The sequence below is a fragment of the Pseudomonas sp. MWU12-2319 genome (genome assembly GCF_023242525.1).
Classification (GTDB): Bacteria; Pseudomonadota; Gammaproteobacteria; order Pseudomonadales; family Pseudomonadaceae; genus Aquipseudomonas; species Aquipseudomonas gingeri_D.
This window is the reverse complement of the sequence record NZ_JALJES010000007.1, coordinates 55,125-111,855: the sequence shown is the minus strand read 5'-3', so window position 1 is coordinate 111,855 and position 56,731 is coordinate 55,125. Positions and strand designations below refer to the sequence as shown.

53 protein-coding genes and 1 pseudogene (1 of these 54 running past the window's edge) are annotated in these 56,731 nt (G+C 58.0%); 40 read left to right on the top strand and 14 right to left on the bottom strand.

The genetic code is table 11. The annotated features are described in order from the left end of the window. Positions 1 to 212: 212 nt before the first annotated feature. Entirely contained in the window at positions 213 to 377 is a 165-nt protein-coding gene (locus M5C01_RS13735; protein WP_165933340.1) for a hypothetical protein, read from the bottom strand. A 144-nt stretch (positions 378 to 521) separates the two neighbouring features. On the opposite strand from M5C01_RS13735, the gene M5C01_RS13730 reads away from it, so the two are divergent. The 3 genes from M5C01_RS13730 to M5C01_RS13720 all read left to right on the top strand — a co-directional run bounded on the left by M5C01_RS13730 (position 522) and on the right by M5C01_RS13720 (position 2,375). Further along, entirely contained in the window at positions 522 to 1,139 is a 618-nt protein-coding gene (locus tag M5C01_RS13730) for a sel1 repeat family protein (protein WP_152739934.1), read from the top strand. Further along, a complete protein-coding gene (locus M5C01_RS13725) occupies positions 1,129 to 1,386 on the top strand; it encodes a hypothetical protein (protein WP_055137468.1) in 258 nt (85 codons plus the stop codon). The genes M5C01_RS13730 and M5C01_RS13725 overlap by 11 nt, the downstream gene beginning before the upstream one ends. 236 nt (positions 1,387 to 1,622) lie before the next feature. Beyond that, the gene (locus M5C01_RS13720; protein ID WP_152739935.1) at positions 1,623 to 2,375 is read left to right on the top strand and encodes an NAD-dependent deacylase; all 753 of its coding nucleotides are present in this window, start codon (positions 1,623 to 1,625) and stop codon (positions 2,373 to 2,375) included. Between the two features lie 28 nt (positions 2,376 to 2,403). Here the strand turns inward: M5C01_RS13720 and M5C01_RS13715 are convergent, their stop codons facing one another. The 3 genes from M5C01_RS13715 to M5C01_RS13705 all read right to left on the bottom strand — a co-directional run bounded on the left by M5C01_RS13715 (position 2,404) and on the right by M5C01_RS13705 (position 6,200). Then, positions 2,404 to 2,940, bottom strand: coding sequence for a GIY-YIG nuclease family protein (locus M5C01_RS13715; protein ID WP_152739936.1), 537 nt, complete (start codon positions 2,938 to 2,940; stop codon positions 2,404 to 2,406). Between the two features lie 65 nt (positions 2,941 to 3,005). Next, positions 3,006 to 4,019, bottom strand: a complete 1,014-nt coding sequence (locus M5C01_RS13710; protein ID WP_178129882.1) for a WYL domain-containing protein — start codon at positions 4,017 to 4,019, stop codon at positions 3,006 to 3,008. A 93-nt stretch (positions 4,020 to 4,112) separates the two neighbouring features. Further along, positions 4,113 to 6,200, bottom strand: a complete 2,088-nt coding sequence (locus M5C01_RS13705) for an ATP-binding protein (RefSeq protein ID WP_152739938.1) — start codon at positions 6,198 to 6,200, stop codon at positions 4,113 to 4,115. A 223-nt stretch (positions 6,201 to 6,423) separates the two neighbouring features. Between M5C01_RS13705 and M5C01_RS13700 the strand changes: the two genes are divergently transcribed. The 8 genes from M5C01_RS13700 to M5C01_RS13670 all read left to right on the top strand — a co-directional run bounded on the left by M5C01_RS13700 (position 6,424) and on the right by M5C01_RS13670 (position 18,844). Next, positions 6,424 to 7,638 carry a hypothetical protein gene (locus tag M5C01_RS13700; RefSeq protein ID WP_152739939.1) on the top strand — a complete coding sequence of 405 codons (1,215 nt, stop codon included), beginning with the start codon at positions 6,424 to 6,426 and terminating at the stop codon, positions 7,636 to 7,638. Beyond that, complete coding sequence (locus tag M5C01_RS13695) at positions 7,635 to 9,629, top strand: hypothetical protein (protein ID WP_152739940.1); 1,995 nt, start codon at positions 7,635 to 7,637, stop codon at positions 9,627 to 9,629. The genes M5C01_RS13700 and M5C01_RS13695 overlap by 4 nt, the downstream gene beginning before the upstream one ends. Continuing rightward, the gene (locus M5C01_RS13690; RefSeq protein ID WP_152739941.1) at positions 9,613 to 13,359 is read left to right on the top strand and encodes a helicase-related protein; all 3,747 of its coding nucleotides are present in this window, start codon (positions 9,613 to 9,615) and stop codon (positions 13,357 to 13,359) included. Before M5C01_RS13695 ends, M5C01_RS13690 begins: the two co-directional genes overlap by 17 nt. Positions 13,360 to 13,475: 116 nt before the next feature. Continuing rightward, a complete protein-coding gene (locus M5C01_RS32900) occupies positions 13,476 to 13,607 on the top strand; it encodes a hypothetical protein (RefSeq protein WP_255916944.1) in 132 nt (43 codons plus the stop codon). Between the two features lie 184 nt (positions 13,608 to 13,791). Next, positions 13,792 to 14,754: an ATP-binding protein gene (locus M5C01_RS13685; RefSeq protein ID WP_248764336.1), complete on the top strand. Its 963-nt coding sequence runs from the start codon at positions 13,792 to 13,794 to the stop codon at positions 14,752 to 14,754. Then, entirely contained in the window at positions 14,754 to 15,998 is a 1,245-nt protein-coding gene (locus tag M5C01_RS13680; protein WP_152739943.1) for a hypothetical protein, read from the top strand. Before M5C01_RS13685 ends, M5C01_RS13680 begins: the two co-directional genes overlap by 1 nt. Further along, complete coding sequence (locus M5C01_RS13675) at positions 15,995 to 18,142, top strand: hypothetical protein (protein ID WP_152739944.1); 2,148 nt, start codon at positions 15,995 to 15,997, stop codon at positions 18,140 to 18,142. Before M5C01_RS13680 ends, M5C01_RS13675 begins: the two co-directional genes overlap by 4 nt. Before the next feature lie 6 nt (positions 18,143 to 18,148). Then, positions 18,149 to 18,844: an OmpA family protein gene (locus tag M5C01_RS13670; RefSeq protein WP_152739945.1), complete on the top strand. Its 696-nt coding sequence runs from the start codon at positions 18,149 to 18,151 to the stop codon at positions 18,842 to 18,844. A 99-nt stretch (positions 18,845 to 18,943) separates the two neighbouring features. On the opposite strand, the gene M5C01_RS13665 is transcribed toward M5C01_RS13670, so the two are convergent. The 3 genes and pseudogenes from M5C01_RS13665 to M5C01_RS13655 all read right to left on the bottom strand — a co-directional run. Continuing rightward, positions 18,944 to 20,092: a hypothetical protein gene (locus M5C01_RS13665; RefSeq protein ID WP_152739946.1), complete on the bottom strand. Its 1,149-nt coding sequence runs from the start codon at positions 20,090 to 20,092 to the stop codon at positions 18,944 to 18,946. Continuing rightward, positions 20,089 to 20,841 carry a hypothetical protein gene (locus M5C01_RS13660; RefSeq protein WP_152739947.1) on the bottom strand — a complete coding sequence of 251 codons (753 nt, stop codon included), beginning with the start codon at positions 20,839 to 20,841 and terminating at the stop codon, positions 20,089 to 20,091. The genes M5C01_RS13665 and M5C01_RS13660 overlap by 4 nt, the downstream gene beginning before the upstream one ends. 151 nt (positions 20,842 to 20,992) lie before the next feature. After that, positions 20,993 to 21,238 (bottom strand): annotated as a pseudogene (locus M5C01_RS13655) (DUF445 family protein); the annotation flags it as partial. Between the two features lie 622 nt (positions 21,239 to 21,860). On the opposite strand from M5C01_RS13655, the gene M5C01_RS13650 reads away from it, so the two are divergent. Continuing rightward, the gene (locus tag M5C01_RS13650; RefSeq protein ID WP_152739948.1) at positions 21,861 to 22,304 is read left to right on the top strand and encodes a hypothetical protein; all 444 of its coding nucleotides are present in this window, start codon (positions 21,861 to 21,863) and stop codon (positions 22,302 to 22,304) included. A gap of 415 nt (positions 22,305 to 22,719) precedes the next feature. On the opposite strand, the gene istB is transcribed toward M5C01_RS13650, so the two are convergent. Both istB and istA read right to left on the bottom strand, forming a co-directional pair. Then, entirely contained in the window at positions 22,720 to 23,475 is a 756-nt protein-coding gene (gene istB, locus M5C01_RS13645; protein ID WP_152739949.1) for an IS21-like element ISPsy14 family helper ATPase IstB, read from the bottom strand. Positions 23,476 to 23,495: 20 nt separating this feature from the next. Continuing rightward, positions 23,496 to 25,010: an IS21 family transposase gene (istA, locus tag M5C01_RS13640; protein WP_152739950.1), complete on the bottom strand. Its 1,515-nt coding sequence runs from the start codon at positions 25,008 to 25,010 to the stop codon at positions 23,496 to 23,498. Between the two features lie 460 nt (positions 25,011 to 25,470). On the opposite strand from istA, the gene M5C01_RS13635 reads away from it, so the two are divergent. Beyond that, the gene (locus M5C01_RS13635) at positions 25,471 to 25,821 is read left to right on the top strand and encodes an AcaB family transcriptional regulator (protein ID WP_248764334.1); all 351 of its coding nucleotides are present in this window, start codon (positions 25,471 to 25,473) and stop codon (positions 25,819 to 25,821) included. 176 nt (positions 25,822 to 25,997) lie between these two features. On the opposite strand, the gene M5C01_RS13630 is transcribed toward M5C01_RS13635, so the two are convergent. Together M5C01_RS13630 and M5C01_RS13625 are read right to left on the bottom strand one after the other, a co-directional pair. Further along, positions 25,998 to 26,918, bottom strand: a complete 921-nt coding sequence (locus tag M5C01_RS13630) for a DMT family transporter (protein WP_152739952.1) — start codon at positions 26,916 to 26,918, stop codon at positions 25,998 to 26,000. A gap of 894 nt (positions 26,919 to 27,812) precedes the next feature. Continuing rightward, positions 27,813 to 28,052, bottom strand: coding sequence for a hypothetical protein (locus M5C01_RS13625; protein WP_152739954.1), 240 nt, complete (start codon positions 28,050 to 28,052; stop codon positions 27,813 to 27,815). Between the two features lie 212 nt (positions 28,053 to 28,264). Between M5C01_RS13625 and M5C01_RS13620 the strand changes: the two genes are divergently transcribed. The 8 genes from M5C01_RS13620 to M5C01_RS13585 all read left to right on the top strand — a co-directional run bounded on the left by M5C01_RS13620 (position 28,265) and on the right by M5C01_RS13585 (position 33,765). Next, complete coding sequence (locus M5C01_RS13620) at positions 28,265 to 28,606, top strand: hypothetical protein (protein ID WP_248764333.1); 342 nt, start codon at positions 28,265 to 28,267, stop codon at positions 28,604 to 28,606. 414 nt (positions 28,607 to 29,020) lie between these two features. Further along, positions 29,021 to 29,581 carry an ATP phosphoribosyltransferase regulatory subunit gene (locus M5C01_RS13615; RefSeq protein WP_178129884.1) on the top strand — a complete coding sequence of 187 codons (561 nt, stop codon included), beginning with the start codon at positions 29,021 to 29,023 and terminating at the stop codon, positions 29,579 to 29,581. A gap of 141 nt (positions 29,582 to 29,722) precedes the next feature. After that, positions 29,723 to 30,118 (top strand): VOC family protein, encoded by a 396-nt coding sequence (locus M5C01_RS13610; protein WP_152739955.1) that lies wholly within the window; start codon positions 29,723 to 29,725, stop codon positions 30,116 to 30,118. Positions 30,119 to 30,545: 427 nt separating this feature from the next. Continuing rightward, on the top strand, positions 30,546 to 31,298 hold the full coding sequence (locus M5C01_RS13605; protein ID WP_152739956.1) for an NAD-dependent deacylase: 753 nt from the start codon (positions 30,546 to 30,548) through the stop codon (positions 31,296 to 31,298). Positions 31,299 to 31,698: 400 nt separating this feature from the next. Further along, on the top strand, positions 31,699 to 31,884 hold the full coding sequence (locus tag M5C01_RS13600) for a hypothetical protein (protein WP_152739957.1): 186 nt from the start codon (positions 31,699 to 31,701) through the stop codon (positions 31,882 to 31,884). Then, positions 31,853 to 33,015, top strand: a protein-coding gene (locus M5C01_RS13595; RefSeq protein ID WP_152739958.1) for an IS3 family transposase whose coding sequence is annotated in 2 segments (ribosomal slippage) — positions 31,853 to 32,108 and positions 32,108 to 33,015 — 1,164 coding nt in all. Because the reading frame shifts where the segments join, the coding sequence is not laid out codon by codon here. The genes M5C01_RS13600 and M5C01_RS13595 overlap by 32 nt, the downstream gene beginning before the upstream one ends. Positions 33,016 to 33,035: 20 nt before the next feature. Continuing rightward, positions 33,036 to 33,380, top strand: a complete 345-nt coding sequence (locus tag M5C01_RS13590; protein ID WP_248764338.1) for a hypothetical protein — start codon at positions 33,036 to 33,038, stop codon at positions 33,378 to 33,380. 214 nt (positions 33,381 to 33,594) lie between these two features. Then, the gene (locus M5C01_RS13585; protein ID WP_152739960.1) at positions 33,595 to 33,765 is read left to right on the top strand and encodes a YhfG family protein; all 171 of its coding nucleotides are present in this window, start codon (positions 33,595 to 33,597) and stop codon (positions 33,763 to 33,765) included. Between the two features lie 231 nt (positions 33,766 to 33,996). On the opposite strand, the gene M5C01_RS13580 is transcribed toward M5C01_RS13585, so the two are convergent. Beyond that, positions 33,997 to 34,365 (bottom strand): type II toxin-antitoxin system RelE/ParE family toxin, encoded by a 369-nt coding sequence (locus M5C01_RS13580; RefSeq protein WP_152739961.1) that lies wholly within the window; start codon positions 34,363 to 34,365, stop codon positions 33,997 to 33,999. Positions 34,366 to 34,367: 2 nt separating this feature from the next. Further along, on the bottom strand, positions 34,368 to 34,658 hold the full coding sequence (locus M5C01_RS13575) for a type II toxin-antitoxin system ParD family antitoxin (RefSeq protein ID WP_040066196.1): 291 nt from the start codon (positions 34,656 to 34,658) through the stop codon (positions 34,368 to 34,370). Between the two features lie 460 nt (positions 34,659 to 35,118). Between M5C01_RS13575 and M5C01_RS13570 the strand changes: the two genes are divergently transcribed. From M5C01_RS13570 to M5C01_RS13525, 10 genes are all read left to right on the top strand, one after another. After that, a complete protein-coding gene (locus M5C01_RS13570; protein WP_152739962.1) occupies positions 35,119 to 35,349 on the top strand; it encodes a type II toxin-antitoxin system ParD family antitoxin in 231 nt (76 codons plus the stop codon). 95 nt (positions 35,350 to 35,444) lie between these two features. After that, entirely contained in the window at positions 35,445 to 35,855 is a 411-nt protein-coding gene (fos, locus tag M5C01_RS13565) for a fosfomycin resistance glutathione transferase (RefSeq protein WP_103499242.1), read from the top strand. Next, on the top strand, positions 35,813 to 36,052 hold the full coding sequence (locus M5C01_RS13560) for a Sir2 family NAD-dependent protein deacetylase (protein ID WP_255916945.1): 240 nt from the start codon (positions 35,813 to 35,815) through the stop codon (positions 36,050 to 36,052). The genes fos and M5C01_RS13560 overlap by 43 nt, the downstream gene beginning before the upstream one ends. A 108-nt stretch (positions 36,053 to 36,160) precedes the next feature. After that, complete coding sequence (locus tag M5C01_RS13555) at positions 36,161 to 37,141, top strand: quinone oxidoreductase (RefSeq protein WP_103499243.1); 981 nt, start codon at positions 36,161 to 36,163, stop codon at positions 37,139 to 37,141. 14 nt (positions 37,142 to 37,155) lie between these two features. Beyond that, positions 37,156 to 38,004 (top strand): TauD/TfdA family dioxygenase, encoded by an 849-nt coding sequence (locus tag M5C01_RS13550; RefSeq protein WP_103499244.1) that lies wholly within the window; start codon positions 37,156 to 37,158, stop codon positions 38,002 to 38,004. 86 nt (positions 38,005 to 38,090) lie between these two features. Beyond that, on the top strand, positions 38,091 to 39,143 hold the full coding sequence (locus M5C01_RS13545; protein WP_103499245.1) for a 3-keto-5-aminohexanoate cleavage protein: 1,053 nt from the start codon (positions 38,091 to 38,093) through the stop codon (positions 39,141 to 39,143). A 93-nt stretch (positions 39,144 to 39,236) separates the two neighbouring features. Then, complete coding sequence (locus M5C01_RS13540) at positions 39,237 to 40,565, top strand: MFS transporter (RefSeq protein ID WP_152739963.1); 1,329 nt, start codon at positions 39,237 to 39,239, stop codon at positions 40,563 to 40,565. Further along, on the top strand, positions 40,562 to 41,227 hold the full coding sequence (locus M5C01_RS13535; RefSeq protein ID WP_178129878.1) for a DsbA family oxidoreductase: 666 nt from the start codon (positions 40,562 to 40,564) through the stop codon (positions 41,225 to 41,227). The genes M5C01_RS13540 and M5C01_RS13535 overlap by 4 nt, the downstream gene beginning before the upstream one ends. After that, positions 41,224 to 41,550 carry a Rieske 2Fe-2S domain-containing protein gene (locus M5C01_RS13530; RefSeq protein WP_103499248.1) on the top strand — a complete coding sequence of 109 codons (327 nt, stop codon included), beginning with the start codon at positions 41,224 to 41,226 and terminating at the stop codon, positions 41,548 to 41,550. The genes M5C01_RS13535 and M5C01_RS13530 overlap by 4 nt, the downstream gene beginning before the upstream one ends. Then, on the top strand, positions 41,547 to 42,557 hold the full coding sequence (locus M5C01_RS13525; RefSeq protein WP_152739964.1) for a putative sulfate exporter family transporter: 1,011 nt from the start codon (positions 41,547 to 41,549) through the stop codon (positions 42,555 to 42,557). The genes M5C01_RS13530 and M5C01_RS13525 overlap by 4 nt, the downstream gene beginning before the upstream one ends. Positions 42,558 to 42,692: 135 nt before the next feature. Here the strand turns inward: M5C01_RS13525 and M5C01_RS13520 are convergent, their stop codons facing one another. Continuing rightward, a complete protein-coding gene (locus tag M5C01_RS13520) occupies positions 42,693 to 43,739 on the bottom strand; it encodes an AraC family transcriptional regulator (RefSeq protein WP_152739965.1) in 1,047 nt (348 codons plus the stop codon). 354 nt (positions 43,740 to 44,093) lie between these two features. On the opposite strand from M5C01_RS13520, the gene M5C01_RS13515 reads away from it, so the two are divergent. From M5C01_RS13515 to M5C01_RS13475, 9 genes are all read left to right on the top strand, one after another. Then, the gene (locus M5C01_RS13515; RefSeq protein ID WP_178129879.1) at positions 44,094 to 44,660 is read left to right on the top strand and encodes an alpha/beta hydrolase; all 567 of its coding nucleotides are present in this window, start codon (positions 44,094 to 44,096) and stop codon (positions 44,658 to 44,660) included. Positions 44,661 to 44,789: 129 nt separating this feature from the next. Continuing rightward, positions 44,790 to 46,772, top strand: coding sequence for a DUF1302 domain-containing protein (locus M5C01_RS13510; RefSeq protein WP_103499252.1), 1,983 nt, complete (start codon positions 44,790 to 44,792; stop codon positions 46,770 to 46,772). 41 nt (positions 46,773 to 46,813) lie between these two features. Continuing rightward, positions 46,814 to 48,172 (top strand): DUF1329 domain-containing protein, encoded by a 1,359-nt coding sequence (locus tag M5C01_RS13505; protein ID WP_103499253.1) that lies wholly within the window; start codon positions 46,814 to 46,816, stop codon positions 48,170 to 48,172. A 141-nt stretch (positions 48,173 to 48,313) separates the two neighbouring features. After that, positions 48,314 to 49,390, top strand: a complete 1,077-nt coding sequence (locus tag M5C01_RS13500) for a YCF48-related protein (protein WP_152739966.1) — start codon at positions 48,314 to 48,316, stop codon at positions 49,388 to 49,390. Between the two features lie 31 nt (positions 49,391 to 49,421). Then, positions 49,422 to 51,959, top strand: a complete 2,538-nt coding sequence (locus M5C01_RS13495; protein ID WP_152739967.1) for an MMPL family transporter — start codon at positions 49,422 to 49,424, stop codon at positions 51,957 to 51,959. Between the two features lie 7 nt (positions 51,960 to 51,966). Further along, a complete protein-coding gene (locus M5C01_RS13490) occupies positions 51,967 to 53,745 on the top strand; it encodes an acyl-CoA dehydrogenase C-terminal domain-containing protein (protein WP_152739968.1) in 1,779 nt (592 codons plus the stop codon). A gap of 24 nt (positions 53,746 to 53,769) precedes the next feature. Continuing rightward, on the top strand, positions 53,770 to 55,407 hold the full coding sequence (locus M5C01_RS13485; protein ID WP_152739969.1) for a fatty acid--CoA ligase: 1,638 nt from the start codon (positions 53,770 to 53,772) through the stop codon (positions 55,405 to 55,407). A 466-nt stretch (positions 55,408 to 55,873) separates the two neighbouring features. After that, the gene (locus tag M5C01_RS13480; protein WP_152739970.1) at positions 55,874 to 56,092 is read left to right on the top strand and encodes a hypothetical protein; all 219 of its coding nucleotides are present in this window, start codon (positions 55,874 to 55,876) and stop codon (positions 56,090 to 56,092) included. Positions 56,093 to 56,210: 118 nt separating this feature from the next. After that, a protein-coding gene (locus tag M5C01_RS13475) for an ATP-binding protein (RefSeq protein ID WP_152739971.1) crosses the window boundary here: on the top strand, positions 56,211 to 56,731 show its beginning. 772 nt of this gene lie beyond the right edge of the window; 521 of the gene's 1,293 nt are visible here — the first part of the coding sequence; its start codon is at positions 56,211 to 56,213; its stop codon lies off the right edge, out of view.

The window sequence follows — 56,731 nt, the reverse complement described above, 5'->3', positions numbered from 1 at the left end:
GTTCGTTGTGGTGGCGAGTCTTGAGCGACTGGTAATCCATTCCAGGAGTTTCCTTGGGGCGGAGGATGTCCGCTTGGCCTTGGTTATCGAGGCTGTATCGGCGGATTTGGCTCAGGCTTGAGCATTCGGGGATACTCAGTCCAGTGCATTCTCGCGCAGTGTGGCGATAAGCTATCACTTGTTGAGGGGAGGGATCCACAGGTGGAGAAACGTCAGCGAACCTGAGTGGGAGCGTTGAAACACTTGTAACCGGGATACTGGGCTTCGGCAGTGACCTTGGCCATGGCCGAGCTCACTGCTTGTACGGTGATGGTGAAATTGGCTTGCGGACCGGCAGTGGCGATGGAGCGTTGCATGAAGGCGCTGTAGGTTTTCATGAGTGCTGGCTCTGGGTTGTATTGATGAGCCTTCATTGTTGTGATCAGCCGCGACAGGATGTGTCGTGATGCGTGTACGACACAAAATGTCGTTGTCATTTCGATAATGAGCCCTATCGAATGATCAACCGGAAGGCTGTCCGAATGAGCCCTGATGAAAAAGTATTCCAGTTTCTGGATGCCCTGTTGCCCGATGCCGAGAGCATGCGGTTTGTCGAGTCGCGGTCGCCATGCGTTGCGGATGCAGACATTGGCATGCCGTCCTTGAGAGTGTTGAAAGCGCCTGTCGACGGCAATCTTGCCTACCTCACGATCAAGGCCGCGAGCCCCCTGGTCACCATGGTCGATCCCGCGTTGCTGCGCATTCTGTATCGTTCGCTGCGCGATGACGCGCTCGCCTCAGACCCGGATGCGCTCAATGATCTTGGCTGGCTATGGATCAACGGTCGTCGCGTCCCTTTCGATAGCGTCCTCGCTCGGCGGTTGTTCAAACTCGCGTATGTGTTGGGATCGGGTGAGGCGGCATTCAATCTTGGCGAGCAAGCATGGTACGGCCGAGGCATGTGCGTTAACCAGGACCTTGCGACCAGTTACTACGAGCAGGCCTATGAGCGCGGCATCACGTGTGCGGCGCAGGCGTTGGGGCGTTTGCATGAAAAAGGACTGGATGGCCAGGCGCCAGACTTTGCCAAGGCTACGCACTGGTACCGGTTGGCTGCCGGAGCTGCGTTTGCGTCAGGAGAAAAATGCTATGGGTTTTGAGAGTTGGGCTTCGATGGCGATGCTGGGGCTGATCCTTTCAGTGCTGGTTGCGCTGTACACGCGATGCGGCAAAACCTGGCGTTTACTCAGCGATTGGCATGTCACTGCGCAGGAGCGTCGAACTCGCGCGAATTGGCATGCCGAGGAAAATTGCGAGCTCAGATCGGCGCTGCGAGCGGAAAAGGCTCATGTGGAACAGCTACAGCGCAAGGTGGAAATTCTGCAGGCCTTGCTGCCTGTGGCGTAAAGCGAGCGTGACAGAGGAGTAATGACATGCCCATAAGACCAAGACCCTTCACATTTGTCTGTGGCAAATGTGGCTGGAAGAAAACGGTCGTGCCACTTAGCGATGCCCTTGGACCGGGGGATTGGTGCGATCGATGTGAGAAATGTGGAAACGAAGCGTTGACCCGGCAACCGGCCAAGATGATTGATCGTACGTTGGCTGAATGGTTTGCCCGGTTACGTAGATAGGACGAAGTCATGATCGAATTCCAGGGGCAGCGTTTGCGTGATGCTTCCCATGTGGTCGTATTTACTGGCGCGGGAGTTTCTGCCGAGAGTGGCATCCCGACGTTTCGTGACGCCTTGACTGGCTTGTGGGAGCGTTTCGATCCAGCTGTATTGGCGACCGCCGACGCATTTCGCAACGACCCGGCATTGGTGTGGGGATGGTATGAATGGCGACGCTCAAAGGTCCTTGCCGCCAAACCAAACTTCGCCCATTTGGCTATTGCCGAACTCGCTCGGTTAGTCACCAGGCTGACGGTCATTACTCAGAATGTCGATGATCTGCACGAGCGTGCGGGTTGTCATGGAGTGATTCATTTGCATGGCAGCCTCCACTCGCCGCGCTGTTTTGCGTGTGCCCGGCCTTTTGAGGGGACCACTGATCAGTTGAATGATCATGAAGACGGACGCAGGATCGAACCGCCACGCTGTCGACATTGTAACGGCAAGGTCCGGCCGGGCGTGGTCTGGTTCGGTGAGTCGCTACCGGAGCAGGCATGGCGTGTAGCGTTGGCGGCTGTCAGAGATTGCGATCTGCTGCTTTCGGTGGGGACTTCGGGGCTGGTACAGCCAGCGGCGGAAATTCCCCGGATCGCCAGGGAACATGGCGCTGTAGTTGTGCATGTCAACCTGCAGCGAGAATCGGTCCATGGAGAAAGGGAGTTCAGTCTCGTCGGCAAAGCGGCAGAAATACTGCCGCGGTTGCTTGCTCAGGCAAACGAATAGCGGACGCCGTCAACGGTCAGCGAATTGCTTAACGAGCGCCCTGTCTGCCGAACATGGGTCTGTTCGAGGCCCACAAGCCATCTTCTATCGCCTGGACGACGGCACCGTCGATCTCTTTACTGAATCGCCAGGCTTGAATGCGCAACATTCCCTCGTGTTCTGGCAGCCAGTGGCAGAGCTGCATGGCGTAGGTACCTTTATTGCCGAAGCCCAGGTGTTGTTTGATCCGCGAATCCAGGTCGGAGGAGCTCCCAACATACAACAGTGCTGACGCGGGATTGAGACGGCAATACGCCCGATCGTTTTTCCGAGTCTCCTTGGCTTCCTTAAATGCGCCGTAGAGCTCTTTGTATGCATCGCCTTCAACTGAAAACTGATAGATGTAGCGCGCTTTGGAAGAGGACCAGGTCTTCAGAGTTCCCAAAGCTTGAGCGGGATAGCCGCTGCGGATCTCACTGAAAGGAATGCATACGTCATGGAGGCTATCGATAGGTGTGCGTTCGACGTGGCTGGCCAGATCACGCAGATTGCTGGCGATGTCGGTCAGCGTGGAGGGTGTGAGCATGTGTTTCTACCTTGTTTAGCATTCGACCAAAAAATAGGCCGGTCGCGTCGGTTGCTTATAACAAGCTAAATTTCTGGCTCATACGCCGCAGCGGCGCGGCGCAATGTATCGCCTACCTGTTGGCGCAGTGCTGCCGGTTCCTGCACGACCAAAGAATCGCCCAACGACAAAATCCACCAGTGCAATTGCCACGTATTGTTGACAGTGGCCTGCACCTGATAACCGTCCGACAGTGCTTCGAGTGCCATGTCTTTACTCAGTGGCGTCTCTCGAATCAACCGCGCCTGGTGTTCACTCACCCAAGCCTTGAAGCGGATTTTCTCGGGTTTGCCGAACTGCAGGGCATCGGTGGCAAGGTAGGTTTGTAGCTCGAACGACTCCAGCCCCTGGCATGGCGTGTCGAGCACCGTTACCGCACGAAAGCGATGCACCGCGAACTGACGGACATCGGTATACGGCGCGGCAGTGGCGATGAGATAGGTGATCAGTCCACGCTGGACAATCGCCAGGGGGTTGAGAGTCAGTACACTGAGTTTGTCGGTGTGTGCCGAGTAGTACTGACAATGAACTTGCTGTTCGCTAATCAGGGCATGCTGCAGTGCCTCCAACGTTTCTGCCTGGATTTCCGGAGCTCGAAGATTGAAATCCGCCCGAACGCTCGCAACTTTGTCGGGCCAGCGCGCGGCGGGGTTGCCGTCTTCGAGGCCTTTGAGTTTTTGCCGGGCATGCTCGAAGCGCGGTTCCAGCACGCTCAACATGCTGCCCGGGAGCAGTGGACGGATTGCATCTTCGACCAACGCAAGACTTACGGCTTCAGTCAGAGTAATGCCCTGCAACTCGACGCTCACGCCCGGTTTCCAGTACCAACCGAAGGGCGTACCACCATCGTTGCACTGCAATGGAAACACCAGGGACAGGTCACGCAGGTCGCGCTCGATGCTGCGTCGGCTGATGGAATAGCCAGCGGCGGTCAGGCGGATCAGCAATTCACTCACTGTGATACCGGGGGGGCGTTTGGGCAGCTGTTGCAGTAGCTCCCATTGACGGCTCAAAGCGCTATGGGTCTTGGCTGAAGGCAAGAGAATCATCCTTGTAGTGTTGAAGCTGGCCTTTGGCTGGCGAATAAGCAGGTTGTCTGCCTATCGGCGACAATCCGGCAACCTTTAGTTTGGTTAATGTATGAAACCGATAGGGCGCTGCTGTCCGATGGACTTCAATCGGCACTCGGCAAGCAGTGCCCCTGCCAACTCTTCAGCATTGGCGAATGGCTTGAAACGCCCGCGACGCGCGACCGCTGCGAAATCGCCGGGAGTCAGGTATGCCTCACTGCGCAAGCGAGTCGCAGCACTGTTTTGTGGGTCCTTGAGCGCCAGTGCTTTTAGATGGGCGGCAAACAATGCCTGAGCCTGAGCGGTTGCCAGGTAGCCGAAATGAACCTTAAGGTCAAAGCGCCGCAGAGAGGCTTGATCCAGATCGAGGATCAGGTTTGTGGAGGCAATGAACAGCCCTCGGTAGCAATCCATTTGCGTGAGCATTTCATTGACCGCAGTGACCTCCCAGCTTTGCCGCGCCTTGCGCCGGTCCTGCAAAAAACTGTCGACCTCATCCAACAGGAGTACAGCGTCTTCTCGTTGCGCGAGCTCGAAGGCGCCCGCCAGGTTCTGCTCAGTCATTCCCACGTAAGGGGATACGAGGTCGGAGACTCGCTTGACCATCAGCGGCTTGCCCAACTCCTGCGCCAGCCAGTGGCCAAATGCGGTTTTGCCAGTGCCCGGTGGCCCGTAGAAACACAACCGTGCCTGGGGATGAGAGCGCAAACCGTCAACCAGTCCGTCCAATGGGAGGTCTGCATTGATCCACTCCGTAGAATAGAAAGTTGGCAAAGCGCTGTCGGTGTGCTGAAGTTTTTCGAAGCCTTGAGCTTTCAGCGTGCCGTCGACGATGCAGCGAATAGTGTTATCCAACGCCTTGCTGGCGCGCTGCGACACGCTGCGTCCTACGCGCACTGCTCGCTCCAGCACGGCAGGCGTCATTCGTTCGTGTGCGCTGAGATGTTCGATCAGCTGATCGCTCAATTTGCCACCGCCACACTCGCGCAGCATCCGCTTGCGTTGTGCCTGTGGCGGGTTGGGGACCTCGATCACCATATCGAAGCGTCGGATATGGGCTGCGTCGATAGCCTCTATGCTGTTGCTCAGCCAGAAACACGGCAGTTTATTTTCTTCCAGCATGCGATTGATCCAACCTTTCTGCGAGCGACTATCGGCGTCTGCGCTGGCGGTCTGAAAAATGTCTTCGATCTCATCAAGTACGAGCAAGGCGCGTTGAGAATGCAGCACGCTGTTGGCCGCCCGCAGTGAGCACAGGCGTTGCTTGGCGGACACCGGGTCACCATAGCTGTCAGTGCAGGCGACTTCGTACAGAGCACTGCCGAGGTTTTTAGCGATCAGACGACTGAGTTGAGTCTTGCCGGTACCGGGCGGTCCATACAGCAGAATGTTCACGCCTTGACGCCCCTGGGCCAAGGATTTGCTCAGGTAACGCTCGGCGATCATCAGTGGCTGTCGGACATGACTGTAATGTCCCCAGTTCAAGCTGCCGGGTGGACTCAAACGGAACGCATATGCGAACAGCTCCAGTGGCGTGCCTTTGCTGAAGCGCAGGAGGCCAGGCAGATCCGGGTTGCTAACCGACAACATCGAACTCAACGCCATGACGGAACGGTGGTTATTGCTTATTTCCAGCAGTCCGGTGCGCATCAGTGCGCTGTTATGCGCCAGGCAAGCCTCGACCTCCGGCAGGGGCAGACCCAATAGTACGGACAGCACTTTTATTGCACGGTTGAGCCCCAGCATTCCCAGCTGATCTGTCGCATCACTGAGTGTCGGATCGGTGTGCATCAGTACGCAAAAACCGAGCACCTGAAGCTCTGCGTCGACTAAACCCAACAATTCACCCATTGCCTCAAGATTGGTCGCCAGGCTGTCCGGGTAGGGCGCATGCAGAGGGTCGGCGTTGAAGCTACGAGCACCTTTGCGCAGTGTCGCCAGAGCAAGTGCGGGACTGTAATTGTCGTCGTCTATCCATTTGGCCAGACCGAGTTCATGAGCCAGATCCTCATCATTGAGGCCGTGTCGGCTGATAAAGGTGCGATGTCCCCCCAGGTCCAGCAGCAGCTGGAAACTCCACTTCAGCGAGAGCGCACAGGTGTCAACGGCGCGGCGACTGCCGTGTGCGAAAGGGATTAATCGGGTTCCCATGCTTGATCTCCTGATGCTGTGGAGGCGGCAGGGTAGAGCTAGCAGTGGTCAGAATGTGTCGTGGTTGTCGTGCGTATTGAGCGATGTCATATTGCCTTCCGCTCTCGGCGACCCACTAGATGCCAGATCACTGCAGACGACACATTTTGTCGGTGCCTGGTGATATTGCTGGTTTAAACGCCTTGTTCAGTCCGGCATCAGCCTTCTCAAGGAGCGAGTTTTCATGCTTACCGTTCTGTCTCTGCTGGATAACAGACTACGTCCTAAAGGATCACGAGATCCCTTGGCTATTGAGTCCATCTGGAGCTCGGTGGGGCGAAAGGCGGTGGGTAACCTTACAACGGTCACCAGCCGCATGAGCCATTTCATGGTCGCGTTGCTGGCCTGTCGATACGCCCATGCAGGCACAAAATCCCGTCCTCTTGAAGAGGTACAGCAGCGGTACGCGCGCGCCGAGCAACTGTCAGCTTACCTGCGACTGCATGACTCTGTTAAAGCAGGGCCACTGGGAAGCCAGCTTGCTATCGCCAATCTCAAGCGCGATTCGATGGAATTGGGCATACACAAGAAGGCGCAAATACTCAGCAATCAACTCAGCTATGGGTTGTGGGGGCTGTATTCCTATGCACTACAGGCAGCGGGCCTTATCAAAGGCAGTGAAAGACGACTGACTGACCGAGGTATGGCACTCACGGACCTTATGCTGCAGGTGTTGGGTGACTCTCGGTGGCAACGCTTCGAGGATTTAGCCGGCCGGAACAATGTGACCCGGGCGCAACTGTCCCTGTTGGCGCCCGACTTTGCCGCGCTGCTCAATGACAAAAGCCTACGCAAGCACATCGTTCTGGCGCTGCTGAATTACCAAGGGGCTGGCCCCCTGCAAGTCGCGCTGTTCGAGGCGGTCAACGTGTGGCTCCTGTTGCTTGGCGATAAATCTTCAGTGCGTGATTTCATTCAGTGGGCGCTGACCGAGCAGAGTGTCGACCCCCAATTGCAGGATGTTCTAAAGCAAATTTTGCTGCTGCAGCCGGTGCTGGTGTTTGCCAATACGCTTGTTGCCTGGTTGCAAAGCCAGAAAGGCCGCAGCCGCAGCGATTTGATCGACGACTTGAGTCCACGGCTCGCGGCGCCATTTCTACCGTTGGGCTGGAGCAGGCCGGGGTTGCCGCATTTATCGTTCCTGCAGAGCCTCGTAGAGGCTGCCAACCGCGGCGATGCCTCTTCGGTAATCGAGCAGATCGTCATCCAGAACAGCGCAGTGATGGGTCAGAGAGGTGGAGCCGCGTGGCTTCACTGGGAGGCAGACAAACTCAAGGTTCGGGTTCCCGTGGATCGGGCCCGGTTGCCTGAGGATCTTTCCAGTCACTGTGGCAAAACTTGGGATTACAGCTTTTTTCTTCATTCCTTCCTGACCATTGCCAAGGCCGGCCATCAATGAAAGCACACACCATCAGTGACGCGTTCAGGGCCTGTATTGGTGAGCGCGAAGTGACCTCGGCCTTTTTCACCACCTACAGCTTCGAGCCAGACTTCTTTGAGCAGGAAGTCATCCCGCTGCTATTGGGCGATCAGGCACTTTCAAGTCAGATCGATATTCGCTCAGTCCAGTTGCAGGCATTGATGCAGGACAAGGGCCGGCGCTTTGCCGTGGTGCATGACGTGGATGTATTCAACCCTACTGCAGGCAGTCGTCTTGAGGTCGATTATTTGCCTGTGCGGATCGGCAGGGGGTGCCAACACGCCAAGATGGCAATATTGGTTTTGCAGGAAAAGGTCGGACAGACACCGACGATTTTGCTGGTGGCCGGGTCGTTCAACCTGACCAGAGCGGGATGGTGGGAAAATATCGAGGTTGGTCATTTTGTCGAGCTGCAAGCGACTCGTGCGCCTGCCAATATTCTTGAACCCATGCGCCGTGCACTGCAATCTTTTCAGGCAGTCGCGCCCACTCCAGTCCTGGATGAAATCATAAATGTACAGGCGGAGTGGTCGGCGAGCGCCGATGACCCTGATTGCAGCTTCTATTTTTCCGGGGCAGCTTCTGGCCGTTTGGCTTTTCTCGATTTCATTGGCCAGCACCCCCACACATTACCCGCAGCAAAGGGCGCGGCCACGCTCGAGATTGTCAGTCCTTTCTTCGGTGAGAAACCGGACAGTGGTGATACTCAGAAACTGATGAGCCTGTTCTCGACAGTCCGTCTGCTGCTGCCTCGGGATGAGGATAAGCGGGCACTTGTCGATCCTGGGGTATTTGAAACATTTCATACCGGGCAATGGTGCGGCTGGGCCTCTGCCTGGCACGACAGCCACCAGGTCATCGGAGCCCCCTTTCGCCGGGTACATGCAAAAATTTTCCAGGGGCGAGGAAAACGATCCTGGCAGTTTGTGGGATCAGTGAATTTCAGCCACAAGGCATTCCGGGAGAATGTCGAGGCTGGTTTTCTTCTGCAAGGAAGTAATTTCACATCGTTGCTGGAGCCTTTGACGGCCCTGCCTTCGGAGTTTGCCCCTGGCTCGGATTTGCATAGCGCTGAAGCTTCGGAAGGACTGGCAATGCCGGTCTTGCGCCTGGCATACGACTGGGACAGTCAAATGCTGGAGGTGACAGCACAGGATTCGATCAGCGGTGAGCTGACATTTCTGGACAACCCGACGCCAAGCCTTGTCCCGATGGTTTTCGCGAAGGCAACTGCGCGCACGCTGTTGCTGCCTGCATTGCGCGACCATCTGGAACGCTCTTCGCTGGTCAGGGTGCGCTGGCAGTCAGGTGCCGAGTGCGTGGAGCGTTACCTGATGGTGTCGCAGCGCAACATTTACTCCCGTCCCAGCCAACTGCCAGCCATGGACTTGCAAAGCCTTCTGCGTTTATTCATTGAGATGCGGCTGAGCAAAAAAATCAGCCAGTTCGGCGAACTGGCTCAACTGATGCTGAACATGCGCGCCGCGCCTGGTACAGCGGATGAACAACTGCCGGAAATGGTGGACGCGGGAGAGGCCAAGAGCTTCTTTGCGGAGTTCTCGCAGGTCAACGGCGCGTTCTGGCAATTGGAACGCAGCCTTGCGTTGGCGGCAGAAGAGAACAACGCAAAAAAACTCGCGTATTACCTCGCTGGCTGTCAGCCCGACTCCTTGAAGGCCTTGCTTGAAAGCGTGGAGAAAGGGGGCGGTGATGAGGAAACGGTGGTTGTGCGCTATTTAACGCTGGTCAGCATGCACGGCTTGTTGACCCGATATCCGCAGCACAGCTGCGCGACCCTGACGAGGCGCGTACAGGCGCTCATTACCGAACTGGAAAATGACGAGCTGTTGCGTCATCTCGACGAGGCCGAAGGTGCGCGCTTCCTCGACTGGTTCAGGACTCAATTTCAGCGTCCCTTGACCGCTGCAAATTCACGGAAGAAGGATGTCCCCCATGCAGCGGATCAATAAGGCCACGGCCGAGGCCGTTATCGATTTTTCCGGCGGCAACCTTGAACTCAAGGGCTTGGCTGAGCAGCAACTGTTGGGCACGGTCGCCCTGTACAACAAACTCGCAGACCATCAGGTGGCGTACCTCGCCGATGAAGTGGGGATGGGCAAGACTTACATCGGCCTTGGTGTCGCTGCATTGATGCGGCATTTCAACCCCGGTCTGCGTGTCCTATATCTGCTGCCGAAAAACAACGTCCGCGACAAATGGATCAAGGACTATCGGGCGTTTGTCCATAGCAACTATCGGCTTGAGGACATGGCGGTCAAAGGCCTGGGTGGCGAGCCGGTCACGCCGTTCAGAGCCTGTCACAATTTGTCTGAGGTGGTTCAGACAGTGGCAAGCGGCAACGAGCGCGATCTTTTTATCTGCACATCGGCCTTCAGCTTTGCCATGGGTAATACCGTTGCTGACATGCTGCGTTGGACCCAGCGCTTTGAGGAGTTGATGCCGCAACATCGCAAGCTTCTGGAAAAGATCGTCAAGCAGTTGAACGCCATGGACGGCAGAAGCAATCCCGGGGGACTCAAGCGGCAGGTCAAGGATGTCTGGGTGAAGGCGTTGGGCGAGATGTTGCCTCGCTTTGACCTGGTGGTAGTGGACGAAGCGCACAACCTGCGTGCTGGCCGTGAAAGCAGTGACCGCAACCGCTTGTTGGCGACCTTGCTGGGCGACAACAAGCGTATCAAGCGCCTGTTGCTGCTGTCGGCAACACCCTACGACCGTCATCTTGAACAGTTGCGTAACCAACTCGCGTTGTTCGGCTTCCAGGGACATGCGGCACTGCCGGAGGGCGGCGATCCGGCCGCCCCCGACATGCACGCGGCACTCAGTCGCTTGTTCGTACGACGCCTGAACACGCTCAAACTTGATGAGGTGGCGCATACCCGCAACATGTATCGTCGTGAGCATCGCAGCGGCGAGGCTGCGGAAGTGAAGATGACCGTGGCGCAAAAATTGTTCGCCGCTCTGCTGCAAAAGAAAGTGAGCGAGCACCTGCAGGAGAACTGCTCCAATCGTTTTGAACTGGGGATGCTGGCGTCGTTCGAGAGTTATCTGCCTGGCGAAAAAAACCGGCCGGTAGAGTTCGATGGTCATGAGGCCGCGGGCGAAGGCGATTCGTTACGGGATGCGGCAGACCGCAGCGTCGTTGAATATCTGGTGGACGATTACGAGAACTCCTTCAAACGCAGACCACCGCATCCAAAAATGGACAGTGTGAGTCAACAGACGCATCGTCTGGCGTTTGTTGAAGGCAAGAAACAGTTGATTTTCGTCCGCCGTGTGCGCAGCGTTTCCGAGCTGAAGTTCAAGCTCGAAGAAGCCTACGACGATTGGATTGGTGACTACATCATCGGCGACAGTGCCGTTGCCAGGAGTTACCAGTTATACCGAACGCGCACGGTCGAACGTAGCCACTCCCTCGTCGAAAGCGATGTCGCCGACGTGTTCGAGGCATCGGCAAGCAGCGACAATTTCTTTACCTGGTTCTACCGAGGCCAGAATCCGGAGTTGGCCAGCATCAAGGGCCTGGGGCCGTTGCCCCACAACTTCCGTAGCACGTTGTTGCAGGGCCGATTGTTCGAGGCTAACTGGTTATCTTTGCCAGGCATGCCCGCCGTGACGTCGTTGAAAATCGATTGGAGCGTGATCGGCAAGAGCGAGTCAGTCGCCAGTCCCGGTCAACGTTATCGATTGGCTCAATATGCGTATCTGCGGGCAGTCGCAAAGCGTGACGATGCAGCCGCGGCAGTCGCCAAGCGCGTGTTGAATGTGTTGTTCGAAGGGTTTCAGGCCACGTGTGACTTGGCTGATCCTTCAGTTCTTGCCCGTGAGCTGGAGCGTTCAACGCTCTGGGATAGCTTGCGGCGCCATGGCGAACTTGCCGTACTGGCACCCGAATGGAGCCCAGAGGTTTTCAACCAACTTGCCACGTTGAACAATGGCGCGTTTGATCGGCTGTTACGCAGGCTGAGTACCCATCAGGAGCTGCTGGGCGCGCTGTGCCGCGTGGATCATCCTTTCATTGATCTGTATTCGCTCAGGAACGCTCGCAAGGACGGTGACGCCGACGGACTGTTCATCGAGGCACTCGTCGAGCTGTTGGACGTTCAGCGAGCGAACCACAGCCCGTTCAGCAGCTATCAGATATTGCGCGATACCGTCGAGAACCTGGATTTGTTGATCAAACTCAACTTTCCGGAGATCTACTCAAGGCCGGTCAGTGGCCTGACCAAGTACCTGGCCACCCAGGTCCGTTCCACTTCACCGATTCGCGGAGCGACCGGTGAGAACAGCGCCAGCCGGACAGCGATTGCCACGCTGTTCCGCATGCCAGGTTATCCACGGGTGCTGATATCCACCGATGTCTTTCAAGAAGGGGAAGACCTGCATACCTTCTGCGACAGCGTCGTGCATTACGGTATTTCCTCTAGCCCCATCGCTCTGGAGCAAAAGGTCGGCCGTGTTGACCGGGTCGGTTCATTGGCACATCGACGCATGCTCTCGGCCGGCACCGGTTATGCCGAGCACTTCATTCAGGTGGGCTTTCCGCACATCCGTCAAAGCATGGAGTTCTATCAGGTACGCCAGGCTGCGGCCAACATGAACGCATTCATTCAAACGCTGCATGCCGTGGGCCACCAGGGACCCCGGTTCAAGCGCGAAGTGGAGCTCCATGAGGAGTTGGTGGACCAGTCGCCCGTGAAGCCGCAGATCCTCGATTTTCTCACCAGCCATTATGAAATCACTGACGAAGACCTTCAGGGCGATGACCGCAGTGAGGCGATAAGGAATCAGGCTAGTGTCATGACGCTGCGTCTGGCTCATGTCAAAACCCAATTGGGGACCACGCTCAGAGATTTGACTGGCGATCCGCAGGCTTTCGTGAGGGACGCTGGTGACGGCTGGCATCTGTCGACGGCGGATTTCGACACGCCGAGCGTTACCGTGCGCAGCGCCGTTGGCATGGCTGAATTGCTGATATCAGCAACGATACCCTGCGATATCGACGAGCCAGGCGACATCCACAGCCCCATCGGCCGCGTCCGCTTCCTCAAGACTCTACAAGCCGACCCGTTCAGACGTGTGTTGCTGGCTCCGATAGCCGAAAAACCCAAGCGATTCGCTTTGCAGTACAACGCCGAAAATTACGCGGGCAGTGATGGTGTGCTTGTCGGTGATGAAATTCTCGACGTCTATCGGCGTGTCTCAGGTTCGAGTTCTACATCCAGCAAACGCACCGAGAAATCGGTCGCACGCATCCACGGGATGGTAGACAGACTTGCACTCGACACTGAGCGCATGAGCATCAGGCGGCTATCGACGTGGAGGCTTGAGTTCCATTTCAAACTGGAGGGACGATACCAACGGGTCCGGTGGGGGTTCAAGGGCCCGTACGTGGTGTTCACCTCCAAGGTTATCGATCACAAATGGACCAGAAGATTGGCGATGTTCAAACAGTTCAGCCAGTCACCGCTGGTGGAGTACACGCTTGGACGCAATTGCCGGTTCGATCTGGTGGACTTCCATGTCGACCAGGACGAGGAACTGAGCGTGCGGGCGTGTCATCCGGTGCAGCATCTGAATGATGAAGAGTTGATGCACATCGCCCATCAGGTCGCCTCTCAGGCGGACAGGCTGGAGCATGTATTGATGGGGCGGGAAGGGGAAATCGGGGACGAAGACTGAGTATCACCGCCAGTGTGAGTATTTTTCCGTGCCTTTGGAATCTGCTGTTCAGCCCCGACACAATCTGTCGCGACCGGCTCGTAGGCTGCACTCAAACCACAACAGAGGGATGCGTAATGTTGAAAAACGTACTGGCTACCGTCGGTTTGGCCGCGGTGCTCAAAGCGAGCCTTGATCTGTATTTGAAGTACAAACAGATGGCGCGAGAGAATGAGGCTTGGCGCAAGTCGGCCTTCGACCGGGAGTGATGCGCGGATTGCCCGGCATTTTCATGGATTAAAATCTTCAAGTTCGACGTCTGCTGTCCGATAGGTTTCTGATGCGCTAATGGGTTTCCAGTGGCTCAACCAAGACACTGCCTTCGGGCTTCCGCAAGCTCCTCTTGCAAGGCTGTAAAGCCCAAGAGCTCAAATCAATGGAATGGTGATCACAGTGTCCTCCAGAGACTATCTCTATCAGAAGTTACGGCCTGAGTTGTTGGCTGCGACCGAAGAACCTCCTGCCAAGGCTGCGCCCGCATCGCGAAGCATATTGCCTCGTTTCACACTGGAGCGGGACGTCGTACTGTCACCTGCAGTCAAGCAACAGCTTGATGAGGCCTTGGTGAAAATTCACCACCATCACACCATCTACGTCACCTGGGGCTTCGCTGAAGTCGACCCTTGTGGCAGCGGCACGATCCTGAACTTTCATGGCGCGCCGGGGACGGGAAAGACGCTTACGGCCGAGGCATTTTCCGGGAGTATCGGCAAACGGCTTATCAGCGCCAGCATTGCCGACCTTGAAAGCAAATTCATGGGCGATACGTCAAAGAATATTGCGCAGTTGTTCGAGTCGGCGCGTGCTGAAGATGCCGTGTTGTTCCTGGACGAGGCCGACACCTTGCTGGGTAAACGCTTGTCGTCGGTCACCCAGGGCATTGATAACGAGGTCAATGCCATGCGCTCTACATTGCTTATCGAGTTGGAGCGGCACACTGGCGTTGTCATTTTTGCGACGAACTTTGCGCGCAACTATGACGGCGCCTTTGTCAGCCGTATTTCTCAGCATATCCGTTTCGAACTACCTGGCAAAAGTGAGCGGCGTGCGCTCTGGGCACGCATGCTGGTGCCGGGAATCCCACTGGCAGAGGAGCGAGAAGGAGTGCTTGATGTCCTCGCCGAGGCTTCAGAGGGGCTGTCTGGTCGTGAAATACGCACATGTTTGCGACTGGCTTTACCCAAACCCTTGCTAACCAACGGCGCCGGCGTGCTGCGCCAGGCCCATCTTCAGGAAGCACTCGCTCAGTTGCTGGCTGCGCGTCAAGACATTCACACTTCACGACCCGAGGTTGATCTCGGGACCATCGCGGCGACACGTAAAGCGTTGAGCATTCATCAAAGGAGCGATATCTAATGGGTTGGCTGGGTTCTTTTGTAAGTAGTATTTCAAACGCCGTTTCTTCAACGTTCCGCGCTGTCAAGCAAGCAGTCGGCAAGGCCGTCAAATGGCTTGCTGATGAGGCTGAAACCTTTGTCGGAGAAGTCAAACGGCTTTACCAGGCAGCCAAGCCTTACATTTCCAGTATGCGCGTAGGGCTTCGAACCCTGGCGAGCCATGTGCCCTGGCCATGGGTCAAGGCCGTGAGTCTTGGTCTGGAGCGTGCCTTGGCCGTGCTGGAGCACCTGGATAGCCACCCGCTGGCCGCTAAGGTGCAGCAGGCTATCGATTGGGTGATTGCTCGTGCTCGTGAATGGCAGCAAAGATTGCTGGATGAACAAGAAATCGCCGAAGCGCAGGCACGGGAGCGAGATCTGAAGTCTGCCATGGCCAAAACCCAGGGTGCAGAGCGCGAAGCACTACAGGCGATCTCACTGACCAACCGCTATCACTTGGTCAAGGCATTAACCAATCGCCTGATCGAAACGGAGGCGTTCGTGGATTTCGACCACTACCTGCGCGTTCGTGCCGTGCAGAAGCTGCTGCAGCTTTACGAAGAACAAATGACCCAACTTGAAGACGTCGTGGCGCTGGGCCAGGAGCCGCTGTTCATTATCGATGTCGCTGCCCAACTGATCGAAGCGCGGGCGGAGTTGAACGATGCTGATGTGCAGCGCCTCGACGAGCTGACCATCAAGCACTTCGACAAGGCAGTGATTCCCTTTGTGTTCGAGGAGATGATCCTGGTGTGGGGGCTGGATTTGCAAAATGCTCAAAAAGTCTGGGACGAACTTAATAAACGGGTGGTCAAGGACCGAGTGCTCAAGCGACGTCTGGAACTGGAGGCAGAACTGGAACCATTGGAACCGGAGGAGGCGTTGGTGTTGGACGATCTTCGCAAGCTGTTGCCGCGTGACGAAGCTCAACTTGAAGCGCTGGGCAACGAGAAGCGCGCCAAGCGTAACTATGTGTTCGCAGCGGAAGGCTTTCTGCAACTGCTTGAGAAGAGCGAGGAGCAGCTCGTGGCCGATGATCAAGAATACTTGATCGACCATGGCGGCAAGGTCGGAGAAATTCTAGTACGCTGCGCTCAAAACGGCGAAAGATGGGAAAGCCTGAGCCCAGAGGAGCAGTCGCTGATTATCAGTTTCGCCAATATTTTCGAGGCCGACTGCAATAAACGCACTGATGCCTTTAAGGTAGTTGAGGTTGCGGCATGATTGGCGAAATTCTGCAGTTCCTGACCCCCTCGCTGAGCAACCCGCTGGAAGTGTTTTTTTTCAGCATCATCCTGTTTGGCCTGTTGCTGTCGCTAATTACGTCACAGGTTTTCGGCCAACCGGCAAAGTGGGAAAAAAACTGGCGCGGCGGGGCTCGTATCAACGCGCTGGACATTGAGCACGGTTCAATCGGCGAGTTGAGTCATGCTGTCGCTTCAGGTTGGGAGCGCTTTGCTTCCAACATGCCGGGGTTGTTGTTGATTGTTGGGCTCCTGGGCACTTTTCTGGGCTTGGGCCTGGCATTGGACAAGGCATCGACCATTCTTCAAGGGCATGACGACTCGCTCAATGCTATGAGCGATTCCTTGACGCAGCTCACCGGCATGATGAAGGACTTGGGTACTAAGTTCAAAACCTCCACATGGGGGATCATGGCCTTCATTGTTATCAAACTGTGGGAAGCAGCGCCGTGGTCAGCGGAAAGCAAGCGCACGGATTGGTGCCTGGGGCATATGAAGGCTGAGATCGATCTGAGCCGAAAAAACGCGCTTGCATTGCATGCCGAACGTGATCAGGTGAGTCTGACGGCCCTTGAGACTGTCGGTACCCGGCTGATAGAGGCATTCAACGCCCAGGGGCTGCTGCTGTCTACTGAGCTCAAACAGCTCAAGGCCATTGAATTCCAGAGCGGTAAACAATCCGAAAGCCAACTCACTTCGTTAGATGAAAGACTTGCCAGTCTGGCAATCGAGATTGATCTCGGTCGAAAAGCCGCTCTGGCTATGCGCACTGAAAGTGAGCAGGCGAATCTGACAGCACTTGAAAATGTCGGTACTCGGCTGATTGAGGCCTTCAATGCCCAGGGGCTGTTACTGTCTACCGAGCTCAAACAGCTCAAGGCGGTTGAATTCCAGAACGGTAAACAGGCCGAGAGCTATTTCGCCGCGATGGATACACGGCTTACTGAACATCACCAACAGCTCGGTGTGATCGCCAGGTTCAGTGAGAACCTTCCACATCTCGCCGAGATGAGCGCACAGCTCACCCGCTTGTCCAGCATCGAAAAGAGCCTTAAGGGAATGCAGACGTTCGAGACGCGATTGGGCGAAGTGGCGGACAACACCAAGGCCACGAACGAGTGCCTTCAAGGTTACGTGGAGGCCAAAACTGACAACCTGCAACGCCAGGAGGCGGCTGTACAGTTGATAAGCGAGTCCGCAACGTTACTTGCTGATTCGGCAGGGCTACTTAAAGGAAGCGTGCAGGTCATGCAGGAGAAACTCAGCGGCGCGATTGAATCGCTCAATGAGGATTTCGCCGGGCACCTGGCCGAGATGAAGGAGAGCATGGATGGCAACATCACGAAGCTGGGCACTGTCATGGAGAGTATCGAAGGAAGTCTGAGTGGCACCATTACCACAATGAGCCGGGACTTTACCCAGAACACCCAGGACATGGCTGCCAACCTGAAAGGCGCGACCGACAATATTTCCACCGCAGTCCATGAGTTGTCAGAGCATGTCGGTACTGTGGTCAAGGAAGTCCAAGTGACCACTCATGACGCCAAGGAGATGCAGAAGAATACCAGCATAAAGTTCACACAGACGAGCACCACGCTTAACGAAGCGATCGTAACCATGAGCTCCAACATGAATGAGCTCGGCAAGAGCATTTCGGAGGGCCTAAAGGAGGCTTCCAAGGCTGGACACAAGATGGATGCGGTGGCAAGCAAGCTGGTGACCTTCCCGCAGCTCGCGGAGCAGTTCACTGTGCTCAACGTGCAGTTCAAAACCATGACCGAGCAGAGCGCTAAAACCCAGGAAGCACTGGAGGCCTTGCCAGCCAGGCTGGCGCCTCTGAGTGAGAGTGTGAAACTGCTGGAGCAACTATGTGATTCTACGCGACAGCTGCCCCCGGTTGCCCAGGATGTGAAGGCTATTGCGGACTTGCATCGTGAAGGCCAACTGGCCATGAGCGTTCTGCCTCAGCAGTTGGCGGCTAACATCGACAAGCAGTTTGCCGATCGCCTCCAGGTACTCAGCGCCGCTGCGCAGTCAACGGTGACATTGCTAGATCGACTCACGGCTGTTCATGAACCTGCGTCTGCGACTGATCTGCAGCGCGATGAAGCCCAGCTGGTGTAAATGACCATGAGAGAAAAGCCCAGCGAATGGATTTCAATCTCGGACCTCATGGCCGGTGTCATGGCGGTTGTGATGCTCATGCTTGTCGTTTCGGTGCTGCAGAACAAAGCAGCTGAGGCGGCGATGCGAGTTGAGAAACAACAGATGGAAGCGGCGCGTCAGGCAGTAAAAAACCAAGGAGCGGCAACGCAACAAGCACGCCTGAGTACTCTGCTTGAAGCGATGCAGGCGGACCTTGCGCACGGCGGTGAGGGGGGGCTTATCGATGTCGATATCAAGAACCGTCGGCTGACTTTGCCTGATAACGCCTTCGGCCGTGGTAGCGCATGTATTACTGATGAAGCCAAGAAGGCGCTCACACAATTGAGTGTTCGCGTCGCCACCTTCATTCAAGATTATGGCCAAGGCCAGGTGTTGGTCGAAGGGCATACGGACAATGTACCGGTCAGTCGGCCGGTCACCGATTACTTGCGATATTGCACGGTCTATGATGATAACTACACGCTCTCCGCTGCTCGGGCGAGGGAGGCACGTAAATTGTTGGTGTTGGCATTGGACGGGCAGCAATCACAGCGAGTGATCGTAGCTGGTTATGGTGACTCCAAGCCAAAACCGGGTGTTGACCCAGCGAGCGCTGAAAATCGCCGGGTGGAGGTTCAACTCGTAGTGTCTCAGGAGGATCGGTCGCTTGGAGAGCGCTGACCTTTTCTGGAAGTGCACGGCACCTATATGACGTCCCCTGTGGACAAAGAAATTGTTGGCTCCTGCTGTTTGGGGAGCCGGTGATTGAGGTATTAAAGCTCAGCTAGGTAGCCTAGCGACACCAACGCACTCATTGCCCTGCATTTTCAGTTCAAGGATGACCTTGCGCGTATCCAGCACTGCCTGACTAATTTCACGCAAACGCCCAGCGCTATCTGTCGTGAGTTTGAGTAGTCGTTTTTCTTGGGCCTTCAACAAGGATTGCCGTCGCGCATTTAGCTCCGAGTTGGACTCGGTGAGGGCTGACATCTTGTTGGTTCTTTCCTTGTAAGCATTGCGAAACTGCTCAACAACGCCCTGTTCGCCCTCGAACGAGTCAGCGACCCTGTTGAGGTCATCAAGGCGGACTTGCACCCATTGCACCTCCCCTGGAAAGGTATCGAGCAACCGGCATGCGACCATTCGGGCAGCCAGGCAGAGCTGTGACTGCTCAAGAGAATGACTGAATCTATCTAAAGTTTTTTCCAGCGCTTCTTTCAATTTTTTTGTGCCGAGGGTAGTGGAAATATTCAGCGTGCGGATACTTTTTGTTATATCGTCAAGTTCGAGTTTCAAATGCTTCTGGATTTGACCAAGCTGCACTTCTTGAGCTTCGAGCTGAGCATGTACTGAGTTGTTATGCTGTCCGTTCAAAAGAGCAGGTGCGATTTGACGCAGGTATTCAATGCTGCCGGTAATTTGGCTTTCACGTTTATTTTGCTGAAACTGCTCGATGCGTTCTACGCCGGCGAGAATGTCACTCAACTTGGCGCTTATGTCTGCTAGGTGCTGCTGAGCGACGACTGCGGAGGCAATCTGAAACAAGGCAGCCGAACTCACCAGATTCGTCAGGTTGCTGTCTTGGAATAATCTGGCGTGTTCAGTAAATTTCCCGTCGGCAGATCTGGAGAAGGCACGTAGGCCGTTGCCGTCCCTCGTCGCCGCGAGAGGGCCATTGATCTCGACTCGAAAATACTGATTCGACTTTGCAACGCTCGTCGTGATCAGATTGGGTATTGCCTGAAGCAGGGGTGATAGTCGGCCCAATCCCAGTTGCGCTACGCCGCTGCTGTCACCGTGATCAGTCGCCGTTGGTTGTGAGAGTGGCTTAACCGACAGCACAGGGGTATTTTCGTTGGAACCAATCAGCCAGTGCTCGCCATCGTTTGGTTTGGCGAGCGCTTTTATGCGGGTAATTTCACCGGTCATGGTTTAGCACCTGGTAAACGTGGCAGCATACCTTTCTGTCGGATGTAGGCGATTTGAACGACGCAAGGCAAGGTGATTCGATAGGCTGGTGACGCCAGAGAATAGCCTGCCAGACCTGCGCCCAGCGCGATTCCAATTGGGCCCAGTGCCAAGCCTGCCAACCTGCCCATGATCATCTCGGTTCCCAGCACAGCACCCGCGCCGAGAAGATTGGCGCCCAGGGAGGCGGAAACAAATGAGGTCACATCCAGCGTTACTGCATGCCCGAAGCCCATACGGTTCAAGAAGTGGCTGAATGAGAAAGGATTGGCGGCATCAGACTCGCCAAACTTCTCCGCAAATTGCGCACGCGCTTCCTTGGACATCTTGTCCCAGGCTTTGCCCAGCAAGCATTGCAACACTTTGAGCTCAATCGTGGCAAGGTCGTCTGAGTCGGCCTTCTTTCCACCGACATGGGAAAGCACGTCAGTGGCAATTTCTTCGTATGTCACGCCGCCACTACGGAACAGATTGGCGATACTGTTACCGCCAAACATACGGAGCTCGTGCACCAGTAATGCCAGCACATCTTTGTCAAAGGCCTTGTCTTCGCGAGCTTGGTGCAGAAACTCCTTTACGGTACCGGCAAGCGATATTCGACCTTTCCCTGCGTCCGTGACGTAATCCACCAATAAACAAACGTCGTCCGGTTCGGCTTCCAGCAGTAGCGCGAGCAATGGCTCGTCGCCGGCAATATCTATTTCAGACATCCACTCATCCTCAGTTAAAACAACGTACCGCAAAAATACTTCTAATTGCTCGTGGCGTCCGATCCCATAGCCCGATGCTCATCCCACGCAACAATTACGTTCCCACATGAATCACCAGCCACACCAGACCACCCACCGGCGTCTCATAGATCTAAATAATCTGCAGGTCTTTGCCCACACGCCTTTCCAGTTGCGCCAGCAATTCCTTCTCGTTCCAGGTCTCGATACGTTCGGCGATGTAGTTCCCGATCTGCGTCCTGTAGCGTTCGACCATCGGCCCAGTGATGGTGCGGATTTGTTCGTTGATCCAGCGTTGCATGTCAGCATCTTCGCTCAAAGCTTCCCCAAGCTTAAGTGCGCCAGCGCTCAATTGCTGGCGAGGGGTGGATGAGTCGCTGTGAGTATCGGCTTCGAATCAGTCGACTATATCGTCGACCAGGCTTTTGAGGTAGATGTGCAAAGTGTTCATCGCTGCCGCGGTGCTCGAGCTGTGGGTATGGGCCGGTTTGCCGTGATCTTCCTTGCGGGGGGAGGCAGAGGGGCATCACGCTCTCCTTGATAGGTTTCAGTGTGGCTGCAGCAACGTGCTGGAGGCTAACTGATGCAGCGAGAGCTGTCGCGAAAATACATCCGCCGAATTGTGCCCATCATTACTATGCCGATCTCTTGCACCCCAGGCACAGTTCAGCGGTACTCAATCAGCACGCGAAATAGCCTGCCAAAAAAACTCATATTTCCCACGCGTTTCAGGCGTGGGAGAATATTGTGTGCGCCAAATGCCATGGCTACAGTTCGACTGTCGCTGCAAATTCAGCGATACGGGTTTCGCAGCCCGGTCGTAAACAGGCGCACAGCGCCGCGAAAGCGGCTTCTTTGTATTCGCGTTATGGCGAGCTGTGCGCAGGAGGCTTCGGCCTGCCGGGTTCCTGTTTACCTGGTCTGCGAACCTGCGCTCAGTTCGCCACCCTTGCGTCGCAGCGAGGATGGATGAACTCCTTTTATTAAACAGGAGATTCACCATGGCTAAGAAAATCACCCCTGATCCACCTCCAATTTGCAAAGTCCTCAGCACCGCCGACAGGGCGATGTACCTGCGTAAACTCTCTGATATCCCATCCGGCGAACCCGAGCCGGCCCCGGCAGAGACCCCCCGTTTGCTCGATACCCTCGCGTTCACGTGCTCCAAGCCCGTCACGCCTGAGGCCCCGTACAAACCCACACTATTCGCCATTCAACCCGGCGTAAGCGCCCAGGACGCCCTGATCTACGTTTCCAATCTGCTCGAAACGGCTGAACTCAATGGCGACGAAATCAGCCTGCATTCCAACCCCGTCGAACGGGCGTTGTTCTGGGGCATGCTGCATTCGGTGGAAGTGGCGCGGGCGGTGGTGGATGCGCTGCTTGAGGGGGCGTCCCCATCACGTCAGCTATTGTCTGCGTTGGACAACCGTCCGATTGATTGAGGTCATTACGCTGAAAGAGATCAAGCTCTTGGCAGCTTGATCTCTTTTCAGTGTGAGGCTCGATTTTTAAGGGGGCGTTCTAAGCGGACTTTAGTAAGGCTAAACACTGGGCATCATGCCGTGCTCTGAAGGGGGCAATATTCTCTGGAGTTATTTTTCCCGGGATTTCCTTGGCCAGCTCTACCATTTTTGCGCGACGCCATCCTACGCATCTGGAGTATCTCCAGCGCGTTTCAAAAATACGTAAAAGGCTTTCGAGGACTGTTTTCGGCTCATATCTGGCTGGTCGCCTGCCACTGACAGTTCGAGGGTGCGCATTCCACGCCATCCGGCCACCCAGCCCACCAACATCCGGCCACCTGTTCCACGCTCATCCGGCCAGGCAGTCGGAGCGCAGCGACGCAGGTTCGCATTGTTAGTCTGAAGTGCCCGCCGTCGTCAATTTCGTCGAGCGCCTGCGCATCGATTCACCCTTCAGTTCGATGCGGTAAGCGTTGTGCACCAGTCGGTCGAGGATCGCATCACCCAAGGTCGGATCGCCGATCAGCGCATGCCATTTGTCCACCGGCATCTGGCTGGTTACCAGCGTCGAGCGATGCCCGTAGCGGTCGTCCAGCAGTTCCAGCATGTCGCGCCGTTGCGCGGCGGTAAACGGCGCCAGGCCCCAGTCGTCCAAGATCAGCAAGTCAGTCTTGGCGTAGCCGGCCATCAGTTTGGCGAAGCGCCCGTCGCCGTGGGCCAAGCCCAGTTCCTCCATCAAGCGCGGCAGGCGTAGGTAGCGCACGCTGTAGCCATCTCGGCAAGCCTTGTGGGCCAGCGCGCAAGCCAACCAGGTTTTACCCACCCCGGTTGGGCCGCCGATGATCAAGTTCAGGCCGTCGCGCAACCATTGGCCACTGCCCAGTTGCAGGATCAGGGATTTATCCAAGCCGCGCGGGCTGCGGTAATCGATATCTTCCAGGCAAGCGTTGTGGCGCAGACGTGCTGCTTTGAGGCGAGTGCTCAAGCGGGCATCTTCACGTTCGGTCAGCTCGCGGTCGACCATCAGGCCCAGGCGTTCGTCGAAGCTGAGGTCGTTGATATCGGGCGTTGCGTGCTGTTCGCCCAGCGCCTTGATCATGCCGTTTAGACGCAGGGTTTGCAGCTTGTCCAGGGTCGGGTTGGGTAGCATGGTGGTGCTCCTTTTTCAGGTCAGTGGTAGTAGCCGGGGCCGCGCAGGTTGATGTGTTCTTCCGGCAACAGCGGCAGGTTCTGCTGGGCCAGCGGTAGCCGTTCCAACCCTTGGCGCAGGATCGACTCGAGGCTTTTGTAACTGCATGCGCCCAGTGCCAGCGCACGCTGGCAAGCGGCTTCCAGCCGCTCTTCGCAGTGCTGTTTGCTCAGGCGCAGGATGCCCAGGCAGGCACGGAAGCCGTGTTGCGGATGGATTCGGCGTTCGAGGATGTAGGTGATGACGCCGGCGGTGTTGGGGCCGGTCTGCTCTGCCCAGCGGATCAGCCGTTGTGGTGTCCATTCGGCATGCTCACGATGGCTCTTGGGCATGTGCTCGGTCTGGGTGGTGTGCCGGCCTTTGTGCTGTGAGCGAAGATGGCTGGCCACGCGCTGGTTGGCGTGGAAGCACTCCACCGTCTTCGCCGTCAGGCGTACTTCAAGCTGGTGCTTCACCAACTGATACGGCACTGAGTAGTAATGGCCGTCGACTTCGACGTGGTAGTCGATGTGTACCCGTACCTTTTTCCATTCGGCGTAGACGTATGGATGTTCTGGCAGCGGTTGCAACGCGGGTTGGTCGAGGGCTTCGAAGGTCGAGCGGCGCGAACCGGGTAGCTTCTTGAAGGGCCTATGGTTGAGGCGATCGAGGAGCACGCTGATCGTCGTGTTGAGTTCGCCCAGCGAGAAGAACTGGCGGTTGCGCAAGGCCGCCAAGATCCAGCGCTCGACCACTTGCACGCCAACTTCGACCTTGGCCTTGTCCCGAGGTTTACGGGCGCGAGCAGGCACCACGGCGACACCGTAGTGCTCGGCTAGATCGCGGTAACTGGGGTTGATGTCTGGCTCGTAGCGATGCGCCTTGGTGACGCCGCTGAGCAGATTGTCCGGCACCAGGATCTGCGATGTGCCGCCAAGAAAAGCGAAGCAGCGGGCGTGTGAGCCCAGCCAGTCAGGTAGTTTCTGCGACCAGGTGGCCTCGGCGAAGGTGTAGCTGGAGGCGCCGAGAACGGCAACGAAGATCTGGGTTTGGCGGATCTCTCCGCTCTGCCGGTCGATGACCGGCACGGTTTGGCCTGCGTAGTCTACGAACAGCTTCTCGCCGGCTCGGTGCTCCTGGCGCATGACCACATCGACCTTGGCTGCCCAGAGGCGGTAGTGCTCGCAGAACCAACTGTACTGAAAGCCTTGCGGATGGCTGAGTCGATACTCCTGCCAGAGCAAGGCCAGGGTGACACCGGGGCGGCGCAGCTCGGCGTGAGCCCATGCCCAGTCAGGCATCGGGCGTTGCTCGCTGGGAACCGTCGGCGCTGGCGGGAACAGAGATCGTTCCAGTTCAACGTCCGACAATGCCGTGGGCCAAGTCAGCCCGTTGGCAGCAAAGCGATTGAGGTAATCACCGACAGTGGCTCGCCCGACTTGCAAGCTGACCGCGATCTGGCGGGCAGATAGACCGACCTCAAATTTGAGACGCAGTACTTCTCGAATCTTACGCATGGATAACCGCTCCACGACGACCTCTCTGCTTCGAAAAAAGAGGTCGATGGTAGTGAATTAATCCTGCGTCGCTGCCTGCCTTAAGGGTGGCCGGATGTGCGTGGAGTGGGTGGCCGGATCACCGTGGAATCAGTGGCCGGATGTTCATGGAATAGGTGGCCGGATGGCCGTGGAATCCGCATCGAGGGGGCGATGCGAAAAGCCCGGCACTGGGCCGGGCTATTTCCAGAGGGTGCTGATCCGTCAGCTGATCTGAGTGTAGGGCAGTTGCTAGGCAGTCGGTAGCAAAATGCCTGAGCGTGTCGCAATCGACGGCTGCTTGCCTGCAAGCGACATCGGGACTGGCGCAGGAGCGAAAAGAGCCCGGCGTTGGGCCAGGTTAGCTAAGCCTTATAGAGTTCTTACGCAGCTTTCGATTGAAAAAAAACGGGGCTGCGGCCTCTTGCCCATGTCGGCTCGAGTGGGTGACAACCTCCATGTTCACCCTGTCACGATGCCACTGTGCATCAATACCCCGTTGGGTTTCTTGGCCGTGTACCGGCTGATCGACTACGACAACATCGTCCTTCGCTTGCTGTTGGCGTACCACTCCGCGTTGATGGGGCGTAGGGACATGGAGCGCTGGATCAACGCCGGTGGTCGTGTGTTGCGCAGCCTGTTCAGCTTGGCTCAACAGGAGAGGCTCTCCGGAACGATGCGTGAAGATTTCATCGCCAACAATGCCGCGGCGCGTGAAGCCCAGGAGCGGCTTGGGCAGCAACGGGTCACTGAGATTGAGCAACTGTTGCCGCATCAATGGATGCCTGCTTGATCTCTGCAAGGTGTGTTCGCTGGCCGGTTACCGTTTTCTGCCTGTCATAGTCGGCAGAAAACGATATCCGTTCGGCCAAGTCATCTACCCACTCCGCAAAATCAAGACATGGTGTGCACTTAAGTGCTCACCAGCCAGTCAGATGAGAAGTCGTTGAGAGCAGTTAAGTTGTTGGATCAGCCCGAGGCCGAGTTTTGCCTTGAGGGTTCCTGCTTCAGCTTGCTCTTGCTGAGAACAAACCACACTGCTAAACAAATAAGCCCGCCGCCGTACAAATGTGCGGCCGAAAGATGTTCACCAAGGAACATCACACCCCACAGCACGCCGAAGGGAGGGATAAGGAAGGTCACGGTCAGCGAACGCACCGGCCCGATATCTGCGATCAAGCGGAAATACAGAATGTACGCACACGCGGTACAGATGAAACCCACTGCAACCAGTGCTATCCAAACCTGCGAGTTACCCCAAGTCGCCGGTGGATTCACTGTGGCTGAGATTCCGAAGAACGGCGCGAGAAACAGCGTCGCGCCAATCTGACTGCCAAAAGCTACAAGTTTCGCGTCCAGTCCGCCCTTATCAGCGACCCATCGTTTGGTCAGAAATCCTGCTGCGCCGTAGCAACTGGTGGCGACTAAACACGCCAACGCGCCCATGACCACGCTGATTGAAAGTGTGACGGGGCCGGTGCTGGTCAGCAATGTAATGCCCATCAAACCGATCAACACGCCGGCGGCCTTTTTCGGTGTCAACGAATCGCTGAAACACATCCAACCGATCATCACCCCCATCAGCGGGGTGGTCGCATTGAAAATCGCCGAATAACCGGCAGGTAACAACAGTGCCGCCACGCTATACATTAAAAATGGGATGCCAGAATTGATAACGCCCAACACCATGATCTCCTTCAACTTGCCTTTGAAGTCGATTTTGGTTTTTAAAATGGCGAGAATGACGGTCAAGCCAATGGCGCCCAACAACACGCGAAAAAATGCAGTCGGCAATGCGCCCAGAACAGGAGCCGAGATGCGCATGAAGAGAAAACTGGCGCCCCAGATCGCCGCCAGAACGAGTAGTCGAATATAATCGGATAATTTCATGGGGTGCCTTCGGTGCTTTTCGTTAACTAAGAAAATGACTTGAGAGTTGCGCAGCTGATGCCGGGTAATCCAAAAAATGATTGGAATGGTTAAGTGGGAAAGTCCAGATATACGGAAGCCATGGTGGACTCCTCTAAGTTTGGAGCCTCATAGTAAGGGTGTTCGCAATGTGCTCGCACTCCGATTCTTGCTGCCGAAAATGGGTATGCGTTTGGGCATCACTACTTGTGCGATTAGACCGGCTGCCACCTATGCGGCGGCAACTGATCGATTTCACTCACCTGCTGGGCTGGGCACACTCTTGAATGACCTGGGCCGTGCAGGATTTGGAATAGGAACGGCGTGTTGACTGCATAAAATACCCACTTAAAGGGCTAGAGCTGGTGCCCACTTAAATTTAAGTGCACACCATGTCTGGGCTTTGCGGGGTTGGGTAGATGACTTGGCCGGACTGTTACAGATCAAGGATTTTCTAGGAACATTGAGGATCCAGTTTTTGTGCGTTCAAATGCCACTTGCTCAGGGTACTCTTTCAGCCCGACGACCATGGCGGACACACGGAGCCTTCCGGTCGTTGCAACACATTGCCTTCCGTGCATCGGAACACACTGCCTTCCCTGGAACACACAGCCTTCCCTAAAAGCCTTTTAAGGGTAAGGGGAGAGCTGGTTGCGCTCGAAGATCTGTGCCGTCAGTTTACGGGTAGCATGATTGAGCTGGTGAGGCAGGGGGGCTTGCTCGAGTCGAGCGATATCCGTTTACGTTGTTGGCCGTTCGGTTGACCTGGTCATCGACTGTGGTGAATATCGATTTCTTGCCATGGAGCCAAGCGGGTCGCTCCAAGGAGGAGCTCTAGGGGAAGGTGGCTTTGGGCCGGTGTTTTGTGGTTGGGACTCAAATCAGTTCCCTTGCTTTTTTCCATTCACTCCAGCAGTTTTCCGATGCAATATCTGGATAGCCGCGTTCTTTTTCCATATCAAGCGCAATGCTGAACGGGAGCGTGATGCAAACTGCTTGGTCTCGAATATTGCAGACCTCAGCTTCAGTAAGCGGTGAACCTTTTCTCTCTTCAGCAGCGCGGAGAACGGCCACAAGGGCAGGTATAAATACAAGGCATAGCGGATCAGCTTCCATCAACGACCTCCTGAGTTTTGGCTTACCATACCTACATCATTCCAACGAGCCAAACGTATTTCAGCAATCGGAGTATTAGCACGAGTGGCTTAACAGGGTTTTGTACACTACCGCTCGCTTCAGGCCGATGGCGGTTGGCGCTGCCTGCAGTAATCGGCAAAAAGTGGAAGCTTTGCAGACGGAAGACATCACGCAATAAAGGCGACTTCATAATGCGATTCAGTATTTACAGCGGTTCGGTTTTGGTGGGCTATTCGGCGCTGGAGTCTGGGGACTTTTCCATGGGCGTTGCTTTCGGTGTATTCGAACCTGCTGATGGATACGCGGGGATACAGAGCGAATGCCGAACCAATCATCGTGATCAGTCCGCTTTAAACCTTTCTGTTCAAACCCGAACAGGCGAGGCCATTCCGTGCGTTGGCGTGGGCATTCTGGATTACACCGAAGACCTCATGTCTCCTTGCATTGAGGTCAATATTCTTGGCGTTCCGCATACTGTGTATGGTGAGTTGTTTCCTGAACACGTCGCTGAACACGAGCGGCAATTTAACTAATTGGGCCTGCACAACAGGCAGCTTTGGTTCGAGGGCAATTTGGCACCGACGGTGCGGTCGGCCAAGGTTGTGTGAGCACGCGTTCAATGGTGTCCGTTGCCGGATTGCGCTCCGCACGCTTGTAAGCGCTCCCTGAATTGTGCAAGGATTGGTTATGACTCAATTTATTCAAAGCAATCGCCATCACCATCACGGACCTCGCTCAGGGTGCCGCGGTTGCTTGCGTTCATCGATTGATCAGAGCTCGAAACATTCATTCTGACCACTCAATGAACCAAACCAAGGCGCCCATGGCGCCTTTTTTATCGCCTGCAAAAAATGGAGATTGGACGATGACTATGCTTCGCGGAACCCGAATAGTGACTGGGAAAGAGGCCGCAACGATGCGTGAGATAGAAGGGCGTTTTCGGAGCTATCTTCATCGAGGCCGGGGCTGAGGAGGCCATTGTTCCGGCGTTATGGGGCCAGGACACGTTTATTGAGAAAGCCGGTGGAAGTGAAATCATCGGGCAAATGTGGGCCTTCGATGACAAGGCCGGACGCCCTTGTTGCCTGATCCCAGAAGCAACCGCGCTGTTTCAGGAGCGCAACGATGTACTACTCGGATCACGAAAAGAGGCGATGTTTTTCTACGTGGCCCGATGTTACCGGTATGAGCGACCTCAAGCGGGGCGTTATCGCGAGTTCACCCAACTGGGACTCGAAATTCTTAGTTCCACACCCGCGCAGGCGTTGCAGCGTAGCCAGGCAATTTGCACCGGCTTCCTTGACTCGCTGGGACTCGAATATGAGTTGAATCTGTCAGTGAAGCGCGGCTTGAGTTACTACCTTGAGGGGAATGGTTTCGAGGTACGTTGTCCCGCGCTGGGGGCACAGCAGCAAGTCGTTGGCGGCGGAGCCTATAGAGAGGGTGCTGGTTTCGGCATCGGGCTTGAGCGGCTGGTGCTTGCCTCTGAGATGACTCGGAGCCTGTGATGTTCAAGGCGCCTCCCACCAAGAGGCGCTTTCAAACTAAACAGCGTGAAATCGGTGACCTTCTGCCGCATCAATGGGCGCCGGCCCGACTCACACAAGGTAAGTTGGGTAGATGCATACCTAACCCCATCGGAGCACCTCATGTTCAGCCATGTCACAATCGGCACCAACGACCTCGCCAGCGCCACAAACTTCTATGGGCGGCTACTTGCACCGCTAGGCATCACGTTGCTTGCCCGCAAGCACAATCCCGAGCGCGCTCTATTCACCCAAAGTATGACTGGCTCAGGTACGGCGTTCTGCATCTATAGCCCACTAAATGGTGAGCGCGCGACACCCGGTAACGGGGTGACGGTTGCGTTCGAAGCCCAAACGCGGGCGCAGGTTGATGATTTCTATGCGATCGCGATGGCTAACGGGGCGTCAAACGAAGGCGCACCAGGGTTGCGTCCTCAGTACTCTGCGGATTATTACGGTGCTTATATCCGAGACCCCGACGGCAACAAGATATGTTGCGCATGTCACAGCGCTAGCTGACCTTCGACTTCGGCGCTGATGAGATTGCTGACTCAGTGGGGTCTTACCTGAGTCTCGCTAGCTGACGCGGGCAGGCGCTTACGTCAACCTACCAACCTGGTCGCGTGAGCCTGTTGCGAGCACCGATTTTTTTGCGCTGAGTCATTTTTTCGGGGTAAGAGCATCAGGTTCCGATGCGGTTCGGTACTGAGGAGTACCAGGTGCTCGAGCAGTTAGCATGGGGCTCACGTTGGTGCTGCTTGTTCAGCCGCATCCTGCAAGAGGTGATCCTGATGCTTAGTACAAAGGGGCAGGGCGCGACGTTGCTGAGTCTGGAGCGGGCATTGTTCATGGTGGGTTTTGACGTGCGTTATCCTTTTGGTGCCGGCCAGCCCAATGGCTAATGGAGACAAGCCTCGGCCATGCTGAGAACGCACAAGAGGTTGTGATGGAATTCCAGGTTGAGCAATTGCGTAACGCACGCCACGTCGTGGTGTTTTCCGGTGCAGGCATTTCCGCTGAAAGTGGCATCCCGACATTTCGCGATGCCTTGACCGGCCTGTGGGAGAACTTCGACCCCGCTGTACTGGCCACTGCTCAAGCGTTCCGCAATGACCCCACCCTGGTGTGGGGTTGGTACGAGTGGCGACGCGCCAAGGTCCTTGCCGCACAACCAAATGCCGCACACCTGGCGATAGCCGAATTGGCGCGTCGGGTGCCCATGGTCACCGTCGTCACCCAGAACGTTGATGATTTGCTAGAGCGCGCCGGCTGTTGTGATGTCTTGCATCTGCACGGAAGCCTGAGTTCACCGCGCTGCTTTGCCTGTACGCGACCGTACACGTTGAGTGCGGACCCGCTCGATGAGCCGCCTGGCGGGCGCCGCATCGAGCCGCCGCGCTGCCTGCGTTGCAATGGAAAAGTGCGACCTGGTGTGGTCTGGTTTGGCGAGTCGCTGCCCGATGATGTGTGGCGCAAAGCTTTGTCGGCAGCGAAGGATTGTGATGTGCTGCTTTCGATTGGCACCTCTGGCCTGGTGCAGCCGGCGGCCGAGATCCCACGGATTGCCTTGCGACATGGCGCACAGGTGCTGCACATCAATCTGCAACCTGAGCTTGTAGAAGGGGATCGCGAATTCAGCCTGGCGGGCAGGGCGGCCGAGGTTCTGCCGCGGTTGGTCGAGGAGGTCTTCTCAGCGTAGGTCCAATCGCCCACATCCCGCTCAATGAGCGAAACCGATAGGGTGCAGCAGCCTATTGGACTTCAGTTCAGCAGTACTCAATCAGCGCGCGAAATGGCCTGCCAAAAAAACTCATATTTCCCACGCGTTTCAGGCATGGGAGAATATTGTGTGCGCCAATTGCCATGGCTACAGTTCGACAGTCGCTGCAAATTCAGCGATGCGGGTTTCGCAGCCCGGTCGTAAGTAGGCGCACAGCGCCGCGTAAAGCGGCTTTTTGGTGTTCGCGTTATGGCGAGCTGTGCGCAGGAGGCTTAGCCCTGCCGGTTCCTACTTACCGGTCTGCGAACCTGCGTGCAGTTCGCCACCCTTGTGTCGCAGCAGGAGTGGATGAATCCCTTGCCTAAGTAGGAGACTCTCCATGACCAAGAAGATAACCCCCGATCCACCTCCAGTTCGCAAATCCCTCAGCACTGCCGACAGGGCCGTGTATCTGCGTAAAGTATCTGATTGTAGTGGTCTAATGAAACCGGACACCCATTTAGGCGAGAATACCCGCCAGATCGAGGTGTCAGATGACCAAACAACGCCGTACCTTTTCCGCTGAATTCAAACGCGAGGCTGCCGACCTCGTGCTCAAGCAAAATTACAGCTTCATCGAGGCCAGCCGCTCGCTCGGCGTTGGCGAATCGGCACTGCGCCGTTGGGTCGACCAGCTCCAGCAGGAGCGCACAGGCGTCACCCCACAGAGCAAGGCGCTAACTCCAGAGCAGCAAAAAATCCAGGAGTTGGAAGCTCGGATCGCCCGCCTTGAGCGCGAGAAATCGATACTAAAAAAGGCTACCGCGCTCTTGATGTCGGAAGATCTCGAGCGTACGCGCTGATCAATCAGTTAAGCGTCCATGAGCCAGTTGATTGCTTGTGCGAGGTGTTCGAAGTCACTCGCTCGAGTTACTACGCACATCGTCTCAGACGGCTAACCCCGGACGTTGAGCGGCTCAGGCTGCGTAGTCGAGTGAACGAGTTGTTCACCCGGGGACGAAGTGCGCCGGGCAGCCGGAGCATCACGGTCATGATGCAAGAAGAGGGTGAGCAAATCGGGCGGTTCAAGGTACGCAGCCTGATGCGCGAGCTGGAACTGGTCAGCAAGCAGCCGGGATCACACGCCTACAAAAAAGCGACGGTGGAGCGGCCTGATATCCCGAACATCTTGAACCGTGAGTTTGATGTCGAGGCGCCCAACCAGGTCTGGTGTGGTGACATCACCTACATTTGGGCGCAGGGTAAATGGCACTACCTTGCGGTTGTCTTGGATCTATATGCGCGTCGAGTTGTGGGCTGGGCGTTATCAGAAAAGCCAGATGCAGAGCTGGTGATCAAGGCGCTGGACGTGGCTTATGAGCAACGTGGAAAGCCTCAAGGGCTGCTGTTTCACTCGGATCAAGGATCGCAGTACGCCAGCCGCCAATTTCGCCAACGGCTGTGGCGCTACCGCATGCGCCAGAGCATGAGTCGCCGAGGAAATTGCTGGGATAATGCGCCGATGGAACGGGTGTTTCGCAGCTTGAAAACAGAATGGATACCGACCACTGGCTACATGACCGGCCAGCAAGCTCAGCGAGACATCAGCCAGTACCTGATGCATCACTACAACTGGATCCGGCCTCATCAATTTAACGATGGGCTGGCCCCAGCGAAAACCGAAGAAAAACTCAAAACCGTGTCCGGGATCAGTTGACCACTACAGATGTCCCTTCGATTGAACCCGAACTAGCCCCGGCAGACACTCCCCGTTTGCTCGATACCCTCGCGTTTACGTGCTCCAAGCCCGTCATGCCCGAAGCCCCATACAAACCTACACTATTCGCCATCCAACCCGGGGTAAGCGCCCAGGACGCCCTGACCTACGTTTCGAATCTACTCGAAACGGCGGAACTCAATGGTGATGAAATCAGCCTGCACACCAACCCCGTCGAACGAGCGCTGTTCTGGGGCATGCTGCATTCGGTGGAGGTAGCGCGGGCGGTCGTGGATGCGCTGCTTGAGGGGGCGTCCCCATCCCGTCAGCTATCGTCCGCGTTGGACAACCTTCCGATTGATTGAGGTCGTTGCGCTGAAAGAGATCAAGCACTTGGCAGCTTGATCTCTTTTTCGCAAGGGCCCGGGCAGAGCCGTGTGCCAACGTCTGGCACACGGTTGGCTTGATCATCTAGTTGTCAGGTCGATCAAACCTTGCTTGCCCGAACACATCTCACTTGGGTTCTGCGCAATATGATCGACATTTAATTGCTCGAACAACGCAATTGAGGTCCAGCGTATGGGCACTATCAGTCTTGAAGCCAAGAAGGCCTATGCGGCCAAGACTCGCCAATCGAACTACGCGGCCAGTCTGCGTCTGGAAGGCTTCAAAACTACCCTCGCGGATGGTGAGAGAAGCCTACCCTCGCGTGAGGAGGTCCTGAAGGCTTTCTCCAAGAACAGAGCCTGATGCCTGGTAGGGTGGTCAGTTTTCAATCGGTGTTGGTGAAGGCTTCGACGGGGATGGCTGTATCGTGGCTCTGACCTATCTTCTGGTGTGTAGCAGGCGCAGAAGGGATTGAACCTCCAGGTACATGCGCAGGAACGTGCAGGGACACTTGCTCCGGCGGGGAAGCCTTTCCCGCGCCGGCCTGTAAGGTGAATAGGGGGATCTGAGCTGGTATTTCATGGCTATGCGCCGCTAACTACCCTTCAATTCCAGCGTAAGGTGCTGCCTGACTTCCATTGCGTCATGCAGTATCCGAACGATCTCAATGATCTGGTCATCCGCCAATCTATAGAAAACGATATGCCGCGGCCTCTGTACGGTGCCAGTGGCCGTTGCAGCTTGGTTGCGCACATAGGTCAGATGAAAGCTTCTCAGTCCCACTGAAAGTTCATCTCTAGGGTTGCTACCCACCCTGTTTGGCGTTTCCGCAAGGTCTTCGATTGCTGCGCGTATAAGCGCTTGGTACCTGACCCTGGCAGGTGAGCCAAACTGTACTTGGGAGTACCTGAGGACATCCTCGATATCACTGAGGGCCGTATGAGAGAGACGGTACTTCCCCATGCTCAACGGTTCTTGGTAGGGGAGAGGGCAGCTCGTTCGCCGATGTCAGCCAGAAGCTCTCCCAACTGGTCACCGCCAATCTCGATGAAACGACCCCGCTCCAGGTCCATCAGTCCTGCTGAAGTGGCATGACGCAAAGCATCGAGCTTGGCCAGTTCTTCAGCTTCACGCTGCTCCAGCAGACGAAGCCCTTCGCGCATGACTTCGCTGGCGTTCTGGTATCGGCCGGAGACAACCAGGTCGTTGATGACCTGGTCCATGTGATCAGTGAGAACGACATTTCGCGTAGCCATGTTGTGCTCCAGGAACAAATAACGCTGCGGCGGATGTTGGCATATTATGCCATCGCATTGGCTCATGCCTAGTTTGAGTCTGGAATTCATGCTGGAGGGCCTCTTGCAAGATTTGTCAGGGTGATGGATGGAAAACGGAAAATGGCCCTGCCTGATCATGGATGGAGGGCAGGGAGCGGACCTCAAAGGCCATTCCTGTCGGTCTGATCGGCATTGTTATCATGTTTCCCAGAGTGTTCATCTGGCGCAGACTCGTCACCCAGCAAGAACTTGACGCGATACCGCAGGGGCTCAAACGATGGAGCAAGGCGCCTTTGTATCTTGAGATTCCTCTATTCTTCGGCATGATTGCCTTTTGGATATGGCACCCATTTCAGTGAGATCTCCTTGGATGGCCGCGCGATCCTTCTGCACTGGCGAGGTACGGCAATGGGGGATTTTGGCAAAGATGGACAAAGCCATGAACACCACGAGCGTCTCCCTACTGGATGCCCTCAAGTCCTTTGCCGATGCTCAAGTGAGCCAGCGAGGTTGCTGCACCGGTAGCGAATATGTCCGGGAGCTGATTCGCAAGGATCAGGATCGGCAGCACTTGCGTGGCCTGCTGCTGGCTGGGGCCGAATCGGCTCCCACTGCTCCTGTGGATGGCGATTACTTCGAGTCCCTACGTGCCAGTATTGGTGATATCTAGGCGCGCGCTGCAACCGGTTGAAATCCATGTGACGCAGTCAATCAAGGATGTTGATATCCTCAGTGCCCCCCGAGATTTCTTCTGGATAATGGCTCATGTTGACAGGTCTGAATCATCTCACGTTGGCGGTTGCGAACCTCTCTCGGAGCGTCGAGTTCTATGAGTCTTTACCTGGTTTTCGATTGACCGCACGCTGGGTGGCGGGGGCGTATCTTTCTCTGGGCGATCTCTGGCTATGTCTGTCTCTGGATGAGAGCAGGGAGACAGAAAAGAATATGGATTACACGCATTACGCGCTTTCGGTCGAACAGGAAGATTTCAAAAAAGTAACCGCACACCTGCGAGCACTTAACGTCGTTGAGTGGAAAAGTAATTCGAGCGAAGGTGACTCATTTTATTTTTCAGACCCTGATGGTCATCGGCTAGAGGTGCACGTGGGCAGCCTTACTTCTCGACTTGATCAATGTCGGCTCCGACCTTACGAGGGTATGGAGTTTTTCGACTGACCGCTGCTGGCCCATTTTCCGGCGCAGGTATTTCCGCTGAAAGTGGCATCCCGACATTTCGCGATGCCTTGACCGGTCTGTGGGAGAACTTCGACCCCGCTGTACTGGCTACTGCTCAAGTGTTCCGCAATGACCCTCCCTTCACACGCTGCCCTGCGAATAGCGCATACCTGCCCGCTAAAATTGTCATGAAATGAAAAGCCATTGTCGTCTGATGAGAAGCGGTGCGCATGCCGGAGTCCTACAGTCCAATCAGCGTAAATTGACGCAGCACGCCAATATTGCAGACTGGAGAATAAGAAAACATGGCCAAAGCCATACGCTTCCACGAAACCGGAGGTCCCGAAGTCCTTCGTTATGAGGACGTCGAAGTGGGCGAACCTGGTCCAGGCCAGGTTCGTCTTCGTCATGTGGCGGTCGGTCTGAACTATGCCGACACCTACTTTCGCAACGGCACCTACCCGATCCCGATGCCCAACGGTATAGGGGTTGAAGCTTCGGGTGTCGTGCAGGCCGTCGGTGAGGGCGTCACCCATGTGCAGGTGGGGGATCGCGTTACCTACACCGGTTTTCTCAACACCCTGGGGGCCTACAGCACCGAACGACTGATCTCGGCTGCGCCGCTGATCAAGCTACCGGAAACCATCAGTTTCGAGACGGCTGCGGCCATGACCATGCGCGGCCTGACGGCGTCGTACCTGATGCGTCGTATCTACGACTTCAAGGCCGGCGACAGTATTTTGCTGCATGCCGCCGCCGGTGGTGTGGGCCTGATTGTTTCACAGTGGGCCAAGCTGCTTGGCCTGACCGTGATCGGCACCGTGTCCACCGAGGCCAAGGCGGAAGTCGCCCGAGCCCATGGTTGCGATCATGTCATCAACTACAGCCATGAAGACGTCGCCCCGCGCGTTCGTGAATTGACCGGCGGCGTCGGGGTCAACGTGGTGTTCGACAGTGTCGGCAAGAACACGTTCATGGGCTCCCTGGATTCGCTCAAGCGTCGCGGCCTGATGGTTTGCGTCGGCACGGCATCCGGTCCGATCCCGGCCTTCGATCCGGTACTGCTGGCGATGAAGGGCTCGCTGTTCCTGACCCGCCCGGCGCTGGCAGACTACATCGCCGACCCGGCGGAAAAAGCCGCTCTGGCTGGCGAGCTGTTCGACCACGTTGGCAGCGGTCGAATCAAGATAGAGATCAACCAGCACTATGCTTTGCAGGATGCCGTACAGGCCCATCGTGACCTGGAGTCACGCAAGACCACTGGTTCATCGATCTTCGTCATCTAGGGGGGCCGCCTTCCATGAAAGTCGAACAATTGACCTGCAACATCGGTGCGCAGCTGATCGGTGTCAACCTCGCCGATGCTTTGCATGACGAGGGGCTGTTTGCCGAGATTCGTGCCCAGTTGCTCAAGCATCGGGTGGTGTTCCTGCGTGACCAGAACATCACGCGTGCCGAGCATGTGGCCTTCGCCCGTCGCTTCGGCGAGCTGGAGGATCATCCGGTGGCCGGCAGCGACCCGGATCATCCGGGGCTGGTACGCATCTACAAGAGCCCGGATCAGCCAAGCGACCGCTACGAGAACGCCTGGCACACCGACGCCACCTGGCGCGAGGCCCCCCCAATGGGCTGTGTGCTGCGGTGTGTGGAGTGTCCGCCGGTCGGCGGTGACACCATGTGGGCCAACATGGTGGAGGCCTATGCCCGCTTGCCGGATGACGTGAAGGCGAAGATTGCCGACCTGCGTGCCCGCCACAGCATCGAAGCCAGCTTCGGCGCGGCCATGCCGATCGAAAAACGCCTGGCGCTCAAGGCGATGTACCCGGATGCCGAGCACCCGGTGGTCCGCACCCATCCGGAAACCGGCGAAAAGGTGTTGTTCGTCAACGCCTTTACCACCCACTTCAGCAACTACCACACCCCTGAGCGGGTGCGCTTCGGCCAGGACGCCAATCCAGGGGCCGGCGAGTTGCTGCGTTACCTGATCAGCCAGGCCTATATCCCCGAGTATCAGGTGCGCTGGCGCTGGACACCCAACAGCATCGCCATCTGGGACAACCGCAGTACCCAGCACTACGCCGTCATGGATTACCCGCCGTGCCATCGCAAGATGGAGCGTGCCGGGATTATCGGCGACAAGACGTTCTGATCGACCGCCGCTGCATTCGCACTCGCAGACACGCCTGCCCGGTATGACCCCGGGCAGGCGGACAATCATAATAATAGGAGTAACTCATGCAATTCTTCGACGATTCCCTGCACCCGGAAAACATGGAAAAGGTGGTCATCACCGTGGCCCCCTATGGCCCGGAGTGGATGCCGGAAGACTTTCCCGAAGACATCCCGCTGACCATGGATGAGCAAGTGCAGAAGGCAGTCGATTGTTATGAAGCTGGCGCCACGGTCTTGCACCTGCATGTGCGCGAGCTGGATGGCAAGGGTTCCAAGCGCCTGTCCAAGTTCAACGAATTGATCGCCGGCGTGCGCGAAGCCGTACCGGACATGATCATCCAGGTCGGCGGTTCGATTTCCTTCGCGCCCGAAAGCGATGGTGAAGCCGCCAAGTGGCTGTCTGATGATACCCGTCATATGCTGGCCGAGCTGACGCCGAAACCGGACCAGGTCACGGTGGCCATCAACACCACCCAGATGAACATCATGGAGCTGCTGTATCCGGAATACCTGGAAGGCACCTCCCTGGCCAACCCGGCCTATCAGGCGGCCTACAGCGAGATGACCGTGCCTGCGGGGCCGGCCTGGGTCGCGGAGCACCTGCGTCGACTGATGGCGGCGGGTGTGCAGCCGCATTTTCAACTGACCGGCATGCATGCCATGGAGACGCTTGAGCGTCTGGTGCGCAAGGGCGCCTACATGGGGCCGTTGAACCTGACCTGGATCGGCATTGGCGGTGGTTTCGACGGGCCCAATCCGTTCAACTTCTTCAACTTTGTCCACCGCGCGCCGGACGGCTGCACCTTGACCTCCGAATCGCTGCTCAAGAACGTGCTGCCGTTCAACACCATGGCAATGGCCATGGGCATGCACCCGCGAGTGGGCATTGAAGACACCATCATCGATCACCACGGCCAGCGCTTCAGCTCGGTGCAGCAGATCCAGCAGACCGTGCGTATCGCCCATGAACTGGGGCGTGACATCGCCACGGGCAAACAAGCCCGTGAGATCTACCGTATCGGTGTGCAGTACCAGAGTATCGAAGAAACCCTGTTGGCCAACGGCATGGCGCCCAACCGCAAGGCTGGACAAAAGGGTGTACCGCAACGCGGCTGACCGGCAGCCTGGACGGGAGGCCGAGGGCCTTCCGTTGAGTGCCTTGCAACACGCTCGATAACAACAAATAAAACCGAGTTTCGAGGAGGCTGCATGGCCTTTCACCCAATCGCCGCCGATGACGACTGCAGTGGCGTCGGCGTTACGCGCACCTATGCCTGGATCGTTTTTGCACTGACGTTCGGCTTGTTGATTTCCGATTACATGTCGCGCCAGGTCCTGAACGCGGTGTTCCCCCTGCTCAAGGGGGAGTGGGCCCTGAGCGACGGCCAGCTCGGCCTGCTCAGTGGCGTTGTCGCCCTGATGGTCGGCCTGCTGACATTCCCTCTCTCGTTGCTGGCGGATCGCTTCGGTCGGGTCAAGAGTCTGGCGCTGATGGCCTTGCTGTGGAGCCTGGCGACCCTGGGCTGTGGCTTGGCCCAGGATTACCCGCAGATGTTTATCGCCCGCTTCATGGTGGGTGTCGGCGAGGCGGCCTACGGCAGCGTTGGCATCGCCGTGGTGATTTCGGTGTTTCCCAAGCATCTGCGGGCAACCCTGGCCAGTGCCTTCATGGCGGGTGGCATGTTCGGTTCGGTATTGGGCATGGCCCTGGGCGGGGCCATCGCCGCCAAGCTGGGCTGGCGCTGGTCGTTCGCCGGCATGGCGTTGTTCGGCCTGCTGCTGGCGGTGCTTTACCCGATCATCGTCCGCGAAGCGCGCATTGCCCCGCAACGCGCGAGCCTGGCCGTGAACAAGGCCGCGGCGGCGGTCAAGCGTCCGCTGAGCACGCTGTGTTCCAGCCGCTCGGTGATCGCGGCCTATGTCGGCAGCGGCCTGCAACTGTTCGTCGGCGGCACTGTGATTGTGTGGATGCCCAGCTACCTCAATCGGTATTACGCCATGGCCACGGACAAGGCCGGTGGCGTCGCGGCGATCATCGTGCTGTGCAGCGGCGCAGGGATGATTCTGTGCGGCATGCTCAGCGACCGCCTGTGTCGTCACTGTCCGGAGCGCAAGGTGGCCCTGGCCATTGCTTACTGCCTGGGCAGTTGCCTGCTGCTGTCAGCGGCGTTCGCCTTGTCGGCGGGGCCTGCGCAACTGCTGTTGATCTGCCTGGGCATGCTAATGGCCGCCGGTACCACGGGCCCGGCCGGGGCGATGGTCGCCAACCTGACCCACTATTCGGTCCATGGAACGGCCTTTGCCACGCTGACCTTGGCCAACAACCTGCTGGGGTTGGCGCCCGGGCCGTTCATCACCGGCAAGCTGTCTGATGTGATCGGCTTACATGCCGCGTTCCAGTGGGTGCCCCTGGTGAGCATCGCGGCGGCGGCGGTGTTTTTTTATGCCAAGTGCCATTACCACAAGGATATCGCCCGGCTGGCCGGCGAGCGTGCCGACGATTTGGAAAGTGAAGCGACATCAGGGGTGAAGGTGTGAGTAGTCATTTACGTATTGATGTGTTTTTCGATTTCATCTGCCCCTGGTGCCTGATCGGCAAACGTCAACTGGATCGTGCGCAGGACCTGTTGCGCCTCCAGCAACCGGGGGTGGAAATCACCACGCAGTGGCATGGGGTGCAGTTATTGCCACACCTGCCGGTGCAGGGCGAACCCTTCGCCGAGTTTTATCGCCAGCGCCTGGGCAGTGACGAAGCGGTGAGTCTGCGTCAGCTCCAGGTGCAACGGGCCGCGATGGCGGTGGGGGCGGCCATTGACCTGAGTCGCATCGTCATCATGCCCAATACCGCCGATGCCCATCGCTTGCTGGTGCGTGCCAGCGCGCTGGGCGATAGCGTTCGACGCGACGCGTTGCTGGAGCGTCTGTTCGCCGCCTATTTCCGGTTTGGCGAGGACCTGGGTTGCCCGCAGACCTTGCTCGCCATCGGTCAAGCGTGTGGTTACGACATGGACGAATTGGCGGACTGTCTGAAAGGGGACGCCAGTCCCTTTTCAGGCAATGACGCGGCGGCGTCCAGCGGTGTGCCCAGTTTTCAGTTCAATGGTTGCCTGACGACGGTCGGTGCCCAGCCTGCCGAGGTGCTGGTGGGTGTCATGGGCGAAGCCCTTCAGGAAAACCGGCGCGCGTGGCAAACCGTATGAGCAGGCGTGTCCCGGTGCCTGCCGGAAAACTCCCGCAGGTGGGTGGTCGTGCGCTGGTGGAATTTGAGGAGAAAAGTCTGGCGCTGTTCAACATCGACGGTGAGCTGTTCGCCATCGATGACAGTTGCCCCCATCAGGGTGCCTCGCTGTGCGGCGGACGCCTTGAGGGCCGGGTGATTCAGTGCTGCGCCCATGGCCTGCGCTTCGATCTGCGTAGTGGCTACCTGCTTAATTCAACCCTGCTCAAAGTCGCCCACTACCCGGTCGAAGTCATTGAAGGCCAGGCATTTATCGTCATCGTTTCCGAGGAGACCGCGCCATGAGCGCCATCGCTTTTACCCGTATGCACAGCCGAACGCGTGAGTTGGTGCCCGGTCTTGTGATCAGCCTGATCGTTGCGGCGGCGGCGTCGTTCTTGTCCGAGCATTACGGAGCACCGGTGATGTTGTTTGCCTTGCTGCTGGGCATGGCGCTGAATTTCCTGGCCGGTGAGGGGGCCTGTAAGGCCGGTATCGAGTTCACCGCACGCACCGTGTTACGCATGGGGGTCGCGCTGCTGGGCATGCGTATCACCCTTGAACAGATTGCCGCGCTGGGCTGGAAGCCCGTGGCCCTGGTGGTGATTCTGGTGGTGGTGACGATTGGCGTCTCGGTGGTGGCGGCTAAGGCACTGGGCTTTCAGCGCTTGTTCGGCCTGCTCACGGGAGGCGCCACCGCGATCTGTGGTGCGTCGGCGGCGTTGGCCCTGGCGGCGGCGCTGCCCAATCATCCGCAGAAGGAGCGTGCCACGCTGTTCACCGTGATCGGGGTATCGGCATTGTCCACCACGGCGATGATCCTCTACCCGATGATCGCCAATTGGCTGTCGCTGTCACCGAAACTGGCCGGCGTGTTCCTTGGCGCGACCATCCACGATGTGGCTCAGGTGGTCGGTGCGGGTTACAGCATGTCGACCGAGACCGGCGATACGGCGACGGTGGTCAAGCTGATGCGGGTGGCCATGCTGGTGCCGGTGATCGTCGCTGGGGCGATGGTCACCCGCATGCAGGGCGCCGACCCGACGGGCAAGCGCCCACCGCTGCTTCCGTGGTTCGCTGTCGGTTTTGTGCTGCTGGCCTGTCTCAACAGTACTGGCTGGGTAATTCCGGTGGTGCAGGGCGCGGTCAATGAGCTGTCGCGCTGGAGCCTGGTGGTGTCCATCAGCGCCCTGGGGATGAAAACTCAGCTCAAGGAACTGGCCGCTGTCGGCATCAAGCCCATTCTGTTGATGGTGGGAGAGACGGTATTCCTGGCTGTGCTGGTGCTGCTATTGCTGCACTGGGGCTTTTAAGCGCGGCTGTACGTGCTTGCTGGCCAGGCGGCACTGCGTTGATACCTCGTCGTCGCAGGGGGCTCGACCGGTGTCACACACACCGGTTCTTTCGCGGCGACTGTACCAGCAGTCGCCGTTTTTTTTGCCTCGCGTTCAGGAGGATCTGGGCGGCGTGGAGTCGCTCGAGAGTTTGCCGCCAGCCTGCTTTTGCGTGCTGCGCCAGGCGGCGGGTGGCATGCCGAACTGGGTGATGAACCAGCGAGTGAAGGAGCTCGCCATGGAATAACCGAGCATGTCGGCGATCCGTCCCAGCGAGTAATTCGGGTTATCCAGGTAGCGCAGCACCAGGTCACGGCGTACGTCGTTGATCAGGTCGTTGAAGGCGCAGCCGTCGTCCTTCAGGCGACGTTGCAGGGTCCTTACGTTCATGCCCTGGGTCTGGGCGATCTGCTCGATGGTGGCGCGGCCCATCGGCAACAACAGGTAGATCGCCTTGCGCACTTCGAACAGCATCGACGGGCCTTCGTGGCCGAGCAGCGAGTCGAGGTAGCTTTGCGCATAACGGGCCATGGCCGGATCGGCATGGGGATTGGTCATGTCGAGGCTGGCATTGGAACAGACAATGCCATTGAACTCGCTGCCAAATTCCAGGGTGCAGCCGAACAGACGACGATGCAGGTGCAGGTCATCGGGGGGCTGGTGGGTGAAGTTGACGCTGTAGGGGCGCCAGTGGGTGCCGAGCACCGCGGCACATAGACGGAACATCACGCCGATGGCCAGCTCGATGGCTTGCCGGGAGGGCATCGGCGATTCGGTGACCACCTCCTCGCGAATGATCACCATCTTGCCGGCCTCTTCAATAAAGATGGCCAGCGAATCGTTCATCAAGTGCCGGTAATGCACCACCACCTGCAGGGCCTCACGCAGCGTGCGTTGGTGGCTGAGCAGCAGGCTGACCACACCAAAGTCCGAGAGCTGGCGCGATTCCGCCATGCTCAGGCCGAAGTTCTGGCAGCCGCTGGCGGCGGCCGAGTCTTCCAGCAGGCGCACGGCGGCATCGATGGCGATACGCTGTTCGGGCGCTTGCAGTTGGGCCTTGCTCAGGCCGACGCCGGCCAGCACATCGCGCGGGTTGAAGCCCAGGTATTGGGTGACCTCCAGGTAGTTGGTCAAGACGGCGGCGCGAACAAGCTTTGGCATGCAGAGGTCTTTCCTGGGCCGGTGGCGATGGAAACGAGCCTGTCGACTATATCCAGCGCGTCGGAACTTGAACAGTTGTAACAAAGTTGATGAAACGCACCCCCTTCAGTCCCGGATCACCGCGACTGACGGGAGCCCGAGCCCTTCACTCAATGATTACGGCAACCCGCGACCCGCTCGCCGGGTCTTGAGACCGGTGGTCGCGGCACGCCAGCGCCGGGAAATCTGTCATCAAAAGAAAAGTGCCTGACGTCCAATGAAAAGCGGCAGGGTTGGGCGCTCTTTAATGTCAGTCCTACAAAAAGCCTCTGGCGATAGAGCCAGTCGAGTCATCGAGAAAGCGAAGGTGTTGAAGTGGACAGACTGCTAACTGCCGCAACCGTTCTGATCGTACCGGGCCTGCGTGAGCATGTGGCCGAGCATTGGCAAACGCTGCTGGCCGCCAGGCTCTGCAAGGTGCGCAGTGTGCCGCCGCTGGAAACCGACAAGCTCGACTGCGCGGCGCGTGTGCGGGCGGTCCAGCACGAACTGGAGCAGATCGACGGGCCGGTGATCCTGGTGGCCCACAGCGCCGGCGTGTTGATGGTTGCCCACTGGGCGGCTCAGTACACTCGCCCGATCAAGGGCGCCTTGCTGGTCGCGCCACCGGATCTCGATGCCGACTGGCCGCAAGGCTACCCTTGCTCTGAAACCCTGCGTCGCCAGGGTTGGAATCCTCTACCCCAAGGCCCGTTGCCGTTCCCGGCGATCGTCGCCGCCAGCAGCAACGATCACCTGGCCAGCCTCTCGGCCGTCACCGGCCTGGCCGCAGGCTGGGGCGCCGAACTGCGCAACTTCGGCGCGGTGGGTCATCTCAATCCAGCGGCAGGTTTTGGCCCCTGGCCGCAGGCCGAAGCCCTGGTCCTGGAGCTGGATCGCTAATTCAGGCGCCGGCTGGCCCCACGCCAACCGGCATTTGCCCTCATTCCTGAAAAACGTTGGCCTCTGGCACAAGGGGTTGCGTGAGGGCGGCTGCGCTTAAAACAACTACAAAATGGCGGAGACAACGCAATGCATAACAACAAGCGTCTCGGGTTCGCACCCTCGCGGTACACCTTGCTGGCCTCGGCCATTCTGGCCACGGCCCTGCCGACGGCCCAGGCGATGGAGCTGGACACGGGTAACCCGGACTGGAGCGCGCGCCTGGATAACACGGTCAAATACAACTACGGGGTGCGCACCGAAAACGCCGACAAGCGTATGTTGGGCACGCCGAACAACAACGATGGCGACTACAACTTCCGCAAGGCCGGGAGCACGGTCACCGATCGTGTCGACCTGTTGACCGAGATGGACGTGGTCTACAAGAACAGCATGGGCTTTCGTGTCAGTACCGCCAGTTGGTATGACCGGGCCTATGAAAATGTCGGCTCCACTGCCAATCCGTTCGTCAACGGCAACGGCTCAACGTCCGGCCTGGTGGCCAACGATCCACGGCCTACGGGGGTCAAGGGCGTCGGCAATGGCAGTTCGAACCTGAGCAACTACGCCCAGCGTTACTACACCGGTCCTTCCGGCGAAATCCTGGATGCCTTCGTGTTCTATAGCACTGACGTGGGCGAAGAGTCCCTGCTGAGTGTTAAAGCGGGTCAGCACAACGTGTTCTGGGGCGAGACGGTGCTCAACCCGGTGCATTCGATGAGCTATGGCCAGTCGGGTCTGGACCTGGCGAAGCTGGCGGCCTCGCCCGGTACCGAAGCCAAGGAGCTGTTCGTTCCGCGTAACCAGCTGTCGATGTCGTTCACCGTCAATCCCGAGTTGACGGTCGGCGCCCAGTATTTCCTCCATTGGGATGCCGCCCGCCTGCCGGAAGCCGGGACTTTCTATGGCGGTTCCGACCTGGTCGGGTCCGGTGCGCAGTCGTTCCTGCTGGGCAACACCAACGCTCCGGTGGGCACCCCGACGAACTGCGGCCTGGCGCCGTGTAACGGACTGACCAATGTGCGTCGCGGGACTGACTTGACGCCGAGCAACATGGGCGACTGGGGGGTAATGGCCAAGTGGTCGCCTAAGTGGCTGGACGGTACGCTGGGTCTCTACTATCGCAAGACCTCGGACATCCTGCCCCAGGCCTGGCTCGATGCTCGCGGCATCACCTCGAAAGGGCCGTCGCCGAGCCCGGTCGTCAACGTTCTCAACTCGTTGAGCACCAGCACCTATCAACTGGCCTATGCCGACGACATCCATATCTTCGGCCTGAGCCTGTCCAAGGAGATAGACGGTGTGAGCGTGGGCTCGGACCTGAGCATCCGTCACAACATGCCTCTGGCCAGTATCCCGGCGATTGTCAGCTCCACCAGTCCCAATGGTCTGGGGGCCGGCCTGGGCCTGCTGCCGGCGCGCACGGCCGCGACGGGGGTGATCTATGACACACCGAGCAACGGCGACAGTATGAGCGCCACCGGTGACACGTTGCACTGGACGCTCAACGGTCTGATGACCCTGCCCAAAACGTCGCTGTTCGATTCGGCGACCCTGCTCTCCGAGCTGTACTACAGCAACCTGCTCAAACTCGATAGCAAGAATGCGGCGCTCTACAAGGGCCAGGCCAGCTATCGCGGTATCGATGCGCCGACCCGGGACAACTGGGGCATCGCCGTCAACTTCACCCCGACCTGGTATCAGGTGTTACCCGGTGTCGACTTGAACATGCCGTTGTCCATCAACGCCGGCATCGCCGGTGTGTCGCCGGTGTCCGGTGGAGGAGCCAAGGACACTGGCAACTATGCCGTCGGTTTCGGTGCCGTTGTGTACAACAAATACTTTGTCGACCTCAAGTACGTGGACTCCTTTGGCAAGACCGACAAGTGCGACGTCAGTGGCGTGAGTAGCGGCGCGGCCGCTGCCGGTAGCGGTAACGGCTCGACACCGAACGCCTTCAGCGGCAACCAGAACTACGCCTGTTATGCCGGCGGTTACTCGGCCTTTTCCGGAGGCGGCGCAACCACCGCGGACCGTGGCGCCGTGTATCTGACGATGAAAACCACCTTTTGATTCACGTATGGCCCCAGTCACGCTGGCAGGAGAACAACAAGATGAAATTCGTGCGTACATTGCTGGCCGTTTCACTGGCCATGGCCGTCGCCGCTCAGGCACAGGCCGCTGTTTCGGCTCAGGAGGCCGCCAAACTGGGCAGCAGCCTGACCTTGGTCGGCGCTGAAAAAGCCGCGAATGCCGACGGCTCCATACCCGCCTATTCGGGCGGCCTGAGTACCCCGCCGGCCAGTTTCAAGACCGGTGACAGTATGCGTCCGGATCCCTTTGCCGATGAAAAGCCGCTGCTGGTGATTGATGGCAAGAATGTCGATCAGTACAAGGGTGAACTCACGGCGACCAGCGCCGAACTGGCCAAACGTTTCCCGACCTTCCATATCAATGTCTATCCGACCCACCGTACCGTCACGCTACCCAAGGCCGTGCTGGATAACGGTGTGAAAAATGCCACTGGGGCCAAGTCCCTGGAAGGCGGGTTGGCCATCGATAACGTGCTGCCCGGCGTGCCGTTTCCGATTCCACAGACGGGCAATGAGGCCATGTGGAACTTCCTGCTGCGTTATCAGGGGGTCAGCATCAGCTCCAAGTACGACTCCTGGAACGTCGATTCCGCCGGCGTTGCGAGCCTGGCCATCACCGGGCAAGCGTTCATCTCCTATCCGATCTACGAAAACCTGGAGAAGCCGATCGGCAGCACCGACGTGTATTACCAGATGAAGCTGTCTTACACCGGACCCGCACGCCGGGCCGGCGAGGCCGTGATGCTCAAGGACGCCGCCAACCCGTTGCAACAGCCGCGCCGCGGCTGGCAGTACCTGCCAGGCCAGCGCCGGGTCAAGCTGGCGCCGGATCTGGCCTACGACACGCCTAACCCTGGCACCGCTGGTGCGGGCACCTATGACGATGTCTTTGTGTTCAACGGTGCATTGGATCGTTACGACTGGAAGCTGGTGGGCAAGCAGGAAATGATCGTGCCCTACAACACCTACAAGCTGACCTACGCCCAGGACCCCAAGTCACTGACCACCGCCAATCACCTGGCCCCCGACTATGTGCGCTGGGAAAAGCACCGGGTCTGGGTGGTGGAGGGCACCCTCAAGGCCGGCGCTCGGCACATCTACCAGAAGCGTCGCTTCTACCTGGATGAAGACAGCTGGACCGCTCTGGCTTCCGACGAGTACGACGCCCGCGGCCAGTTGTACCGTGGCTCCTTTGCGTTCCTCAGCCAAAGCTATGACAAGCAGATCCCGGACTCCACGCCCTTCATGATCTATGACCTGGTCGGCGGCTCCTACAACATCAACGGTGTGGTAGGGCCCTACGGCGGTATCAAGTACATCGAGCCGCTCTCCAAGGCGCAGTGGTCGCCGGAGTCGCTGGCCGGTAGCGGCATTCGCTAAGCGCACGACGACAACACGTCCTTCCGGGCCACTGCTGACAAGGCAGTGGGCTGGTGCGTGGTTGTTCGTCTGGGCGGCGAAGTTTGAACGTCGGACTGCACGGTTGTGTGTTCCTGCGCAGCTTTTCGAAGAGGACGCGGTATGTGTTCGTGTAAAAAATACCTGCAACTGGCCCTGGGCGCGCTGTTTGTGCTGTTGCAGGGCGTGGCCCAGGCGGGCGCCTACGTTGATGTGCTGGATCTGCCGGCCCGAGCCAGCCCTCTGGCGCTCAGCAGCCCGTTGTTGGGCGTGGCGCGCGCCGGTCTGCGCTTGGTTACGGTCGGGCAGCGTGGCCACATTCTCTATTCCGACGATTCCGGCAAACACTGGCAGCAAGCCGCGGTGCCGGTGAGCGCCGATCTCAGCGCGGTGAACTTCCCGTCTGCGCGGCAGGGCTGGGCGGTGGGCAACGACGGCGTGGTCTTGCACAGCAGCGACGCCGGCGCGACCTGGCACAAGCAACTGGACGGTCGCCAGATCGGTGCCTTGCTGGTCGAGCACTATGGGGCATTGGCCCATGCCGAACCGGGTAACCCACAATGGCCGTTGCTGGCCATCGAGGGCCAGCGGCTGGTGGAGCAGGGCGCGGACAAACCCTTGCTCGACGTCTGGTTCGCCAACGACAACCTCGGCTATGTGGTCGGTGTGTTCAACCTGATCCTGCGTACCGAGGACGGTGGCCAGACCTGGACCCCGTTCCAGGATCGCACCGACAACCCCCAGGGCTTTCACCTCAACGCCATCGCGTCCACCGGCGACGGGCTGTATATCGCCGGGGAACAGGGCCTGTTGCTCAAGTGGGATGACACCCGTCAGCGCTTCGCCGCGGTGCCGACGCCCTATCAGGGCAGTTTTTTCGGTGTGCTCGGCAAACCTGGCGAAGTGCTCGCCTACGGCTTGCGCGGCAACGTGTGGCGCAGCACCGATGGCGGCCTCAGTTGGATCCCGCTGGACAGCGGCCTGCACATCAGCATCACCGCCGGCATTGTCGACGCCAGTGGTCGTTACCGCTTGTTTACCCAGGGCGGGCAGATGTTGCTCAGCCAGGGGAGCGGCGCGGACATGCGCCTGGTGCGCGAGCCCGTGCCGCTACCGGTGGCCGGCGCCGTCCAGGCGGTCAATGGTGTCCTGGTGGTGGTGGTGGGCAACCGTGGTGTCCAGGTATTGCCCGAAGAATAAGACCTCGAACCCTTAGAGCGAGAACCCAGACATGGGCACTATCAAGCAAGACACCATGCCGGTGATCCGAGACGTGCGTGACTTCGACCGCCACTCCGGCAATCGCTTGGAACGGCTGGTGTTCAATCATCGCCCGTTGTTCATGCTGCTGATGGCCCTGGCCACGGTGGTGCTGGGCTACATGGGCGCAACGCGCCTGGAACTGCGTCCCAGCTTCGAGAACATGATTCCTCGCAGCCAGCCGTATATCCAGAACTTCCTGGAGAACCGCCAGTCGCTGCGCGGCCTGGGCAACTCGGTGCGGGTGGTGATCGAGAACACCCGCGGCGACATTTTCGACCCCGCTTACCTGGACGTGCTCAAGCAGGTCAATGACCAACTGTTCCTCGCCGAAGGCGTCGACCGCGCCTGGATGAAATCCTTGTGGAGTCCGGCGGTGCGCTGGACCGAAGTCACCGAAGACGGTTTCCAGGGTGGGCCCGTGATGCCCGATACCTATGAGGGCAAACCCGAGCAGATCGAACAGTTGCGCCAGAATATCTCTCGCGCCGGCCTCGTCGGTAGCCTGGTGGCCAGTGACTTCAAGTCGAGCATGCTGGTGGTCCCGTTGCTGGACAAGGCGGTAGCCGGCGGCCGGCCGATCAACTACCAAGCGTTCTCGCAGATGCTCGAAGAACAGCTGCGCGACAAGATCGAATTCGCCGGCGACAGTGCCGCGCGCAAGGCCGGAGAAGAGGGCAAGGGTCCGTACAAAGTCCGGGTGATCGGTTTTGCCAAACTGATGGGTGACCTGATCGATGGTCTGATTCAGGTGATGATGTTCTTTGGCTTGGCCGTGGTCACCTCGCTGGCCATCATTTTCCTCTACACCCGTTGCGTGCGCAGCACCTTGCTGGTGGTCGGTTGCTCGTTAGTGGCGGTGATCTGGCAGTTGGGCATCGTCGCCTGGCTGGGCTATGCCATCGATCCGTACTCGGTGCTGGTGCCGTTTCTGATCTTCGCCATCGGGGTGTCCCATGCGGCACAGAAGATGAATGGCATCATGCAGGACATCGCCCGTGGTACCCACAAGCTGATCGCCGCACGCTACACCTTTCGCCGTCTGTTCGTTGCCGGCGTCACTGCGCTGCTGGCCGACGCGGTGGGTTTCGCGGTACTGATGGTAATCGACATACCCGTGATCAAGGATCTGGCCATCACCGCCAGCATCGGTGTGGCGGTGCTGATCTTTACTTCATTGTTGTTGATGCCGGTGGCGCTTTCCTATGTTGGCGTCGGTGTCAAAGCGGCAGAGCGCGCCCTGAAAATCGACAACCGCGCGGACAGCCATCGGGGCTTTGGCAAACTGTGGGATTGGCTCGACCGTTTCACCACGGTCAAATGGGCCAGGGGCGCCGTCCTGATCGCTCTTCTGATGGGCATCAGCGGCTTCCTGATCAGCCTGCACCTGAAGGTCGGCGACCTTGAAAGTGGGGCGCCGGAGTTGCGTGTCGATTCTCGCTATAACCGTGACAACGCCTACATCACCCATCACTACGCGCTGTCCAGCGACCTGTTCGCGGTGATGATCAAGACACCCGCCGAAGGTTGCCTGAGCTACAAGACGCTGATCCTCGCCGACCGCCTGGCCTGGGAGCTGCAGCAGTATCCGGGGGTGCAGGCAACGGCTTCGCTGGTCAACGCCGTGCGCCAGATCACGGCTGGAACCTATGAGGGCAACCCCAAGCTCAACAGTATCCAGCGTAACCAGGACGTCCTGAACTACGCCGCGCAGCAAGCCTCGGTCAACTCCCCGGAACTGTTCAATACCGATTGCTCGCTGATGCCGGTGATTGCCTTTCTCAAGGATCACAAGGCCCAGACCCTGGATGCGGTGGTTGGCATCGCCGACAAATTTGCCAAGGACAACAGCAGCCCGGATCGCCAGTTCCTGCTGGCGGCCGGAACCGCCGGTATCGAAGCCGCTACCAACATCGTGGTACGCGAGGCCAATCGCACCATGTTGCTCTACGTTTACACGGCGGTGACGCTGTTCTGCCTGCTGACCTTCCGCAGTTGGCGCGCCACGTTGGTGGCGCTGTTGCCACTGGTGCTGACCTCGATCCTCTGCGAGGCGTTGATGGTGGTCATGGGCATTGGCGTGAAGGTGGCGACCCTGCCAGTGATTGCGCTGGGGGTGGGGATCGGTGTCGATTACGCGTTGTACCTGCTCAGTGTGCAGTTGCACTACCAGCGCCAGGGCCTGCCGCTGGCGCTGGCCTACCGCAACGCCGTGGCGTTTACCGGCCGAGTGGTGGGCCTGGTGGGTATTACCCTCGCGGCCGGCGTGGTGTGCTGGGCCTGGTCGCCGATCAAGTTCCAGGCGGACATGGGCATCCTGCTGACCTTCATGTTCCTGTGGAACATGCTCGGCGCCCTGATTCTGATTCCGGCCCTGTCGTATTTCCTGTTGCGGGGGGAGTCGCTTGATCGTCATCCCGTGCCGGAGGCCGCCCCTGCGGGGCACACCGGTGAAACCGCCCCAAGCCAACATCCAGGCCGGGATCACGCCCGGGCCATTGCGGAGTAAGCCTACGATGTCTGATTACAGAGCCCCTTTGCGCGATATGCGCTTTGTCCTCAACGAGGTCTTCGAGGCGCCCACGCTATGGGCCCGGCTGCCAGGCCTGGCCGAGGTGATCGATGAAGCGACGGCCGTCGCGATCCTCGAAGAGGCCGGAAAGCTCAGTGCCGAAGTGATTGCACCGCTGGACCGCAGTGGCGACGAACAAGGCTGCACATGGAGCCGCGGCAAAGTGACCGTCCCGGACGGTTTCGTCGCGGCGTACCGGGCGTTCGCCGAAGGCGGTTGGGTGGGCGTGGGCGGCGACCCGCAGTTCGGCGGCATGGGCATGCCCAAGGCCATTTCGGCCCAGGTCGAGGAGATGGTCAGTTCAGCCAGCCTGTCTTTCGGTCTATACCCGATGCTGACCGCCGGTGCCTGCCTGTCGATCAATGTTCATGCCAGCCAGGCGCTCAAGGAGCGTTACCTGCCGAACCTGTACGCCGGCGTCTGGACCGGCTCGATGTGCCTGACCGAAGCGCATGCCGGCACCGATCTGGGCCTGATTCGAACCCGGGCCGAGCCTTCGGCTGATGGGAGCTACAGGATCAGCGGCAGCAAGATCTTCATCACCGGCGGCGAGCACGATCTGGCTGAAAACATCATTCACCTGGTGCTGGCCAGGCTGCCGGATGCACCTGCTGGCCCCAAGGGCATTTCACTGTTCCTGGTGCCCAAAGTGTTAGTGAATGCCGACGGTTCGCTGGGCGAGCGCAACGCCCTGTCCTGCGGTTCCATTGAGCACAAGATGGGTATCAAGGCGTCCGCGACCTGCGTGATGAACTTTGATGGGGCCGCCGGCTGGATCGTCGATGCGCCGAACAAGGGCCTGGCGGCGATGTTCACCATGATGAACTACGAACGCCTGGGGGTGGGGATTCAGGGCCTGGCGTTGGGCGAGCGCTCGTACCAGAACGCTGTCGAATATGCCCGAGAGCGCATCCAGAGCCGCGCACCAAGTGGCCCGCAGGCCATCGACAAGGCCGCCGATCCAATCATCGTGCATCCGGATGTGCGGCGCATGCTGTTGACCATGAAGGCCTTGAATGAAGGGGGGCGGGCATTTTCCAGCTATGTGGCCCTGCAACTCGATACCGCCAAGTACAGCGAGGACCCGGCAACCCGTTCTCGCGCCCAGGAGCTGGTGTCGTTGCTGACCCCGGTGGCCAAGGCGTTTCTCACCGACATGGGGCTGGAGACCACGTTGCACGGCCAGCAGATCTTCGGCGGCCACGGTTACATCCGCGAATGGGGGCAGGAGCAATTGGTTCGCGATGTCCGCATCACGCAGATCTACGAAGGCACCAACGGTATCCAGTCACTGGACCTGGCCGGGCGCAAGATCGTCGGTAGCGGCGGGGCGCTCTACCGTTTGTTCGCCGCTGAAATCCGCCATTTCACCGCCAACGCCGGCGCTGGACTCGGCGAGTTCTGCAAGCCTTTGAACGCCGCCGTGGACACCCTCGACGAGCTGACGGAGTGGTTGCTGGATCGGGCAACGAACACGCCCAACGAAATCGGTGCCGCCTCGGTCGAGTACCTGCAGGTGTTCGGCTACACCGCGTATGCCTACATGTGGGCGCTGATGGCCCGAGCGGCCAAGGGCAAGCAGGCGGAGGAGGACTTCTACGTCAGCAAACTGGGCACCGCACGTTTCTACTTTGCCCGCCTGTTGCCACGCATCCACTCGTTGAGCGCTTCGCTCAGGGCCGGTAGCGAATGCCTGTACGAGCTGGACGCAACGCACTTCTGATCGAAAGGAAAAGGAACCTCAACCATGATGGCGACAAAAATCATTCCTCCGGCCCAAGGCGCTTATACCTATCCCTTGTTGATCAAGCGATTGCTGCTGTCAGGGGTTCGCTACGAGCCTGGGCGGGAGATCGTCTATGCCGACAAACTGCGCTATAGCTACCAGACGCTCAACCAGCGTATCCGCCGACTGGCCAATGCCTTGACGGCTGCCGGGGTCAAGGCCGGGGACACGGTGGCTCTGCTCGATTGGGACAGCCATCGCTACCTGGAGTGTTTCTTTGCCGTGCCGATGATCGGCGCGGTGCTGCATACCGTGAACATTCGTCTTTCTCCGGATCAGGTGCTCTATACCATGAACCACGCCGAGGATGACCTGGTGCTGGTGCATGATGATTTTCTGCCCTTGATCGAGCCGATCCACGGGCAACTGGGTACGGTCAAAGGTTACCTGCAGCTCACTGACGACACGGCAGCCGAGACGGCTCTGCCGGTGCTGGGTGAATATGAGCAGCTGTTGTCCCAGGCAACGGACCAGTACGACTTCCCTGACTTTGACGAAAACTCGGTGGCCACCCTGTTCTACACCACAGGCACGACCGGGCAGCCGAAGGGGGTCTATTTCACTCACCGCCAACTGGTGTTGCACACCTTGAATGCGGCGGGAACGCTGGGCTCCAGTCTACCGCTGCTACGTTGCGATGATGTGTACATGCCCATCACGCCGATGTTTCACGTGCATGCCTGGGGTGTGCCGTATGTCGCCACCCTGATGGGGCTCAAGCAGGTGTACCCCGGCCGTTACGAACCCAACAGCCTGGTCCGGCTGTATCGTGAGGAGAACGTCACCTTTTCCCATTGTGTGCCGACCATTCTGCAAATGATCCTGGGCTGCGAGGAAGCGGCCAGGACCCGCCTGGATGGCTGGAAAATGCTCCTGGGGGGCAGTGCCCTGACCCTGGGCCTTGCCAGCGAAGCAAGCGCCAGGGGGATTGAGGTGCACAGTGGTTATGGCATGTCGGAAACCTGTCCGTTGCTGTGCACGACTTACCTGCGTGAAGAGGCGCTGGCATTACCCATGCACACCCAGTTGGCCCTGCGCATCAAGACCGGGACGCCGGTGCCGATGGTCGATCTGAAAATCATCGATGCCAGTGGCAATGACGTCGCTCATGACGGTGAGTCCTTGGGTGAGATCGTGGTGCGTGCGCCCTGGTTGACCCAAGGTTACTGGAAGGAACCGGAAAAGGGCGCCGAGTTGTGGCGCAATGGCTGGATGCACACCGGTGACATGGCCTCTATCGACGCCTTGGGCGGGGTGGAAATCAAGGATCGGATCAAGGACGTCATCAAGACGGGAGGGGAGTGGATCAGTTCCCTGGAGCTGGAGAGCCTGATCAGCGAGCATGCGGCGGTCAGGTCGGTCGCGGTGGTGGGCATTGTGGATGAACAGTGGGGCGAACGGCCGATGGCGCTGGTGGTGTGCGAGCCTGGGCAGTATCTCGACCACAAGACGCTGGTGATGCACTTGCAAGCGTTTGTCCTGCAGGGGCGGATCAATAAGTGGGCGATTCCCAAGCAGTTCAAGTTTGTCACCGAGATTCCGAGGACCAGCGTCGGGAAGATCGACAAGAAGCGCATCCGGGAAAGTGAGTTGAGCTGAAGGGCGCATCGAAGGCAGAGGGGCGTCGCCCATTCGAAGTCAATGTGTTCGGCACGGTAGCGGTGACCAAGGCTTTCGTGCCTTACGCGCTACCGTAACGGCAACATGAGTCTGATTCTGATGATGCCGGCATTCTCTCGTCGATATCGGTTGATTGAGTTAAATGAACTTCCGCTCATGCCAAAGGCATTGATACGATGGATTGTTTGGAGTGCCTGTTTTTCTTGGTTTGTTATCTTCTATTTTATTTTCTGTGCGGTGTGGATGTATTTAAAGTATGAATGATCGATAGCGCCGTGTTGGGGGGGAGTTACTACTTATTACATCGAAGGAAAGCTTTATGCGTGCGCAGGGGATGCAGCTCCGTAACGATCATATGCTCTGCCTTGCATCGGGTCAGAGAGCCCTTCGACGAGCCTGTACCCATGCGTTACAATAGGCACATGTGCATCTACTGAGGCCTGCCATGTCCCATAAAGACAAGCTCCTATGGCTCATCGAGCAAGCTGACATTACCCAGGCCCGGGCGGCGGAGCTCATTGCTCAAGAAACCAAGCGTCCGTGCAGTGTGCGCAGCGTGCGAGCGTGGCTTGCCGACTCAGAAAAAGCCAGTGCGAGGACCTGTCCAGAATGGGCGATCAACGCACTGGAGAGTCGGTTGCGTTTCCTCAAAATGATTGCTTGAGAGTCGGCACAAGTGCCTTGTGTGACTGCCCATCGCGATCCATTACACAGCACCCAACGGCCTTGGGGCATCACGCAGTATCTATTCGTTGGCGCCCGAATGACTGGAGACACCGCCCATGCTTAAAAACCTGACGTTCGAAGGTGTTGGCCCTGCTGAAAAGCTCGCCATTGACTTCAAGTCGCGCCTGAACTTCCTGACCGGAGACAATGGCCTGGGCAAGAGTTTTGTGCTGGATATTGCCTGGTGGTCGCTTACCCGTACCTGGCCCAGGGAGGGAATGGCCACTCCCCGCAGGGACGCCAAGCGGTCGAGCATCGCTTACTGCTACGAAGGCAGCACCGGCGATTTTGCCTACAAAAGTGACTTCGACCATGAGGCCCAGCAGTGGTCGGTCGAACAGAGCCGCCCGGCGATTCCGGGGGTGGTGATATACGCGGGAGTGGACGGCAGTTTTTCGGTTTGGGACCCGGCTCGCAACTACTGGAAGAGTGACAAGGGAGAGGCGGCGGCACCGAACCGTCCACGAAGCTTTGACTTCTCGCCTGACGCCGTCTGGAACGGATTGCTCTCCAGCGACGGCAAGACCCAGCTGTGCAATGGGCTGATCAGCGACTGGGTGCTGTGGCAGGAAAGCGG

What these genes read in the sequence shown, in the direction of transcription:
- istB (WP_152739949.1), bottom strand. Translation starts at nt 23,475, where the DNA reads ATGCTACCCAACCCGACCCTGGACAAGCTGCAAACCCTGCGTCTAAAC.
- istA (WP_152739950.1), bottom strand. Translation starts at nt 25,010, where the DNA reads ATGCGTAAGATTCGAGAAGTACTGCGTCTCAAATTTGAGGTCGGTCTA.
- M5C01_RS13630 (WP_152739952.1), bottom strand. Translation starts at nt 26,918, where the DNA reads ATGAAATTATCCGATTATATTCGACTACTCGTTCTGGCGGCGATCTGG.
- M5C01_RS13650 (WP_152739948.1), top strand. Translation starts at nt 21,861, where the DNA reads ATGGCTAAGAAAATCACCCCTGATCCACCTCCAATTTGCAAAGTCCTC.
- M5C01_RS13665 (WP_152739946.1), bottom strand. Translation starts at nt 20,092, where the DNA reads ATGACCGGTGAAATTACCCGCATAAAAGCGCTCGCCAAACCAAACGAT.
- M5C01_RS13715 (WP_152739936.1), bottom strand. Translation starts at nt 2,940, where the DNA reads ATGCTCACACCCTCCACGCTGACCGACATCGCCAGCAATCTGCGTGAT.
- M5C01_RS13690 (WP_152739941.1), top strand. Translation starts at nt 9,613, where the DNA reads ATGCAGCGGATCAATAAGGCCACGGCCGAGGCCGTTATCGATTTTTCC.
- M5C01_RS13705 (WP_152739938.1), bottom strand. Translation starts at nt 6,200, where the DNA reads ATGGGAACCCGATTAATCCCTTTCGCACACGGCAGTCGCCGCGCCGTT.
- M5C01_RS13580 (WP_152739961.1), bottom strand. Translation starts at nt 34,365, where the DNA reads ATGGGGAAGTACCGTCTCTCTCATACGGCCCTCAGTGATATCGAGGAT.
- M5C01_RS13600 (WP_152739957.1), top strand. Translation starts at nt 31,699, where the DNA reads ATGACCAAGAAGATAACCCCCGATCCACCTCCAGTTCGCAAATCCCTC.
- M5C01_RS13495 (WP_152739967.1), top strand. Translation starts at nt 49,422, where the DNA reads ATGGGCACTATCAAGCAAGACACCATGCCGGTGATCCGAGACGTGCGT.
- M5C01_RS13570 (WP_152739962.1), top strand. Translation starts at nt 35,119, where the DNA reads ATGAACACCACGAGCGTCTCCCTACTGGATGCCCTCAAGTCCTTTGCC.
- fos (WP_103499242.1), top strand. Translation starts at nt 35,445, where the DNA reads ATGTTGACAGGTCTGAATCATCTCACGTTGGCGGTTGCGAACCTCTCT.
- M5C01_RS13670 (WP_152739945.1), top strand. Translation starts at nt 18,149, where the DNA reads ATGAGAGAAAAGCCCAGCGAATGGATTTCAATCTCGGACCTCATGGCC.
- M5C01_RS13505 (WP_103499253.1), top strand. Translation starts at nt 46,814, where the DNA reads ATGAAATTCGTGCGTACATTGCTGGCCGTTTCACTGGCCATGGCCGTC.
- M5C01_RS13660 (WP_152739947.1), bottom strand. Translation starts at nt 20,841, where the DNA reads ATGTCTGAAATAGATATTGCCGGCGACGAGCCATTGCTCGCGCTACTG.
- M5C01_RS13560 (WP_255916945.1), top strand. Translation starts at nt 35,813, where the DNA reads ATGTCGGCTCCGACCTTACGAGGGTATGGAGTTTTTCGACTGACCGCT.
- M5C01_RS13520 (WP_152739965.1), bottom strand. Translation starts at nt 43,739, where the DNA reads ATGCCAAAGCTTGTTCGCGCCGCCGTCTTGACCAACTACCTGGAGGTC.
- M5C01_RS13680 (WP_152739943.1), top strand. Translation starts at nt 14,754, where the DNA reads ATGGGTTGGCTGGGTTCTTTTGTAAGTAGTATTTCAAACGCCGTTTCT.
- M5C01_RS13700 (WP_152739939.1), top strand. Translation starts at nt 6,424, where the DNA reads ATGCTTACCGTTCTGTCTCTGCTGGATAACAGACTACGTCCTAAAGGA.
- M5C01_RS13545 (WP_103499245.1), top strand. Translation starts at nt 38,091, where the DNA reads ATGCAATTCTTCGACGATTCCCTGCACCCGGAAAACATGGAAAAGGTG.
- M5C01_RS13605 (WP_152739956.1), top strand. Translation starts at nt 30,546, where the DNA reads ATGGAATTCCAGGTTGAGCAATTGCGTAACGCACGCCACGTCGTGGTG.
- M5C01_RS13555 (WP_103499243.1), top strand. Translation starts at nt 36,161, where the DNA reads ATGGCCAAAGCCATACGCTTCCACGAAACCGGAGGTCCCGAAGTCCTT.
- M5C01_RS13585 (WP_152739960.1), top strand. Translation starts at nt 33,595, where the DNA reads ATGGGCACTATCAGTCTTGAAGCCAAGAAGGCCTATGCGGCCAAGACT.
- M5C01_RS13610 (WP_152739955.1), top strand. Translation starts at nt 29,723, where the DNA reads ATGTTCAGCCATGTCACAATCGGCACCAACGACCTCGCCAGCGCCACA.
- M5C01_RS13500 (WP_152739966.1), top strand. Translation starts at nt 48,314, where the DNA reads ATGTGTTCGTGTAAAAAATACCTGCAACTGGCCCTGGGCGCGCTGTTT.
- M5C01_RS13725 (WP_055137468.1), top strand. Translation starts at nt 1,129, where the DNA reads ATGGGTTTTGAGAGTTGGGCTTCGATGGCGATGCTGGGGCTGATCCTT.
- M5C01_RS13525 (WP_152739964.1), top strand. Translation starts at nt 41,547, where the DNA reads ATGAGCGCCATCGCTTTTACCCGTATGCACAGCCGAACGCGTGAGTTG.
- M5C01_RS13575 (WP_040066196.1), bottom strand. Translation starts at nt 34,658, where the DNA reads ATGGCTACGCGAAATGTCGTTCTCACTGATCACATGGACCAGGTCATC.
- M5C01_RS13480 (WP_152739970.1), top strand. Translation starts at nt 55,874, where the DNA reads ATGTCCCATAAAGACAAGCTCCTATGGCTCATCGAGCAAGCTGACATT.
- M5C01_RS13695 (WP_152739940.1), top strand. Translation starts at nt 7,635, where the DNA reads ATGAAAGCACACACCATCAGTGACGCGTTCAGGGCCTGTATTGGTGAG.
- M5C01_RS13530 (WP_103499248.1), top strand. Translation starts at nt 41,224, where the DNA reads ATGAGCAGGCGTGTCCCGGTGCCTGCCGGAAAACTCCCGCAGGTGGGT.
- M5C01_RS13510 (WP_103499252.1), top strand. Translation starts at nt 44,790, where the DNA reads ATGCATAACAACAAGCGTCTCGGGTTCGCACCCTCGCGGTACACCTTG.
- M5C01_RS13625 (WP_152739954.1), bottom strand. Translation starts at nt 28,052, where the DNA reads ATGGAAGCTGATCCGCTATGCCTTGTATTTATACCTGCCCTTGTGGCC.
- M5C01_RS13730 (WP_152739934.1), top strand. Translation starts at nt 522, where the DNA reads ATGAGCCCTGATGAAAAAGTATTCCAGTTTCTGGATGCCCTGTTGCCC.
- M5C01_RS13735 (WP_165933340.1), bottom strand. Translation starts at nt 377, where the DNA reads ATGAAAACCTACAGCGCCTTCATGCAACGCTCCATCGCCACTGCCGGT.
- M5C01_RS13620 (WP_248764333.1), top strand. Translation starts at nt 28,265, where the DNA reads ATGCGATTCAGTATTTACAGCGGTTCGGTTTTGGTGGGCTATTCGGCG.
- M5C01_RS32900 (WP_255916944.1), top strand. Translation starts at nt 13,476, where the DNA reads ATGTTGAAAAACGTACTGGCTACCGTCGGTTTGGCCGCGGTGCTCAAA.
- M5C01_RS13675 (WP_152739944.1), top strand. Translation starts at nt 15,995, where the DNA reads ATGATTGGCGAAATTCTGCAGTTCCTGACCCCCTCGCTGAGCAACCCG.
- M5C01_RS13720 (WP_152739935.1), top strand. Translation starts at nt 1,623, where the DNA reads ATGATCGAATTCCAGGGGCAGCGTTTGCGTGATGCTTCCCATGTGGTC.
- M5C01_RS13485 (WP_152739969.1), top strand. Translation starts at nt 53,770, where the DNA reads ATGATGGCGACAAAAATCATTCCTCCGGCCCAAGGCGCTTATACCTAT.
- M5C01_RS13540 (WP_152739963.1), top strand. Translation starts at nt 39,237, where the DNA reads ATGGCCTTTCACCCAATCGCCGCCGATGACGACTGCAGTGGCGTCGGC.
- M5C01_RS13550 (WP_103499244.1), top strand. Translation starts at nt 37,156, where the DNA reads ATGAAAGTCGAACAATTGACCTGCAACATCGGTGCGCAGCTGATCGGT.
- M5C01_RS13490 (WP_152739968.1), top strand. Translation starts at nt 51,967, where the DNA reads ATGTCTGATTACAGAGCCCCTTTGCGCGATATGCGCTTTGTCCTCAAC.